The 57,671-nt window shown below is 34.9% G+C and carries 56 protein-coding genes and 2 pseudogenes (1 of these 58 running past the window's edge); 28 read left to right on the top strand and 30 right to left on the bottom strand.

The window, feature by feature from the left end:
- The 4 genes from ABID46_RS10380 to ABID46_RS10365 form a co-directional block, all read right to left on the bottom strand.
- Window positions 1-593 carry the 5' end (the start) of a hypothetical protein gene (locus ABID46_RS10380; RefSeq protein ID WP_354509783.1) on the bottom strand. The gene continues 1,696 nt to the left of window position 1, outside the view, so 593 of the gene's 2,289 nt are visible here — the first part of the coding sequence; it begins with the start codon at window positions 591-593; the stop codon falls past the left edge of the window.
- Window positions 594-605: 12 nt separating this feature from the next.
- A complete protein-coding gene (locus ABID46_RS10375; RefSeq protein ID WP_354509781.1) occupies window positions 606-1,628 on the bottom strand; it encodes a WD40/YVTN/BNR-like repeat-containing protein in 1,023 nt (340 codons plus the stop codon).
- A gap of 65 nt (window positions 1,629-1,693) precedes the next feature.
- The gene (locus ABID46_RS10370) at window positions 1,694-2,239 is read right to left on the bottom strand and encodes a hypothetical protein (RefSeq protein ID WP_354509779.1); all 546 of its coding nucleotides are present in this window, start codon (window positions 2,237-2,239) and stop codon (window positions 1,694-1,696) included.
- 65 nt (window positions 2,240-2,304) lie between these two features.
- Complete coding sequence (locus ABID46_RS10365) at window positions 2,305-3,732, bottom strand: alkaline phosphatase (protein WP_354509806.1); 1,428 nt, start codon at window positions 3,730-3,732, stop codon at window positions 2,305-2,307.
- A 118-nt stretch (window positions 3,733-3,850) separates the two neighbouring features.
- On the opposite strand from ABID46_RS10365, the gene ABID46_RS10360 reads away from it, so the two are divergent.
- The 12 genes from ABID46_RS10360 (at window position 3,851) to ABID46_RS10305 (ending at window position 19,596) form a co-directional block, all read left to right on the top strand.
- The gene (locus tag ABID46_RS10360) at window positions 3,851-5,074 is read left to right on the top strand and encodes a metallophosphoesterase (protein ID WP_354509777.1); all 1,224 of its coding nucleotides are present in this window, start codon (window positions 3,851-3,853) and stop codon (window positions 5,072-5,074) included.
- A 15-nt stretch (window positions 5,075-5,089) separates the two neighbouring features.
- Entirely contained in the window at window positions 5,090-5,743 is a 654-nt protein-coding gene (locus ABID46_RS10355) for a metal-dependent transcriptional regulator (RefSeq protein ID WP_354509775.1), read from the top strand.
- Between the two features lie 68 nt (window positions 5,744-5,811).
- Window positions 5,812-7,197 carry a tRNA uridine-5-carboxymethylaminomethyl(34) synthesis GTPase MnmE gene (gene mnmE, locus ABID46_RS10350; RefSeq protein ID WP_354509773.1) on the top strand — a complete coding sequence of 462 codons (1,386 nt, stop codon included), beginning with the start codon at window positions 5,812-5,814 and terminating at the stop codon, window positions 7,195-7,197.
- A gap of 37 nt (window positions 7,198-7,234) precedes the next feature.
- Window positions 7,235-7,354, top strand: a complete 120-nt coding sequence (locus tag ABID46_RS10345) for an ATP-binding protein (RefSeq protein ID WP_354509804.1) — start codon at window positions 7,235-7,237, stop codon at window positions 7,352-7,354.
- A 60-nt stretch (window positions 7,355-7,414) separates the two neighbouring features.
- Entirely contained in the window at window positions 7,415-7,624 is a 210-nt protein-coding gene (locus ABID46_RS10340) for a Fic family protein (RefSeq protein ID WP_354509771.1), read from the top strand.
- A gap of 344 nt (window positions 7,625-7,968) precedes the next feature.
- Window positions 7,969-9,567 (top strand): type I restriction-modification system subunit M, encoded by a 1,599-nt coding sequence (locus tag ABID46_RS10335; RefSeq protein WP_354509769.1) that lies wholly within the window; start codon window positions 7,969-7,971, stop codon window positions 9,565-9,567.
- Window positions 9,564-11,354, top strand: a complete 1,791-nt coding sequence (locus tag ABID46_RS10330; protein ID WP_354509767.1) for a restriction endonuclease subunit S — start codon at window positions 9,564-9,566, stop codon at window positions 11,352-11,354. Before ABID46_RS10335 ends, ABID46_RS10330 begins: the two co-directional genes overlap by 4 nt.
- Before the next feature lie 131 nt (window positions 11,355-11,485).
- On the top strand, window positions 11,486-13,342 hold the full coding sequence (locus ABID46_RS10325; RefSeq protein WP_354509764.1) for a DUF262 domain-containing protein: 1,857 nt from the start codon (window positions 11,486-11,488) through the stop codon (window positions 13,340-13,342).
- Window positions 13,323-15,479: a DUF262 domain-containing protein gene (locus ABID46_RS10320; protein WP_354509763.1), complete on the top strand. Its 2,157-nt coding sequence runs from the start codon at window positions 13,323-13,325 to the stop codon at window positions 15,477-15,479. The genes ABID46_RS10325 and ABID46_RS10320 overlap by 20 nt, the downstream gene beginning before the upstream one ends.
- Before the next feature lies 1 nt (window position 15,480).
- Entirely contained in the window at window positions 15,481-18,648 is a 3,168-nt protein-coding gene (locus ABID46_RS10315; RefSeq protein WP_354509760.1) for a type I restriction endonuclease subunit R, read from the top strand.
- Window positions 18,649-18,809: 161 nt separating this feature from the next.
- On the top strand, window positions 18,810-19,409 hold the full coding sequence (locus ABID46_RS10310) for a DDE-type integrase/transposase/recombinase (protein WP_354509758.1): 600 nt from the start codon (window positions 18,810-18,812) through the stop codon (window positions 19,407-19,409).
- A gap of 40 nt (window positions 19,410-19,449) precedes the next feature.
- Entirely contained in the window at window positions 19,450-19,596 is a 147-nt protein-coding gene (locus tag ABID46_RS10305) for an integrase core domain-containing protein (protein ID WP_354509802.1), read from the top strand.
- A gap of 303 nt (window positions 19,597-19,899) precedes the next feature.
- Here ABID46_RS10305 and ABID46_RS10300 read toward each other — a convergent pair whose 3' ends face one another.
- From ABID46_RS10300 to ABID46_RS10285, 4 genes and pseudogenes are all read right to left on the bottom strand, one after another.
- Window positions 19,900-20,889: a type II toxin-antitoxin system HipA family toxin gene (locus ABID46_RS10300; protein WP_354509756.1), complete on the bottom strand. Its 990-nt coding sequence runs from the start codon at window positions 20,887-20,889 to the stop codon at window positions 19,900-19,902.
- Window position 20,890: 1 nt separating this feature from the next.
- On the bottom strand, window positions 20,891-21,211 hold the full coding sequence (locus tag ABID46_RS10295; protein WP_354509754.1) for a HipA N-terminal domain-containing protein: 321 nt from the start codon (window positions 21,209-21,211) through the stop codon (window positions 20,891-20,893).
- Window positions 21,211-21,417, bottom strand: coding sequence for a helix-turn-helix transcriptional regulator (locus ABID46_RS10290; protein WP_354509752.1), 207 nt, complete (start codon window positions 21,415-21,417; stop codon window positions 21,211-21,213). The genes ABID46_RS10295 and ABID46_RS10290 overlap by 1 nt, the downstream gene beginning before the upstream one ends.
- A gap of 225 nt (window positions 21,418-21,642) precedes the next feature.
- A pseudogene (locus ABID46_RS10285) lies at window positions 21,643-21,867 on the bottom strand (monothiol bacilliredoxin BrxC family protein); the annotation flags it as partial.
- A gap of 447 nt (window positions 21,868-22,314) precedes the next feature.
- Between ABID46_RS10285 and ABID46_RS10280 the strand changes: the two are divergent.
- The gene (locus ABID46_RS10280) at window positions 22,315-22,740 is read left to right on the top strand and encodes a hypothetical protein (RefSeq protein WP_354509800.1); all 426 of its coding nucleotides are present in this window, start codon (window positions 22,315-22,317) and stop codon (window positions 22,738-22,740) included.
- Here the strand turns inward: ABID46_RS10280 and ABID46_RS10275 are convergent.
- The 7 genes from ABID46_RS10275 to ABID46_RS10245 all read right to left on the bottom strand — a co-directional run bounded on the left by ABID46_RS10275 (window position 22,700) and on the right by ABID46_RS10245 (window position 28,977).
- Window positions 22,700-22,957, bottom strand: coding sequence for an SPFH domain-containing protein (locus tag ABID46_RS10275; protein ID WP_354509750.1), 258 nt, complete (start codon window positions 22,955-22,957; stop codon window positions 22,700-22,702). The two genes, ABID46_RS10280 and ABID46_RS10275, sit on opposite strands and share 41 nt — an antisense overlap.
- Before the next feature lie 205 nt (window positions 22,958-23,162).
- Window positions 23,163-24,479, bottom strand: a complete 1,317-nt coding sequence (locus ABID46_RS10270) for a hypothetical protein (protein WP_354509748.1) — start codon at window positions 24,477-24,479, stop codon at window positions 23,163-23,165.
- A gap of 9 nt (window positions 24,480-24,488) precedes the next feature.
- Window positions 24,489-25,151 (bottom strand): hypothetical protein, encoded by a 663-nt coding sequence (locus ABID46_RS10265; protein ID WP_354509746.1) that lies wholly within the window; start codon window positions 25,149-25,151, stop codon window positions 24,489-24,491.
- A 17-nt stretch (window positions 25,152-25,168) separates the two neighbouring features.
- Window positions 25,169-25,801 (bottom strand): DUF6935 domain-containing protein, encoded by a 633-nt coding sequence (locus ABID46_RS10260; protein WP_354509744.1) that lies wholly within the window; start codon window positions 25,799-25,801, stop codon window positions 25,169-25,171.
- A 131-nt stretch (window positions 25,802-25,932) separates the two neighbouring features.
- Window positions 25,933-26,859: a hypothetical protein gene (locus ABID46_RS10255; protein WP_354509742.1), complete on the bottom strand. Its 927-nt coding sequence runs from the start codon at window positions 26,857-26,859 to the stop codon at window positions 25,933-25,935.
- The gene (locus ABID46_RS10250) at window positions 26,859-28,277 is read right to left on the bottom strand and encodes a hypothetical protein (protein WP_354509740.1); all 1,419 of its coding nucleotides are present in this window, start codon (window positions 28,275-28,277) and stop codon (window positions 26,859-26,861) included. The genes ABID46_RS10255 and ABID46_RS10250 overlap by 1 nt, the downstream gene beginning before the upstream one ends.
- A 103-nt stretch (window positions 28,278-28,380) precedes the next feature.
- Complete coding sequence (locus ABID46_RS10245) at window positions 28,381-28,977, bottom strand: PsbP-related protein (RefSeq protein WP_354509738.1); 597 nt, start codon at window positions 28,975-28,977, stop codon at window positions 28,381-28,383.
- A 288-nt stretch (window positions 28,978-29,265) separates the two neighbouring features.
- On the opposite strand from ABID46_RS10245, the gene ABID46_RS10240 reads away from it, so the two are divergent.
- Window positions 29,266-29,463: a hypothetical protein gene (locus ABID46_RS10240; RefSeq protein WP_354509808.1), complete on the top strand. Its 198-nt coding sequence runs from the start codon at window positions 29,266-29,268 to the stop codon at window positions 29,461-29,463.
- On the opposite strand, the pseudogene ABID46_RS10235 reads toward ABID46_RS10240, so the two are convergent.
- From ABID46_RS10235 to ABID46_RS10225, 3 genes and pseudogenes are all read right to left on the bottom strand, one after another.
- Window positions 29,452-30,021 (bottom strand): annotated as a pseudogene (locus tag ABID46_RS10235) (transposase family protein); the annotation flags it as partial. The gene ABID46_RS10240 and the pseudogene ABID46_RS10235 overlap by 12 nt on opposite strands.
- 431 nt (window positions 30,022-30,452) lie before the next feature.
- A complete protein-coding gene (locus ABID46_RS10230) occupies window positions 30,453-31,061 on the bottom strand; it encodes a hypothetical protein (RefSeq protein ID WP_354509736.1) in 609 nt (202 codons plus the stop codon).
- A 298-nt stretch (window positions 31,062-31,359) separates the two neighbouring features.
- Window positions 31,360-31,806, bottom strand: coding sequence for a KTSC domain-containing protein (locus tag ABID46_RS10225; protein WP_354509734.1), 447 nt, complete (start codon window positions 31,804-31,806; stop codon window positions 31,360-31,362).
- A gap of 156 nt (window positions 31,807-31,962) precedes the next feature.
- On the opposite strand from ABID46_RS10225, the gene ABID46_RS10220 reads away from it, so the two are divergent.
- The 3 genes from ABID46_RS10220 to ABID46_RS10210 all read left to right on the top strand — a co-directional run bounded on the left by ABID46_RS10220 (window position 31,963) and on the right by ABID46_RS10210 (window position 35,077).
- Entirely contained in the window at window positions 31,963-33,378 is a 1,416-nt protein-coding gene (locus ABID46_RS10220) for an L-serine ammonia-lyase (protein WP_354509732.1), read from the top strand.
- Window positions 33,379-33,645: 267 nt separating this feature from the next.
- Window positions 33,646-34,323 carry a TIGR02117 family protein gene (locus ABID46_RS10215; RefSeq protein WP_354509730.1) on the top strand — a complete coding sequence of 226 codons (678 nt, stop codon included), beginning with the start codon at window positions 33,646-33,648 and terminating at the stop codon, window positions 34,321-34,323.
- Window positions 34,324-34,360: 37 nt separating this feature from the next.
- Window positions 34,361-35,077, top strand: a complete 717-nt coding sequence (locus tag ABID46_RS10210; RefSeq protein WP_354509728.1) for an AAA family ATPase — start codon at window positions 34,361-34,363, stop codon at window positions 35,075-35,077.
- Window positions 35,078-35,113: 36 nt separating this feature from the next.
- On the opposite strand, the gene ABID46_RS10205 is transcribed toward ABID46_RS10210, so the two are convergent.
- Entirely contained in the window at window positions 35,114-35,491 is a 378-nt protein-coding gene (locus tag ABID46_RS10205) for a GreA/GreB family elongation factor (protein ID WP_354509726.1), read from the bottom strand.
- A 327-nt stretch (window positions 35,492-35,818) separates the two neighbouring features.
- A complete protein-coding gene (locus ABID46_RS10200; protein ID WP_354509724.1) occupies window positions 35,819-36,490 on the bottom strand; it encodes an HAD family hydrolase in 672 nt (223 codons plus the stop codon).
- 105 nt (window positions 36,491-36,595) lie between these two features.
- Here ABID46_RS10200 and ABID46_RS10195 point away from each other — a divergent pair, with 105 nt between their 5' ends.
- Entirely contained in the window at window positions 36,596-36,964 is a 369-nt protein-coding gene (locus tag ABID46_RS10195) for a DUF5763 domain-containing protein (RefSeq protein WP_354509798.1), read from the top strand.
- Here ABID46_RS10195 and ABID46_RS10190 read toward each other — a convergent pair.
- From ABID46_RS10190 to ABID46_RS10165, 6 genes are all read right to left on the bottom strand, one after another.
- Complete coding sequence (locus ABID46_RS10190) at window positions 36,961-37,719, bottom strand: isocitrate lyase/PEP mutase family protein (protein ID WP_354509722.1); 759 nt, start codon at window positions 37,717-37,719, stop codon at window positions 36,961-36,963. The two genes, ABID46_RS10195 and ABID46_RS10190, sit on opposite strands and share 4 nt — an antisense overlap.
- A 132-nt stretch (window positions 37,720-37,851) precedes the next feature.
- Window positions 37,852-39,546: a glycoside hydrolase family 10-like protein gene (locus ABID46_RS10185; protein WP_354509720.1), complete on the bottom strand. Its 1,695-nt coding sequence runs from the start codon at window positions 39,544-39,546 to the stop codon at window positions 37,852-37,854.
- A gap of 135 nt (window positions 39,547-39,681) precedes the next feature.
- On the bottom strand, window positions 39,682-41,253 hold the full coding sequence (locus ABID46_RS10180; protein ID WP_354509718.1) for a M20/M25/M40 family metallo-hydrolase: 1,572 nt from the start codon (window positions 41,251-41,253) through the stop codon (window positions 39,682-39,684).
- Between the two features lie 117 nt (window positions 41,254-41,370).
- Window positions 41,371-41,805 carry an META domain-containing protein gene (locus ABID46_RS10175; protein WP_354509716.1) on the bottom strand — a complete coding sequence of 145 codons (435 nt, stop codon included), beginning with the start codon at window positions 41,803-41,805 and terminating at the stop codon, window positions 41,371-41,373.
- 58 nt (window positions 41,806-41,863) lie between these two features.
- On the bottom strand, window positions 41,864-43,330 hold the full coding sequence (locus ABID46_RS10170; RefSeq protein WP_354509714.1) for a dicarboxylate/amino acid:cation symporter: 1,467 nt from the start codon (window positions 43,328-43,330) through the stop codon (window positions 41,864-41,866).
- A gap of 119 nt (window positions 43,331-43,449) precedes the next feature.
- Window positions 43,450-44,253, bottom strand: coding sequence for a cobalamin-binding protein (locus tag ABID46_RS10165; RefSeq protein ID WP_354509712.1), 804 nt, complete (start codon window positions 44,251-44,253; stop codon window positions 43,450-43,452).
- 138 nt (window positions 44,254-44,391) lie between these two features.
- Here ABID46_RS10165 and lpxK point away from each other — a divergent pair, with 138 nt between their 5' ends.
- The 6 genes from lpxK (at window position 44,392) to rplS (ending at window position 47,686) form a co-directional block, all read left to right on the top strand.
- Window positions 44,392-45,423, top strand: coding sequence for a tetraacyldisaccharide 4'-kinase (gene lpxK, locus ABID46_RS10160; RefSeq protein WP_354509710.1), 1,032 nt, complete (start codon window positions 44,392-44,394; stop codon window positions 45,421-45,423).
- Window positions 45,407-46,222, top strand: a complete 816-nt coding sequence (locus ABID46_RS10155) for a purine-nucleoside phosphorylase (RefSeq protein ID WP_354509708.1) — start codon at window positions 45,407-45,409, stop codon at window positions 46,220-46,222. The genes lpxK and ABID46_RS10155 overlap by 17 nt, the downstream gene beginning before the upstream one ends.
- 18 nt (window positions 46,223-46,240) lie before the next feature.
- Window positions 46,241-46,540 (top strand): DUF6787 family protein, encoded by a 300-nt coding sequence (locus ABID46_RS10150; RefSeq protein ID WP_354509706.1) that lies wholly within the window; start codon window positions 46,241-46,243, stop codon window positions 46,538-46,540.
- A 3-nt stretch (window positions 46,541-46,543) separates the two neighbouring features.
- Window positions 46,544-46,963 carry a hypothetical protein gene (locus ABID46_RS10145; protein ID WP_354509704.1) on the top strand — a complete coding sequence of 140 codons (420 nt, stop codon included), beginning with the start codon at window positions 46,544-46,546 and terminating at the stop codon, window positions 46,961-46,963.
- A 30-nt stretch (window positions 46,964-46,993) separates the two neighbouring features.
- Window positions 46,994-47,230 (top strand): putative signal transducing protein, encoded by a 237-nt coding sequence (locus tag ABID46_RS10140; RefSeq protein ID WP_354509702.1) that lies wholly within the window; start codon window positions 46,994-46,996, stop codon window positions 47,228-47,230.
- A gap of 87 nt (window positions 47,231-47,317) precedes the next feature.
- Entirely contained in the window at window positions 47,318-47,686 is a 369-nt protein-coding gene (gene rplS, locus ABID46_RS10135; protein WP_354509700.1) for a 50S ribosomal protein L19, read from the top strand.
- Between the two features lie 83 nt (window positions 47,687-47,769).
- Here rplS and ABID46_RS10130 read toward each other — a convergent pair whose 3' ends face one another.
- Complete coding sequence (locus ABID46_RS10130; RefSeq protein ID WP_354509698.1) at window positions 47,770-49,143, bottom strand: HTTM domain-containing protein; 1,374 nt, start codon at window positions 49,141-49,143, stop codon at window positions 47,770-47,772.
- 156 nt (window positions 49,144-49,299) lie between these two features.
- Here ABID46_RS10130 and ABID46_RS10125 point away from each other — a divergent pair, with 156 nt between their 5' ends.
- The 3 genes from ABID46_RS10125 to ABID46_RS10115 all read left to right on the top strand — a co-directional run bounded on the left by ABID46_RS10125 (window position 49,300) and on the right by ABID46_RS10115 (window position 51,937).
- Complete coding sequence (locus ABID46_RS10125; RefSeq protein WP_354509696.1) at window positions 49,300-50,208, top strand: MBL fold metallo-hydrolase; 909 nt, start codon at window positions 49,300-49,302, stop codon at window positions 50,206-50,208.
- 13 nt (window positions 50,209-50,221) lie between these two features.
- A complete protein-coding gene (locus ABID46_RS10120; protein WP_354509694.1) occupies window positions 50,222-51,121 on the top strand; it encodes a CAP family protein in 900 nt (299 codons plus the stop codon).
- A gap of 78 nt (window positions 51,122-51,199) precedes the next feature.
- On the top strand, window positions 51,200-51,937 hold the full coding sequence (locus tag ABID46_RS10115) for a hypothetical protein (RefSeq protein ID WP_354509692.1): 738 nt from the start codon (window positions 51,200-51,202) through the stop codon (window positions 51,935-51,937).
- Here the strand turns inward: ABID46_RS10115 and ABID46_RS10110 are convergent.
- A complete protein-coding gene (locus tag ABID46_RS10110) occupies window positions 51,934-52,821 on the bottom strand; it encodes a DMT family transporter (protein ID WP_354509690.1) in 888 nt (295 codons plus the stop codon). The two genes, ABID46_RS10115 and ABID46_RS10110, sit on opposite strands and share 4 nt — an antisense overlap.
- A 90-nt stretch (window positions 52,822-52,911) precedes the next feature.
- Here ABID46_RS10110 and ABID46_RS10105 point away from each other — a divergent pair, with 90 nt between their 5' ends.
- Complete coding sequence (locus tag ABID46_RS10105) at window positions 52,912-53,754, top strand: TerC family protein (protein ID WP_354509688.1); 843 nt, start codon at window positions 52,912-52,914, stop codon at window positions 53,752-53,754.
- A gap of 39 nt (window positions 53,755-53,793) precedes the next feature.
- Here the strand turns inward: ABID46_RS10105 and ABID46_RS10100 are convergent, their stop codons facing one another.
- A complete protein-coding gene (locus tag ABID46_RS10100; RefSeq protein WP_354509686.1) occupies window positions 53,794-54,534 on the bottom strand; it encodes a LytR/AlgR family response regulator transcription factor in 741 nt (246 codons plus the stop codon).
- Window positions 54,527-57,433, bottom strand: coding sequence for a sensor histidine kinase (locus ABID46_RS10095; protein WP_354509684.1), 2,907 nt, complete (start codon window positions 57,431-57,433; stop codon window positions 54,527-54,529). The genes ABID46_RS10100 and ABID46_RS10095 overlap by 8 nt, the downstream gene beginning before the upstream one ends.
- Window positions 57,434-57,671: the final 238 nt, after the last annotated feature.

Here is a 57,671-nt window from a genome sequence, read left to right as displayed (position 1 = left end):
TCAAAGTCTGTGTAGGTAAAGGGAATGTCTTTTTCCAAGGTTCTTTGCGAAAGATTTACGCCACCAATGTCCAAATCCAAATTCTGGAATTCTGCCAATTTGGTTGTTTTGTCAGATTTAAATAGTTCAAAAAAAGCATCTTCAATGATGAATCGGTTCACATTTATGACAGAACCTAATTTGGAATCAGATTTTGTGGTATCCTTGGTTTCAGATTGATTGAAAACAACCTTGGGTTCTATGATTTTGATACTAAATGCGCTTAAATCTTTGTCTTTTAAAAGTTTCAAAAAGTTCACACCAACCACTTTGATTTCACCAACATCAGCGGTGAAATCCATTGGAATTTTTCCTTTAAAGTTTTCTTTGGGTGAAATGGAAATTCCTTCCACAGATAGGCTACTATTGAATAAATTAAACCCTAAATCTTTGTAGGCAAACTGATAAGCTGTGTCGTTTTTTTCTTCAATGATGGCAGGTATTCGAGCTTTGATCCAAGAACCTATCCCGATGTTTAAGAGAATTAAAAACAGGAGGATTCCTCCGATCCAGTAAAGAAATTTCTTTTTCGGTTGAATTTTTTTTAGGTTCATATGTTGTTAGATTTAATTTTGGTTTAATCTGCCAATTCGTCCATGAGGTCCGACCAAATAAACGGCATTTCCTCGTTTGGAACGTTTGCAAGTATTGAATTCTGTTTTGGTTAAATTTCGCCAATTCTTCCCTTTATCATCCGATACATCAACTCCGCCTAAACCACAACTAACAGCAGAAACTTGACTCAAAATAGCAACACCACTTTTGTATCCTCTTGGTGCCGTTTCGGGTTTTGTAACAATGGGTTGATTGAATTCATTCAACTCAAAGATAAATAAATTATGCTTAGATAATTCGGGGTTTGAGAAATCTCCTCCAACAATTAATCCAAATTTAGAAGAGGCCCAATAATCCATACCATTTGCGCCTGCTGTTGAAGAATCAGATTTGGGTAAATTGACGATGGTAGGAGGTTGGGTATTCAAGATAATATTGGATTTTTCACCGCCCGTTACGGCAATAAATAATTGGTCATTGATCAATTGCACATTGGAACCACTTGCGGCAAAATAGGCTTCGCCATTGGCAAGTTTCGGCATTTCATCTGGATTGATTTTATTCCAAGTAGATCCAGCATCATTAGTTGCTAAAACATAAGGTTGATTGTTGATGGGATCTCCCATTGCAATTCCAACTTGAGGATTGTGTTTGGAGAAATCCAAGTCATCTAAAAATACGCCTGGTTCATCGTCTTGGTAAACAATTTTCCAATTCTTACCAGAATCAGTCGTTTTGATGATCAGTCCGGGTTCGCCCACGGCCACTGCAATAGCTGTTTTATAATCTATGGCTTCAATATCACGAAAATCACGATTTTCAAATCCCGATGGGTTTACCCAATTCATGGTTTTACCACCGTTTAAGCTAAAGCCAATGGTGCCTTTGTTGCCACTTACCCAAAAGACATAATCGTCTACTACAGAAAGACCACGGTAATTGACGGTTGGTAGATCAAGATTGAAAATTTTTACATTTTGCGCAAAGCTGAAGGATGCCAAGATTAGCATCGCCAATAGTAGAGTTTTTTTCATAGGTTTAGTCTAATCAGTTATGGGTTATTTGATTACTGATTTGGACGTAAAAATATAAAAATATTTTATTGAAGAGGTTTAATGATGAAAATTCCTGTGGAAGTAACAGATTCTACGCGAATTTTTGTTCCTTCCAAAATATCATGTTCAAAATCGGTCATCGCTTCCATGATTTTTTGAACGCCATCTATATGGATTTTAATCTTGCCTAAACTTGAACGTTTGGCTCCGATGAAACTAATTACTTCGCCCGTCGAATTCATAATTTTTGGAACTTCAGGACGGTATGATTCTTTTATTTTGTACACAAAATAGAACAAAACGGACATGACACCCATCAAGACAATTCCTCCTAAAACTCCGATTAATAAAGAAGTTGTTAGGTTGAATCCTTGATAGATACTCGCAATGCTTACCCAACCAAACATGGATAAAAATGCCGTAATATTTTTAAAGGCAAAAAAGAAAGCAAACAAGCTATTCCTATATTTCCCCGCAGTTCTCTTTAGTAAGGTCGATAAAATCTGATAAAAGAATATGACCGTAAATACTATCGAAACTACCCAAAGAATTTGTTCTAAAATACTCAATGTACTGAACCATTCAAGCATAGTTGTTCAATTTATAATGTTTCGCAAGGTACGAAATTTTTATAATTTTAACATTTCGCTAATATTTATTTAACGTTTGAAGGTCTTTCCGCCTTCAAACCAGCTGCTTCCAACATGAGATAATGGATGTCTGTATTTTTGATAAAAGGTTTCAATAATTCACTTCCTGGTCCAAACATCGCCAATTCTACATAATCTGCCGAGTGGTCCATACTGATCCAACCGATTGAATTATGAGGTTTTTGAATTTCTGAAAAATATTTATAAGGTAATTTTTTGTAATTGTACAATCCGTCTTCTGCAACTTCCAATCCATCGTAATAGGATTTAATTTTGGAAGCCTCTTCATCGGTTAAGGCAAAACCATTGGATTGATAAACCAATTCTTTGATATGGTTGGTCGTATCGTTTTCTTTGATTTGATTCAAAATCCATTCATTGGTTTGGGTGAATTTCGCAAGTAAGTCAAATCCGGTATTGGCATTTTTTCCATAGATCACTCCCGGATTGGCGTTCCCATGATCGGTTGTAATAATCACCAAAGTATTTCCATCCTTTTCGGCAAAATCCATGGCGATTTTTACAGCATCGTCAAATGCAATTTGATCGTGGATCAAACCCGCAATATCATTGGCATGAGCAGCCCAATCCACTTTTCCTGCTTCGACCTGAAGAACAAATCCTTCTTTGTGTGATTGCATTGAATCAATAGCCTTTTTCGTCATTTCTGCCAAGGAAGGAAATTGATTTTGGATGTCTTGAGATGCGTTTCGATCAACAGAATAAGGCAAAGAATCTTCGTCAAATACGCCTAAGATGGGTTGATTTACGTTGGCATTCATCATTTCCTGACGATTGCGAACGACTTGATAGCCTTTTTTGACGTATTCGTTGTAGACATTCTTTTTGTCTTCTCTTTTATCGGGACTGAAGTATAAGTTTCCGCTTCCCATCATGACATCAAATCCCAATTTGTGATAGGTATCGGCAATTTCAGGTTGTGAATTTCTACTGTTGCTTGTGACGCAAAAACCAGCGGGTGTTGCATGGGTAATGGCTACTGTGGTTACACAACCAACTTTTTTACCTGCTTTTTTGAATTTTTGCCAAATGGGCGTATTGGTAGAACCATCTGGATTCACATTTAAAGAACCATTTTTGACACGAACTCCTCCACCAAATGCAGAACTTGCCGCTGCAGAATCGGTCACGATTGAACTTGCTGAAGCTGTGTCCATCAAAGCTCTGGAAACTTTGTTGTCTTTGTATAATTGCATCCAATTGGAACTTCTCCCATGAATTCGATTCAGGTATAAATCGGCCATGTTGAGTGTGCCCGTGCTCATTCCATCGCTAATCAGCATGATGATGTTTTTCGCCGTTTTTCCTTTTCCAGAAATTTCTGCTGGCCTAGCCAATATATCAATGGGTGATAACAAGGCAACTCCAGCTGTCGCCAAACTTCCGTACTTGAAAAACTTTCTTCTATCCATGATGATTTGTATTTTCATGCAAAGTAAAAACTTTTCTATTTGTGCGATGTTAAGTTTAGTTTATAATTAACAAATTGGCACGAAAATTTCATGTTTATTTGCCGTTGAAATTTTGTATATGAATCGGGTTTATTTCTTTATGGTTATGTGTTTTATCGCAGATTGGTATACTTATCAGGCTGTTAAAACGACCTTTTCCAATAAATGGATTCATCGCGTCTATTTGCTTATTTCTGCACTTATTGCTGCCTATTTAGTTGTTGGTTTTTCAAATTTCGATGGAAGAAATGGTCAAAATCATCACACACTTATTGTTTTGGGCTTGTTTTTACTGGTGTATGTTCCCAAAATGTTAATTGGGTTGTTTCTTTTTTTGGAAGATATCAGTCGTCTATTCATTGGAGGTGTCAATCGGGTTCGATCCAAAAAAGATCCAAAGTACATTCCTTCGAGAAGAAAATTCATCAGTCAAGCAACCTTGGCGATAGCGGCAATTCCTTTTTCATCTTTTATCTATGGAATGATGAAAGGTCGATTCAATTACCGTGTGATTCAACAACCCATTTATTTCGCTGATTTGCCTTCCGAATTTGACGGATTCAAAATCTTGCAATTATCGGACATCCATTTTGGAAGTTTTGACAATCCTGAGAAAATTCAATATGGAATTGATTTGATTAATCAACAAGAATTCGACCTTTTGGTTTTTACGGGAGATTTGGTTAATAATTTTGCAAAAGAAGGTAAAGATTGGGTCGAAATGTTTGCCAACATCAAATCCGCACCTTTTGGGAAGTTTTCTATTCTTGGTAATCATGATTATGGCGAATATACAGAATGGACTTCTGAAACTGATAAACAACGAAACTTCAAGGATATTCAAGCTCTACATCCGAAAATGGGATTTCAATTGTTGAACAATGAACGTGCAAAAATTACCAAAGGAACTTCTAGTTTGCATATTGTCGGAGTGGAGAATTGGGGCAAAGGAAGATTTTCCAAAAAGGGTGATTTAAACAAAGCTTCAGAAGGTTTATCCCCAGATGATTTCAAAATCTTATTGTCGCATGACCCATCGCATTGGGAATTAGAATCAAGGGAACATCCGCGTAACTTTCAACTTACGTTGAGTGGTCATACGCATGGCATGCAATTCGGAATCGAAATTCCAGGATATTTTAAATGGAGTCCTGTTCAGTATGTTTACAAACATTGGGCTGGTTTGTACAAAGAAATGGGCAAATACATTTATGTCAATCGCGGATTTGGGTACCATGCTTATCCGGGGCGAGTAGGAATATGGCCAGAAATCACCTTAATTGAATTGAAAAAGCGAGGATAATTCTTATTTTAGCGCATGCTTTCATTTACCGAAGAGAATTATTTAAAAACCATGTTCAATCTTTCCCAAGAAACGGGCGAGATTTCTGTCAATGATTTGAGTAAGGCATTGGACATTAAAATGCCAACTGTCAATAGCATGGTGAAAAAATTGGATGCCAAAGGTTTGGTTTCGTATCAGTCCTACAAACCTCTAAAATTAACAGAAGAAGGAATTACAACTGCCTTATTGATCATCAGAAAACATCGTTTAACCGAAATGTTTTTGGTCAACAAAATGGGGTTCGGTTGGGAAGAAGTGCATGAAGTTGCTGAACAAATTGAACACATCCATTCGCCAAAATTCTTCGCCAAAATGGACGAAATGTTGGATTTTCCGACCGTTGACCCACATGGATCTCCGATTCCCGATGCTATGGGAAATATGGATTGGAAATTTTATGAAGCTTTGAGCAATTTCAAGGTGGGAGATAAAGTTCGATTGGCGGCCGTAAGCAATTCCAGTCAAGAATTTTTGAAATATTTGACATCCAAAGGATTGAAACTGAAATCCATCATTGAGATCCTATCCAAAGAAGAATTTGACGAAAGTTTGACCGTTCAATTCAATGGGGAAACTACTGTTTTGAGTGCAAAAGCAACCGAGAAATTATTGGTCGAGAAGATTTAAAGATTCAGACTTTGTCTATTCTAATTGGAAATGGAAGTCGTTCAGTTTAGATTTCCTAATTTTGTGACATGCTTCATACAGATACCATTTGTGCAACATCGACCGCCCAAGGAATGGGTGCTTTGGGGATCATCCGTGTTTCAGGAAACGATTCTATATCCATTGTCAATCAAATTTTCAAAGGAAAAGATTTGACAAAAGTAGAATCTCATTCCGTTCAGTATGGATTTGTCATAAGCCCAGCTTCCAACGCCCAACCTCCAACTTCCAACCCAGAATTGATCATCGATGAAGTAATGGTGTCTGTGTTTAAAGCGCCCAAAACTTTTACTGCAGAGGATTTGGTTGAAATTACTTGTCATGGTTCGCCTTATATTCAACAAGAAATTTTGGAAGTTCTCATTTCGAAAGGAGCAAGGTTGGCAGAGCCCGGAGAGTTTTCTCAAAGAGCTTTTATGAATGGTCGAATTGACTTGTCACAAGCCGAAGCGATTGCCGATTTGATTTCGGCGCAAAATAAAGCTTCGCACAAAGTGGCTTTGAATCAAATGCGTGGAGGAATTTCGTCTGAATTGAAAGATTTACGCGAAGAACTCATCAATTTCACGGCTTTGATTGAATTGGAATTGGACTTTTCGGAAGAAGATGTTGAATTTGCCAATCGGTCAGAGCTTCAAACCTTAGTATCAAGTATCAAGACAAAAGTAGCGGGACTATTAAAGACGTTCGAATATGGAAATGCCATTAAAAACGGAGTTCCGGTTGCGATCATTGGAAAACCCAATGCAGGGAAATCTACGTTGTTGAATTATTTGTTGAACGAGGAACGAGCTATTGTCAGCGATATTGCGGGAACTACGCGCGATACTATCGAAGAAACCATTAACCTTGATGGTATTACATTCCGATTTATTGATACGGCAGGAATCCGTGAAACGACCGATGAAATTGAAGCAATCGGAGTGGAGAAAGCTAAAGAAAAAGTCGAACAAGCCAAAATTGTGATCCATCTCTACGAAGACGATCAATCTATTTTGGAGGGTTTGATGGATTTGTTGAAAGACAAAATCGTTTTCAATCTCAAAAGTAAAATCGATAAAGTAGGAGACATAGATCCGAATAGCCAAAGTCCAGCAGGATTTACCGAATTTGGGATTTCGGTGAAAGGAAATCTTAACCTCGATCGCTTAAAAACAGAGTTAGTAGATAAAATTAAATCGGGTGTGGAGGAAGATGCGGTTGTGATTACCAACCTTCGACACAAAGAAGCTTTGCAACAAGCCTTGGAAGCTTTGAACAATGTAGAATCGGGAATGCGTATGGGGTTGACGGGCGATTTGTTGGCTTTCCATCTACGCGAAACTTTGAAACACATTGGTTCCATCACAGGTCAAATCGATGTGGATAAAGACATCCTCGGAACGATTTTCGGGAAGTTTTGTATTGGTAAATAAATATTGACACTATACCGCTTATGATTATTTTCAAAGGATTTACAAACAAGAGTTTTTTGAAGGATATTCCATCATTAGAAACAAAGAATTGATGCGTATTTTCAAAGACTTAGATTTAGTAGAGCAATTAGGTTCAGGAATTCCAAGGGTTTTATAGGCTTATGCACAAGATAGTTTTCATTTTTCCGAAAACTTTTTAAGAGTTACATTGCCTTCAATGCAAACTTTAACTAGAACCGAACAAGTTACCGAACAAGTTAGAGTATTAATTTCGGGTATGACTGATAAAAAATATAGTACTGCAGAATTAATGGAACTTGTTGGTATAAGGCATCGTCCTACATTTTTATATAATTACTTACAACCAGCCATAGAAGCAGGTTTAATAGTCTTGTCTATTCCTGATAAACCTACTAGTAAAAACTAAAAATACTATTTAACAGAAAAGGGAAAATCTTATTAAAAATATCAAAATTCAAATCTTAAGTTATTTACATTTAGAATTTGGAAGTAGTGCTTTTTGAATTTCGATCAAGTTTATCATATACAAAACAGGTGATAGATACTGACTAAAATGTAAACCAATTATTTTCTTTTCAAAAGCAGTATGGTTTTTATCTAACTTCATTCACTCAATAAAAAGTATAACTCGCAAAATCTTCCTAGTTATTTAGTTTCTTTTTCTTTTTCTATTTCTATTCTTTGTTTTATACACTCTACCATTTATAAAATATTTAACATTTGGTATATTTACGTACTTATTAAAGAATAATGACTCAAAAAGACATCAAACAACTCGAAATAGAATTATGGGAAGCGGCAGACGAATTACGTGCCAACTCCAAATTGACAGCTGCTGAGTACAAAGACCCACTTTTGGGCTTGATTTTATTACGTTTTGCGGAAAATAAATATATAGAGGCTAAGGAACAATTAGCCGAAACCTTACCGATTAATCCACGTACCAAACAACGCCGTGAAGCAACGAAAGACGATTATGCAGCGATGGGTGCGATGTATTTGCCTGAAAAAGCGCAGTATTCGTATTTAGCAAGTTTACCCGAATCGGAAGATTTGGCCGAAGCCGTGAATACAGCCATGAAATTAATCGAGGCAGAATACGAGGATTTAGCAGGTATTTTACCAAAAAACTTCCACGACTTAACGCCAGAAGACGATACCGACAGCAATTTGTTGGCAAACTTGATTCGTATTTTCAATAGCGATTCGGTGCGCAATGCCAAAGGCGATGTGTTTGGGCGCGTGTACGAATATTTCTTGATGAAACTCTCGATGATGGGAGCTGGTGCGCAAGAAGGAGGCGAATTCTTTACGCCGCCATCTTTGGTGCAATTGATTGTGAACTTCATTCAACCGAATCACGGTATCATTCACGATCCGGCATGTGGATCGGGTGGTATGTTTGTGCAAACGGCGCATTTTATCAAGGATAAAGAAAATAAAAAAGTCAACGAAGCGATTACGGTTTACGGTACCGAATACAAAACGGGAACCACGAAACTGGCGAAGATGAACTTAGCCATACATGGGATTGAAGGGAAAATTGCCAACAACAATTCCTTTTATTCGGATCCGCACGAGTTGTACGGAAAATGTGATTTCGTGATGGCGAATCCGCCGTTTAACGTGGACAAAGTAGATGCGAAAAACAAGTTTTTGGCAGAAGACAAGCGTTTGCCTTTTGGTGCGCCATTGACCGGGAAAGGAACCATTGGTAACGGAAACTACTTGTGGATACAGTACTTTATGTCGTACCTGAATGATACCGGGCGTGCAGGATTTGTAATGGCGTCTTCGGCGACGGATGCCGGAAATGCCGAAAAACGTATTCGTGAAGAATTGGTAAAAACCGGAAATGTAGATTGTATTGTTTCTATCGGGAACAACTTTTTCTATACGCGTTCGTTGCCTTGCCACGTTTGGTTTTTTGATAAGGGGAAACGTCCTGAAAATAAAAAGAACATCTTAATGATCGATGCACGTAATGTGTACCGAAAAGTAACCACGACCATCAACGATTTCTCGGAAGAGCAACTAGAAGGTTTGACGGCAATTATGGCGCTTTACAGAGGCGAAATGCCCGAAGTAGCTGCGGATAATGCTTGGTTTAGCGAACATTTCCCGGATGGAACCTATCGTGATATAGAAGGTTTGTGCAAAATTGTGACGATAGATGAAGTTGCGGAACAAGATTACAGCCTTACGCCAGGGCGTTATGTAGGGGTGAATATAGACATTGATATGGATTTTGATTACCAAAGTCGTATGCAAGAACTTCACAGCGAATTAGCAACCTTGAACGATGAAGCCAACCAATTGATGAACCAAATTCAAGCGGTGAAATTATGAGAGAGGGATTAAGTTTAATTGAGTTTTCTGAAGTACTTGAAATTCCTCTTAGAAATGGTATTAATAGGCCTAGTAAAGATAGAGGTGAAGGGTATAAAATGATAAATATGGGCGAGTTATTTGCTAATGATCGTTTATATGATATCGATATGGAATTAGTGCTACTTAACGAAAAAGAGAAACAAAATTTTAAAATAGAAAAATTTGATTTGCTATTTGCCCGTCAGTCTATAGTTGCAGAAGGAGCTGGTAAATGCTCTATTGTTATGGAAGTTGATGAAATGACTTGTTTTGAATCACATTTAATAAGAGCTAGATTAAATGATAAAGCTAGTCCAAAGTTTTTTTATTATTTATTTCAATCTGATTACGGTAAAGCTTTATTATCGTCAATTCGCCAACAGGGAGTACAAGCAGGAATAAGAGGATCAGATTTACAAAAATTGAAAATTAAAGTTCCCCCCCTCGAAACCCAAAAGAAAATCGCTTCGATTTTATCGGGTTATGATGATTTGATCGAGAACAACCTAAAGCGCATCAAAATTTTGGAAGAAATGGCACAGCAAACCTACGAAGAATGGTTTGTGCGTATGCGTTTTCCTGGGTATGAATCCGCAACAATAAATTCCGAAACAGGATTGCCGGAGGGGTGGGAGAAAGATTTTGTATTTAATCAATTAGGGAAAGTAAAATCTACTACGAAAATTAAATCTTCTGAATTTCAAAATGAAGGAGAAATACCAGTAGTAGATCAAAGTAGAGCATTCATTGCGGGATATACCGATGATGAAAATTCTAAAATTCATTATGAAGGACAACCTTACATTGTTTTTGGTGACCATACAAGAATTTTAAAACTAATAAATTTTGATTTTGCAAGAGGTGCAGATGGAACTCAAATAATTATGTCTAAAAATTCATCTATGCCTCAGCACCTATTTTATTTTTCATTATTAAATATTGATTTGTCAAACTATCATTATGCTAGACATTATAAATATTTAAAAGATTCAGAAATTATAATACCAACAGAAAATATTGCTACCGAATTTGAAAAATTAGCTGTGAAAAATTTTGATGCTATTCAAAATCTTAGAATCCAAAACCAACGCTTACGTGAGGCGCGCGATATTTTGTTGCCGAGATTGATGATGGGGATGATAGAGGTTGAAAATGTAAAACCAAATGCAGATAAAATTGTAAAATTAGAACCTTCTAAAAAAGTTGTCTCAAAAGAATTTAAAGAAGCAGTTTTAATCGCTTGTTTAACGGAAAGGTTTGGTAGCGAAAAATATCCATTAGGAAGAAAAAGATACACAAAGCTTTCTTATCTATTTCATAGATATTCAGATAATAAAATTGAAGATTATTTGAGAAAAGCGGCTGGACCTTATAACCCTAAGACTAAATACGCAGGTCCAGAAAAAATAGCGTTGAATAGCAAATATATTCAAAGTTGGAAAGGTGCAAATGGCACAACTGGATTTATTACTGCCGAAAAAATTGAGGATGCTAAAAATTACTTTACTAATTATTGGCAGATTGAAGATTTAGAATGGTTGACATCTACATTTAAATTCAAATCAAATGATGAGTTAGAACTTTATGCAACGGTCGATAATAGTTTAGTAGAGCTGGCGAAAAACAAGGAAGAGTTTACGGTATTTAATGTTCTTAAGATTATTCAATCTGAAAAAGAATGGGAAGCTAAGTTGGAAAGAGAAATTTTTAATGATCAAAATATTGAGAAGACAATTAACTACTTAACGACTATTTTGAATTATTAAATTCAAAGCTTACGCGAGGCGCGCGATCTATTGTTGCCGAGATTGATGATGGGGATGATTGAGGTGTGAGGAAGTGGCTAACTAAAAAAACAAACTAACCAAAAAACTATTACTTATGAAAATGAACTATTATGGCGGAGTTAATATATAGTACTAAAGAAGTATATACAACTTACTTAAAGGATAGAAAATATAAAATTCCTGAATATCAACGTGGATATAAGTGGAATGAAAAGCAGATTTGTCAATTAATCTTAGATATCAATTCATTTGAGACGGATGACAAAGAAGATTTGTTTTATTGCTTACAAAATATAACATTATATCCTTCTGTTGCCGATAAAAATATTCTCCATGTAGTGGATGGTCAGCAAAGGCTAACAACTACTTATTTATTATTTTGCTATTTAGGGATGCAAGATTATTTAGAAGATAAGTTTATATATGCTGTAAGGGAGAGTTCGAATGTTTTTATGCAAAAGATTCAAAATGAATCTAAAGAATTTATCCTTTCTATTTTACAATCTGAAAACTTTGATTCATTTTGTTCCGATTTTGAGGCGTTAGATTTTGATCATCAAGATATCTATTATATGTATTCTGCTATTTGTACTATAGATAAAACAATTAAGGAACATCATATCAATCTTGATCGATTTAGAGAAAAATTCGTACAAAATGTAAAGTTCATCGTAAACGAAATACACTCCAATATCAAAGAGCAAGAACTTTTTATGAACTTGAATACCGGAAAAGTACCATTAGATGGCGCCGATTTGGTAAGGGCTATTATTATCACTCGTGTAGCTAAAGAAGAAATGATTTCATTTAATCAAGATTCTATAAAAGATATTGTAAGAATGAATGAAAAAAGAACACGAATAGGGTGGGAATTAGATCAATTAAATCAATGGTGGTCTTCTAAAGATGTAAAAAACTTTTACAAACCGTTTGCCAAATTAGAATTAGATAGTCAAGAAACAATCGAGTTTAATGAGGATATAAATCCTATCAATATATTATACAAACTATGGGCAAGTACAAAGGCAGATGTATTAAAATTGAAGTTGTTTGAAAATACTTCAATTTCAGCATTAGTATTATATAAAGAGTTAATAATACTACATAGAACATTGGTAGATTGGTTCTCAGATAGAGCTATTTATCACTATTTAGGTTATTTAGCTAATAATCAAAGAAATTTTAATTTTAAAAAATATTATGATTTATGGAATGAGAACGAATCTAATCGTGAATCATTCAAAACTCAATTGAGGAAAGACATAGAAAAAATAGTGTTCCGTTCTGAGAATAAAGGTGAACCAGGTTTTAGTTATTGGAGTGAACAAATTTTAAATTACGAAGGAGAAAACAAAACCAATTGGTATGAATCGAATCGTTTAGAAGAATTTTTGGTTTTATTAGATGTCATTGAAATATCTTCAAATGAAAATTATAGATTTTTATCACCTAATCATTTCAAAAAAAACAAAGAAGATAAAGAACATATTTATCCTTGTACTCCAAAGAACATAAAAGAGCTGGAAAATTCTACTAATGACTTCCAAGCTATTGAGCAGTATTTAATTAAATTAGATAAACGAGATTTATTTCCCTATCAAGAAAAAGAATGGAAAAAGAAATCTGATCTTGAAAAAGAAGAAATTTTAAAAGAATTGGAAAGTAAAATTCATCAATTAACACCAATTAATGCAATAGGGAATTTAGTCTTGTTACATTATTCGATTAATCGTGGATTTGGAAATGATTATTATATCGATAAGCGAGCTTCAGTGATAAATAATGTTCAGAATGGCGAGTATGTGAGACAACATACTTTGAATTTATTCGTAAAGGGTCGTACAGAAGTGATTAATTTAAATGAATGGACATTTAAAGATGTCGAAAATAATTGCAAATCTATTGAAGAGAGCTTGAGAGTATTTTTTGGAATTAAAAAAGAGGAATATGAAGAACCAGCAGCTTAAAGAACAAAGTTTATTGTTTTTATTATCCCAAAATAACTTTATTGTTCCTGAAATACAAAGAGAATACGTATGGGGTAATAATCCCGATGTATTGAATCGTTTTTTAGATTCGATTATTGATAAAATAGGTGACTCGTGTGATGTGTGTGGAAATCCTGAATCATCATTAAAAATAAATGTAGGTTTCTTATATACTTACAAACCAAGTTATGTAAACTATAATTACGAACGTTTTTTAGATGAAAATCTAATAGACGGTCAACAACGTTTTACGACCTTATTTTTATTATTATTTTATACCGCATTAAAAGAAGAAAGATTAGAGGATTTTAAAGACGCATTACGTTTTGAAGATTATCAACAGATTGCATTTGATTATAAAGTTCGAAATCTAACGCATATTTTTATATTAGATCTTATTTCAAAAGTTGATTCTCTTGAAAAATTAAGACTGATTTTAAGAAATGAGGCGAGTTGGATGCTCAATGATTTTAAACAAGACGTTACTGTTTTGTCAATGATTCAAGCTTTGAAAATAATTGATTCAAAATTTCAAGCTCGTAAAGAAAAGTACTTTGCGTTTATATTGAATAATATTAAGTTTTATCATTTTAAAACAGAGGCGACTAATCAAGGAGAAGAACTTTATATTACGATGAATGCTCGAGGTGAAGCATTATCTAAAAATGAAGAAAATAAGGCAGCATTGATGTTTGATGATGCTAATATCTTTGAGTATGGTAAAAAATGGGAAGAATGGCAAGATTTCTTTTGGAAACATCGAAATAAAAGTGAATCAAATTCAAATTCTGATGTAGGTCTTAATGAATTTTTGAGATGGATTCAAGTTATTGAGATGACTTTGCGTGACAATGATTTTGATACGGATGAAGATGAGAAGATTGATGATAAATCATTTACTAAATCTATAATTACCCTTATACAAGGTGAAAAGATACATTTAGACAAGGCTTATTTTTCAATTGAAAAAATCGAAAAATATTTTAAAGCTTTAGAATATTTATTTAAGGTATATGATGCTGATAAAAGTTTTCTTATCAAATACGATTCGATTTGTGATAACTTAATTACAAAAGAATGGCTTTCTCCGTCAAACAAAGTTTTAAGTCAGATTGATTGCTTTAAATTTATTCCAATTTTACATTATGTAAATAAATTACTTGAAACAAATAGAAAGGTTAACAATCAAAATGTTTTTAGATTATTTAGATATTTAAGCAATTTAACACATGACAAAACCATTACTAAAACCATTAATAAGCAAGTAATTAATGCAATTAAATTAGTTGATAATTTGTTGAAGGAAGATGATGACATTACAAAAGTTATTAAACTAGAAAAAGGTAGTGTTTCAAAATCACTTTTGACTCCTGAAGAACATTTTAAATTTTCCATTTACTTGCAAAATCAAAATAGAGAGCATTTAGAATCTGCATTTTGGAATGCTGAAGATAACAATATACTTAAAGGAAAGATAAGTCCACTTCTTCAGTTTTCTTATTTTGTAGATAATTCTAACGAGTTTGAACACTTAAAATCATTTGATGTATTTAACCCTTTAGATTTTGATTTAAACAAGTTTACACTTCTATTTTCTAACTTCCAAAAACTAACGTCAGAGGATAATGAGAAAATATCAGATAATATATGGGGAACCTTAATGCTTACCGACTATTATCAAGTTAAAGACTATAATGATACACATAAAATCATCGTATGTGAAAATTCTGATGATTTTCATTTAATTAGAAATAAAAGATTCTTATCGAAGTTGATAGAGATTGACAATTTTAAAACTTCTGAAGATTATTTTCAAAATATTTTCAATCAATTTTTGTCGAAGTATTCTACATTAGATGATTTGAAGAATGAAACTGATTTAAAGAGACAATTATATGCTTATTATATTGTATTGAAAAATTTAGGTAATTGGCATTTTGGAAAAGGGAAGAACTTTGGGGTATATTTAAATCCATCCAGATTTAATTCATTCTTTGAATTAAATGTTAGATACCAACACTATCGTCAAAAATGGCAAGGTGCAGATTATAATTATTTCGATGATAATAAAAAGCATATTAATAAATTTTATTCTCAATTATTAAAACCCAACTAACATGTCCTACGAATACTCAGAAGATCAATTAATCGAGCAAGCAACGGAAGATGTATTGCGCGAATTAGGTTGGCAAGTTGTAATGGCTTGGCAAAATGAGACCTTTGGCGAGGATGGTTTGTTGGGGCGTGATAATAAAACTGAAGTAGTATTGGAACGTTCGTTGCAGAAAGCTTTAGAGCGTTATAATCCTGGATTACCAGATTTGGCCTATAAACGTGCAATTGAAAAGATCGTTCAGAAAGAGGCTGGGAAGAACTTAGCACAACAAAATAAAAGTAAGTATCAGCTCTTAAAAAACGGCGTTGAGGTTTCGTTTACTAACAATGAAGGAAAAACGGAAAAGAAGACCTTGCGCGTTTTTGATTATAAAGATTATAGCAATAATGAGTTTTTGGCTGTTCGTCAGTTGGAAGTTTCAGGCGAATTGTACAACAGACGCCCAGATGTGATTGGTTTTGTCAATGGTATTCCATTGGTGTTTATTGAGCTCAAGTCACACGCTATTGATTTACGTTCGGCGTATGAGGACAACTTTAAAGATTACAAAGACACCATTCCGCATTTGTTTTACCACAATGCTTTTGTGATTCTTTCCAATGGAACCGATTCTAAAGTGGGTACGGTAACCAGTCCGTACAAATACTTTTTGGATTGGAAACGTATCACAGAGGAAGCAGAAGGGGAAGTGAGTTTAGATACCATGCTTCGCGGTACTTGTGCGCCAATTCATTTAATGGACATTTTCGAAAACTTCTTACTGTTTGATGATAGCAGCGGAAATATCGTTAAACTGATGGCGAAGAACCACCAGTTTATTGGAGTGAATCGTGTGTTGGACAATGTCAAAAACATTGAAGATTTAGAAGGTAAATTAGGGGTTTATTGGCATACACAAGGATCGGGTAAAACCTATTCGATGGTTTTCTTATGCGAAAAAATACATCGAAAATTTGGAGGAGCCTACACCTTTTTGATTGTTGTAGATCGTACCGAACTGGAAAATCAAGCCTATGATACATTTTCAGGCGTAGGTATCGTTAATAACAAGAACGTGATTGCCGGAAAGAAAACGGGAATGACAGGACGTGATCACTTGCGTGAGTTACTTTCCGATAATCATCGTTACGTATTTTCACTCATTCATAAGTTTTCTATCGATCCAGAATTAGAAACCGAATATCCTTTGATTACAGATCGTAAGAATATAATTGTCATTTCGGATGAAGCGCACCGTACACAAGGCGGTAAATATGCAAGAAATATGCGTTTTTACGGTTTGCCGAATGCGTCTTATCTTGGGTTTACGGGAACACCCATTATTAAAGATGAAGAAGAAGTAACCAAGAACATCTTTGGGGAATACGTTTCGGTGTATGATTTCAAACGAGCAATTGAAGACGAAGCAACTTTGCCTTTGAAGTATTTGAATAGAGGGGAACGCTTAAACATTGAAAACCCTGCTTTGGATGAACAAATGGCTGAAGTGTTGGAGTCTGAAGATTTAGATGAAGACCAACAAAAGAAATTGGCTTATTTGTTTAAAAAGGAATATCCTATTTTAACATCCGAGCAAAGACTACGTGCGATAGCCAAAGATTTGGTTTGGCACTTTAATGATCGTGGTTATCAAGGTAAAGCCATGTTTGTTGCTTTAGATAAGCCAACAGCCGTGCGCATGTATGATTACATCATGGAGTACTGGCCCGATTATTTAGCGGAATTAAAATCACAAATACAAAAAGCATCTGACCCACAAGAAGCTTTAGAATTAGAGCGTAAATATCAATTGGTTTCGGGAACAGAGGTATGCGTGGTGGTGAGTTCGGAGCAAAACGAAGTAGACAAGTTCAAGAAAATGAATTTGGATATTGAATCGCACCGAAGAAAAATGGTAGAACGTAACCTTGAAAAAGAATTTAAAGACGAAGAAAATCCGTTCCGTTTGGCGATAGTTTGTGCAATGTGGATTACAGGATTTGATGCGCCATGTGTTTCTACGGTTTATTTAGATAAGCCCATCAAAGGACATACCTTAATGCAGACAATTGCAAGAGCAAACCGTGTGTACGATGACGAGAAGGAAAATGGACTAATCGTAGATTATGGAAACGTTTACCAGCAATTAGAAAAAGCCTATGCTATTTATGGAGAAGGTGAAAAAGGAGGACAAGGAGAAAAGAAGGAAGAAAAACCTTTTGAGCAATTGGAATCCATGGCTAAGGAAATAGAGCAGGCAATAGCAGAGGTTAAGACAATGCTTTCTGAATTAGGGTTTGAATTAAATACGCTGATTGAAGCATCTGCGATGGGTAAAATTGCGGCTATCAATACGGGTATTAATGCCATTTGCAGGAATGAAGAAACAAAAACAAAATTCGAAATTTCTGCAAGAAATGTATTTAGAAAATACAAAGCTTTGTTTCCAGAAAAAGCAGCCAAGCAATTCGTAAGAGAATACAATGCGATTGATGCGCTTTATAATAAATTAAATGTAAAAATCAAATCTGCCGATGTTACGGAAGTGATCATGCGTTTGCAGTCTATAGTCAATGAAAGCATCAGTATTGATACCCTCGCAGAACCGACCAATAACTATATTGATTTATCGAAGTTTAATTTAACAGCCTTACAAGAGGCTTTTAAAAAGACAACTCGAAAGAATGAGCTGGTATACGATCTCAATAAGGCAGTAGAACAACAGCTGCAAAGAATGTTAGCACAGAACCCCTTGCGCTTAGAGTTCTATGAGCTTTATAAAGAGATTGTAGAAGAATACAATAACGGTAAGTCTGAAATTGAATTGAACCGAAGTTTCGAGCGATTAACACAATTTGTTCAAGCATTATCTGTAGAAGAACGAAGAGCCTTTCATGAAAATTTGGATGAACCAAGTTTATCTATTTTTGATCTTTTAGTGCAAGGAAAAGACTTGAGTAAAGAGGAGAAGGAATCCGTTAAAAAAGTGGCAAAGGAAACCTTGGAAACGCTACAAAAAGAGAAATTAAATATCCCAAACTGGAAGGAAAGTAGAGAAATCCGTTCAGCTGTGAAGACAACGATTTACGATAAATTACTTTGGTTACCTGAGGATAAATATTCAGATGAAGAAGTCAGCTTAAAAAGTATACAAGTGTATCAACATGTGTATAGTTACGCTAGTTTTTAAATCTATATTTAATATAATTAAAATCATACTAAAATATGTAAATCGTCAGCAAAAAGTGGACATTTTAGTTATATAATTTAAGATAGTGTTTTCTAAAGAAAATGTAATTTTAATTATGGGAAGCTTACACGCAGACGGACATCAGCAGGGTGTGTCAACTCATGAACATCAGCAGGAGTAGTTTTTCTTATCAAAGCATCAAAGACGATAGTTTTTTATACGAAAAACTAATGGAACTGAGTGAACATCATCCAAAAGAAGGTTTTTGGAAGAGTTATTTCCGCATTCGTAATCAAGGAGAAAAAGTCAACCATAAACGCTTGCACAGGATTTACAAACAAGCAGGTCTGCCTATGCGCCGTAAAGGGAAAAAGAGGAAAATCGAAAGAGTAAAGCAACCCTTGATCATTCCCGAGGCCTTTACCAAAGGTTGGAGCATGGACTTTATGAGTGACGCATTGGAAAACGGCAGGAAAATACGAACCTTCAACATCATAGACGATTACAACCGCGAAGTTCTCCACATAGAGGTGGATTATTCCATCAAGAGCAGTCGTGTGACTTGGATACTCAGAAGACTGGTTAATCGCTACGGCAAACCAGAATCTATACAGATGGATAACGGACCGGAGTTCATAGCCAAACTGATTCAAACATGGAGTGAAGTAAATGATATATCCTTCACGTATATACAACCCGGAAAACCTACTCAAAACTCACTTATTGAGCGGTTTAATAAATCCTACAGAGAGGGTGTTTAGGATGCTTATTTGTTTGCTGATCTAAAATGAAGTAAGAGAAATTACTCACCAATGGGTAGAAGATTATAATCATGATAGACCTCACGATGCTTTGGCTGGAATGAGTCCTGTGAAGTATAGAATTTCAAATGAAAATAAAAAAGATGTCATTCAAAGAAAAATGAACCTAAAATTATGTCCAAATTAGTATTTTTGATGCGTACTGAAAAGGGGAAGCCTACACAATCGTGTCTCAAGTTTATCTGAAAACGGTGCGAAAATAGTTTTGGTGCCACTGACAAATATGTCCGAATTTGGAACATTACCACCAACTGTTTTTTCGAAAACAGACGTACCATTCTATACCGATGCACAAACATTGTTGCAGAAAGTGATTTTGGATGTTTGATATAATAAAATTCTTCACCAATACGAACAGATTATACAACTTAAAACGTCCGTTATTTCATACAAAATCTTATAATTTGTATAGAATAACGGACATTTGATATTAGTTAATTATATTCATATTTAAACGTTTCAGTCTACGCTGATAACTTTGTAAATAATTACGTTTCAACTTCTCAGGTAGATAAGATTTATTGATTAAATCTTTTACTTTGTCTTCTTTAGTTGATAAATTCTGTATGACTTTAAGAATTGATTTATTCGTCATTCCAGCTTTTTCACCTAACACCAATAATTGATCAATTACTTTACCTTTCGAAATTGGTTTTGGTAATAAACCTTCTTTCAAAGCAAAGTCCGAATCCTCTATATGAATTTTAGTATTTAGTAAATCATAAGCTGGGCTTAATTTAAAATCACCTTGTTTCGTTTCTATTAAAGAAAAATTCTTTAAATGTGCATCTCCATTAGAAAATAGATAATTAAAAACAACTAAAGTAAATAGCTTTGGAGCTTCTACCTTCCACGCAGGTACATATTTTTTTAAAGCATCAAATAATTGAAGATAATTTCCTTCATATTTATATTGTTCCCCGTCTTTCGCAGGCGACTTCCCTAATAAGGAAGCAAAGTCTTCTACAGCTAATTTATCCCCTGCAACATCATAATCAAATCGTTTTGTAAGATAAGCTGGGCTTCCATCTTTAAAAAATACTAACGCATTTTCAGCAGTTTCAATTTTAAAAATTTGTTTCCCTATTTGCATCGTTAAATGCTCGTTTGCTGGTGCAAATTCACTATTTTTAGGTAAATCAGAAAGTGGCTTAAGAATATATTGTCCACTTTCGTTTTCATTGGTTAATCGTAATTCATTTCCTTCAAGAATAAGCGAATATTTTTCTTGAAATCCTGAAATTGAAATATGCGTTTGATTTTGATTAAAACTGTTTTTATCTTTTCGATCAGCTGGTGAAGTATAGTTTAAAATTGGATTTACTTTTCTGCCATCAAACATCTTTTTCAATACGTTTGGACTATACGTACTAAAATTTTCTTTTAATGAGCCTGGACAATAATTTAATTCAAATTTCATTTTACATTCTTTCTATTGTTACTGCACCAACGGTATCAACTTTTGATGCTTGTAGTAATATACCAAAGGCATCATCTTCATCAATCTTATACGTTCTACATATCATTCGTTTATTTACTCCTTCTGGCAGTAAATGATAAAAGAACGGGAATAAAGTATCCGATTCGAAATCGATTTGACTTTTAGGTAAGGTTAGACTAATTGAAGGTTTAGATTCGTCAGACAACCAATTTTCATTGTATTTAAAATGAAAACTACCATTATCTAACTGAGTCAAAACTCCTGCCTTTTCACCTTTATACAAAATATGAGCAATTCTCATTATTGAATCGTCTTAATTTCTAATTTAATCTCCATACCCAAAGCATCGCACAACTTTTGCAATGTCTCTAATGTAGGATTACCTTTACCACTTTCAAATTGCTTTAACGTTCGTAAGCCAACACCCGAAATATCAGCCAATGTTTCTTGTGTAATATCTAAAACTTTGCGACGTTCTTTTATCTGTTCAATTAATAATAGTGTCATATAATGCACTTTTATAGTAAATTTAGGAATAAATATAATATAAAACAAGAAAAGTGCAACTAATTGCACTTTTTAAGATTGAATATAAGTTTTGAAAATAACTGTTATCAATTAGTGCCATATATTGCACTATTAATATAATAATCAATGTTGATACATTACAAACTAACTAATTGATCTAATTGCTTTTGAATTTCTTCATTTTTTATTTTACGATGTGATGCATTATACACACTTCCCATCTTTAATAATTAAGATTTGTGGTGATTCGTGTTGAACATTGTAACGACGTTAAATTTCATTAGATATTGGTCTATACGTTAATAAATCTAAATAATTCAGCTCAAAATCGCTTTCCTTTATTATATTCCAAATAATATCGCATAACCCACAAGGTGTACTGTGTTTATAAATAATTTTTGGTTGATTAAAAGACGCTTGATCAATTTGGTCTAAATATTCTAAACTTTAATATCTATTTTTTTCATTTTTGTTTCTATTATTTCATCTATAAAATTACATTGAAAAGAAGAAAAAACCTATTCTATTCAATTATTGTATTTTCTTTGTAAATCAAAATATAGTTAATATTAGATTTAAGTAGATTTTTAAAAATACTATATAAAATGTTAAACTTTTACAATTTTTGCTACACCAATACTACACCTCATTCCTCTATAGGTCTTATAAATAGAGAGTTTGTCACTTTCTGTATTGGGAAGTAGAAGTGTTGATAAGTGACACTAAGTGCTTGCTAAGTGCTTCTAATTGTAATTATTGCGTTTTTGTGCCATATATTTGTTAGCACATTTTGGGATGTTGTTAGGCAATTTCTTACACCCAAATTACATCTCCAAATTGTGAACTCGAAATAAGATGTAATAATTACACCCCAAAATAAAAATAAGTCTTAAAAAGAAAAAGCTTAAATCAGGTAAACTTAGTCTGGATTTAGAATTTTATAAAGGTTCGACCAAAGATTTGAATGGTAAAATTAAGCATTTTTTAGAGTTCGAGTATATAAATTTATACTTGATAGATCAGCCAAAGACTGCGGATGAAAAAAGAGAAAATAAAGAGAATTTTGCTTTAGCAGAAAATATCAAATCAATCAGAGAAGCTGAATTTATTCAAGGAAAATATAAGATTGCAGATAATAGGAAATTAAATATTGGTTTCATTGATTATTTTGACAAATTACTCAACCAAAGATCAGGTTATTTAAGTAACTACAATACCTGGAAATCTACCAAACGTTATATTGATCAATATGTACATCCTTCTACAGCATTTCTTCAACTTTACCCGCAATTAGTAATTTAAGATTCAACTGTTTTTCAAATTCATGCAATGCGTATTTATCTTCGCTTGCAGATAATTGCTGCATTAAACGAACAGGATCTTGTATTCGAAAGGAATATCCGCCGTTTGTTCTGAAATACACATCGCCCATTTCTTGGCAATTCATGTAAATCCCTTGTTCGTTGGTTGAACCCCAATATCCAGAGAATACTTTGGTGCTAAAAAAAGTATAATTCAAATACCCAAGGGCTGTTGAATTGAAAATCCCAACGCTTGAGATCAGTCAAAAACATGTATGGCTTTTTGGCTGGGGTGAACGGTTAAGATAGATCCGTTCTTTAATGCGGTATCTGCTCTTTGAAATTTATAGACTAAAGTATCTTGGGTGTTATCTTCCCATTGAACTATATCTCTAAATTGGGATTTAAATTTTTGGAATAAGCTCATGATTGGATACTATTTAAAAATGTTTCATATTGCCAGTGCTCAGCAATGGAATGTTTATAATATTGATCATTCTCGGTTTCATTCATTAAAATTTGCCACGTGTCTTTTCCATGTTTTTGAATAAACCACTCTTTATAGGCTAATTGAGAAAAAGACTCACCGGGTTTATAATATCTTTTGGCTTCGAAAATGGCCTGATTTTTTTGGATAATTTCATTGGGTAAAAATTGATTCGGATTACAATTCGGAAATACATCTTGAATTAAATGGATTACCAATTCTTGAGAAAATTCAATTCTATTATCTTGAATCGCATGAATAAAGGTTTCATGAGCAAAAATGTCATAAAAATCCATGTCAAAATTTTCCTTTAATTGACGAATTTCTTGTTGAAGGGTCCCGGGTCCGGTGTGTTTAGTAAATTCTATCGCTTCTTTTCTATTGTCCATAGAAGGAATTATAACCCATGGTTCAACATATGGTGCACGAGAAGTTTGAGATGCGGCCCAATAGGATAAATTCAGTAAGATACTAGTCCATTTTTCTGTAATTGCCTGCCATTGCGATATGAAAGGCTGAAATTCGTGTTCTATACGTTTTCTATCCAATTCAATGTCAATAGATTCTGGATAACCCAATGGAGCTTTTTCAGATAATGTTAAATAGGATTCCCAAATTTTTTGGCTGCGGTTTATATGATAGGGTGAAAGGTTTTGAATTTTTGCCAATTCATATTCTTCTGCATAATTTTCCTTTATGATCGTACTTCCTTCTATGGCTTTATCTAGTCCTATTTCAATTTGTATCCGTAAATAAGTAGGATAATTTTCAGAAGACATTCCTAATTCGATTAAGTTATGGATGTCTTTTTTTATTCTATCCGTTTGGTGAAATTGTTCAATGGCTAATTTTTGAAGAATGTCTTTTCTTTTTTCTGAATCTACTGTACTATTTTGAATTTTTTTAAGGGCTACTTGTTGTTGTTCTTCAATAGATTGTAATGAATTACGTAGGGCATCCAGGTTTTGATTGAGAAGCCTTCTGTCATTTTCTTCAATCGATTGCCCTGAAGGAGCCGTATAGCTTTCTGCTAAAAAATCTGCATAGGCTAGGCTAAATTTCATAAATAAATCTTCTTGTAATAAAGCGCCTTGAAAAGAGGCAATATCCGTATGGATGTTACCTAAATATTCCATTCGATCCAAATATGTTTGCATTTCTTCAAACTTGGTATTAACCTTATTTTTTGATTTACATTCTTGAAATAAATCTCTATAAATTTGAAGAGTACTATCTTTAATTGAAGTATCCATTTAGTATAATTATTGCAGGTTTTTGAGTTGCTGAATTCTTTTTTCTAAAACTAAATCGGGTAGAGAAATATGCTTTCTATGTCTTTTCTCCCATAGAATATTCCAGTTGAAATTGAATTCAGGATAGTATTTTCTAGCTTCAATACGTTCCCATTCTAAGGAATCCAATATATCCTTTTTTAGGGTTTTGGCGAGCTCGTGTAGTTCACTTTCGTATCTGGATGAAGCTTTAGCATTTTCGTAAATTTCAATTTCTTCTAGCTTGCTTAGAATTTTTAAAAAGTGAATTCTATGCAATTGATCTTCTCCAAATTTTAGGTTAATGACTTGCTCTTTTTCTGCATGAATACCCATGAGCTCCATGGGGGCAATGGAATGGGTTTGTTCTTGGATATAATCAAATAACTCTTGATAACCATCAGCAAGCAGGTTTTCATCAATTGATGAGTAAAATTGCGCTTTATAGCTTGCCATATCTAGAGCTTGTGCTATCCCGGTTGCTTGTGCTAATTCCTGAAAACCCGTAGGTGGATGATTGAGGTCTTCACATGATGCCATTGCATCCGAAAGATTTTGTTCAGCTTGCGCTAATCTTTGGAAATGCGGATGATATAGATATCTTTTTGCTCGGGTTTGATAATAAATCTTATAATCTTCTAATATCCTTTGCATTTTTGCTCTGTGTAAGTTTAAAAATCGCCATCTTCAGCACCTCTAGATTTTAGTACTGGTGTTTTTATACCGGTGAAAATGCTTGAATATTCAAATGCTTTCCACACACCAGCATCATTTTTTTTGCAAGTTATAGGTCGTGCTGTGTCAACTCCAGATGATTGTATGTATACTTTCACTGTTCCGTCACCTCCATCCGTTGATCTTTCAATTTGAAAAGTATACGGCGGATTACCAACTTCGTAGCCATTAGAAAGCGAACTTCCTTTCACATACGAATAGGGAATGTATTTTTTGTCTTTTATTTGATTGATTGAAAAATTTGCTGAATGTGCTAAATCAAATCCCTTGTATGCCAATTCGGATTGAGAAGGCGATAATCCATTTTTATCGGTCGCAATAATAACCCAATGTCTACCCATTTGATTATTTTCAACGAGCTTTATGGAAGCCAACAGGAATATTGCAGCAGCACCTTCAGGAGTCGTTGCAAATTGATTTCTTAATTGTATGAATTCTTCTGTAGAAGAAGGCATTTTGTCAATGGTAATGGTTTTTGCGAATCCTAAGTTTCTAGGAAGGTTAGGGTTCTGTTCAAATTTTTGAACTTCTTTAACCGCTTTATTTAAAAAATTGAATAATTTGTTCATGATGGAATATGTAATTGATTTACTCAAATATATTATCCTTAAGGGTTGTAATCCTATTTGAGTTAGTTTAGTGAGTGAACACTTAAATTTTTCTAACGAACCCTTGAAAATGCTCTAGATTCAATGGTATATTAAAACAGTTCCTGAGTCGTTTTTATACCTTCTTTAAATAAATCAAGTTTATTAGTTAAATAATCCAATTCAATTCGGTCATAAATTGGCGGGATTAATTCTTTTCCTAATACATTATAAACACCTTTTTTGCCTTCTTCATTTTCTATTAAAAGTGCACCTCTAAAAAGAGTTCGTAATCTATTTCCAGCGAGTCTAGCAGTTTCGTTTTTCTTTTCATCATAAATCACCCAAGCACCATCTTTTTGAATAGCAAAAAAACCGCTATAAATATGTTGAATAGGGTCTTTTGTATAAGGTAAAATGGTGTCTTGATTCTGCATGTCAAATACTGTCCAGTAAAATTCTGCATCAATAAGAATGGCATGTGGTGGTTCTGTAATGGTAATAGAATTTAAATTTTTCCCATTAATTAGTGGAAATCCTTCTGGAGAATAAATATGTTTTTTACCATCTAAAGTATGTACTAAGGAATAAGGTAGAAGATGTTTATCGATAATTTGAATGTAATCTACATTTTCTAATAATATCTCACCATCTTTATTAATTAAATACGATATGCTATCTTTCTTTATGATGCCTAGTTGGGCTTCCCAAGCATTTTGTAAAATCTCATATTTACCCAAATTTTCGGGTGCAGCTACTTCTGTTGTTTTAAATACATGAAACTCTTCCTGGTCTTTCCATGAAAATTGAAATCCGTGTTTGTTGTAAATATCGTGTATTTGGGTTTTTATATTTTCTTCCACGACACCACAAGCGTATAGATATACTCGGTATTTGTGTTTAATGTTAGCGATATCTTCTCGTTCAATAGCTTTTTTAAGTTCTTCTTTATAAATAGGGCAATATTTACCTTCTGTGGACTTACCTAAAGAAGTATTGTATATCATCATGGCTATTAGAGTATAGATTATGTTTTTCATTATAGACTAGTTTTTTTTCCTTTCATATCAGTTATAAATTCTTCAGATCCCTTCTTCACTTGCAAACAGCCTCCAAGTTGGTTTTTGAATGCTATTTCATCATATTCCATTGGTAAAATCTCTTCACCAAAAACAGTGTAAATGCCCAGTTTTTTGTCGTCATTTGCTGCTTTAATGTATAGCGTTGCACCATCATGAAGTTCTGCGATGTTGGTTGCTTGAATACGGCTTAGGGTTTGATTGTTTTCATCACTAATTATGAATTCGTTCTCGTTTTTCCAATATAGAATGCCAGGTCTTAATTGACGTATACGTTCATTTTGATAAGGAATTAATTCTTTACCAGTAGTGTAGTCAATAACTCCGTATAATTTGTTTTTTCTAACTATTGCATAGGGAGTTTGATTGATATTAATGCTAGAATATTCTTTTGATGAAAGTATCACCTTTCCCTTTAAATCTATAATATCGCGATTATCATCATGATCTTCTACTATAAAATAGGGTACGTCGTTTTTGACGATTTCAAAAATGTAAAAGCCATTGTCGAAAAGTGTTTTTAAAGATTTATCAACCAGTTTTTGGTTACTTTCCTTCTGAATAATTAGAGTTTCTGAAACCGGATTCAAAATCACTTGGCTCAAGCCACGTTCTAAAGGTTTTCCATGGGAATCATAAATGGTTTTATTCCTATCGTAATCCTCTGTTTGAAGGTCAGTAACGACAATATATGAATGTTTATCCTCGAAATTGATAAGAGTAGCTTCTCCAATTTCGTCTATAATTTTTCGAACTCTAACGTTGGTTTGATCAACGGGTTCTATTTTGTACACCCAAGTTCTATTTTCTTGATTGGATACAAATAATCCGTTTCCTCCGTATTCAAGAGGTAAATTTTGTCCGTCGTGTGATATCAAAATGGCATTTTGATCTATATGTATCACCTTGTCTCCGCCGTATTGATGAATCCAAGCAGCATGTAATCCAGGAATAAAATGCGGTTCTAATGGTAAATCATCTAAATCCAATTGTAAACTTTTCAAAAAATCTTGAACTGTTGTGTATTTTGTACGAATGGGATGATTTTGTTCTAATTGATCGAATGTTATAGGATCCAAATTAGAATTCGCTATAGATTCAGTATAGCCTACAACGCGATAGGTTAAATCTGGATTCATTTGAAGTTGATATCCTTTTGAACCAAAAGCCTCTGAGACTTGATTGGTTTCAAATAAACTGACATCGCATATACTTAATAATTTGTAATAGGTATAATCTATTCCAGAGAGATATCCGTTTTTAACGGCTTGATAAAATTGTTCCTTTAATGCGTCACAATAATTTGATTTTTGAGCATGTGTAGTAGATGAAATGATCATAAAGAAAAGAGTTATTAGAAATGGAATTCGTTTTTTCATGGCCTTATAAAACTAAAACACTACCAAATGCACCGTCTTAAATAAACCATGAGACAGGCACTTGGTAGTTAGAATTTGAAATGAATGCTAATCAGAAAGTATTTTATTTCGCTTTAATATTTAAGCTTTTCAATACACTCAATAAATCTTCACTTTGAATATGTGCACGATATACACCATCTTTTACAGGGAGCATACCGTTAATTTCATATCCTTTAACTTCTGAACCTGTAGGTAATAGAATGTTAGTTTGGTGGGTATATTCATCAGATCTACCAAACTCAAAGTAAAATCCTGTTTCACCCGATTGAGTTGTAAACGTTTCTTGTCTAAGAACCTCGTAATTGTCTGGATTGTTATATTCTAAAAATTCTTCTAAGCTTGCTTTTCCTAACGTGAATGCAAATGGCTCATCGATAGAAAAATTGAAAATTTCTTCACCGATAGAGTTTAATAATCGGTATCCAGTTGCATTATTGAAATTAGATTCAATAGTAATGGTTTTAACTTCCCAATCTGAAGGGTATTCAAAACTTAAGTGGTTGTCTTCGTATTTTTTCATTCCGTTTGCTGTTGTTTCTGTTGAGTTATTGGTATTATCAGTTGCAGAGTTTGCAGAATCATTTCCTGACCCAGCATTATTGCAGCTAAATAAAGTCATTGCTCCTAGGCAAATCATCATTATTAAATTCTTTTTCATCTGTTTGAATTTTAAAGTTTTGTATTGTGTTTATTTCTGTTTATTTCAATTGTTGAGTCAAATGTAAAGGTAGGATCGTAGGTATTTTTAAATTCTTTGAATAATTGAGTAAACAGATGAATTTTTCGAGTAAAATGGGGTTCTCTTTAGATGGTTTTGTTAAGGCGAAATAGAAAATTGCTATTCTAAAGCCTAATTACGGCTTCTCTTAAGGATGGATGAGGTATAATTGCATTCTTTGTGTTCTTTCTTGAAAAAGTGTAATTTGACCAATTATAAGCCTTTATAATGAAAAACATATTAACCAAATCTCGCTTTAAAATGGGGTTTGAATGCTCGAATAAACTATTCTTTTCTATTCAATCGGATTACCCCAACTCAAAAATTGATGACCCCTTTTTAGAAGCTCTAGCTCAAGGTGGTTTTCAAGTGGAAGAATTGGCAAGAGCTTATTATCCTCAAGGGAAATTTTTTTATGTCCTTTAGAAAGTGGATATTGTGAACTGATGCAGGACTTATGTCCACGCTTTGAAAAACTCCACTTACAGAACATACTGCGCGAAGTTTGTATCCATAAAAAGACATTTGCTGCGAGGCACAGAAACCTCTGTTTGGAAAACAATAATCTTGCTCTTTGCATATCTTAGAACGTGAACTTCTTGCTATCTTACATATTTCCAGCGGCATACTGTCCACAATAAAACAATCTTCAAACTCATTAAATTGTTGTGCTAATTTCAGACGAATTTCAGACGAATTTCATTGATTTCAAAAGCCAATTTCCTTTTTCTACGGTTGTAAACACTGCGTTCTATTTTAGTTTTGAGTGAAGTAGGGAGATTTCTAAACAAATGATTTTTACTGTCAATCCCCATAAATTCTGCTGTCAGAGCTAAACTTATCAATTCTAAATCTTTCATTTGAGGAGATCTCCTTTGGTAACTCAAAAGTGTATCAGATGATATTTTTCTCAATACTTCCAAAATTGACTACGTCGAACCACTCCGTTAGGTTTCTTTCGTAATTTGCAATTAAGTTGTTCATTGTAAATGTTTTATGACTAAAACAATTTACTGATTTTCAATCAGATGAACAACTTTTTTATCCTAATTCATAATGCACAACGGGTCTTGATTAATAAATTGCAAAACCCTGCTTTTGTAAGTGGGGTTTTGGTTTTTAGGTTTAGTATTAAATGTTAATTTTTTCATTTTGTTGCGATTCGTTAGGGTTTCTAAGTGATGAGTTGTGTGATCGTATCGAGGAGTTAGGTAATCGTATCGAGGAGTTGAGTAATCGTAGCGATTTGTTAAAATTTATTTCATAAAAAAAACTCCTTTGAGTAAAGGAGTTTGGGGTGTTATTTGACACTGTCCAAAATGACACTGTCCAAAATTTTGTGTAAAGATATTTCAGATGGGTTTGACTTTTTATAGTTGAACCCTTTTTTAGGAATAAGCTATTTTATTTAGAAATCATTTTCTTTTTAGTTTTCTAAAAAGTTCCAAAATGTTTGGAGAAGGTTTTTCTTCATTTAACTCCTTTAAATATTGCAAAGCAATTTGATTTCCTAAATGATTGAAGCTTGGGTGTTTTAGATATATAATTTTATTTCTCTCTATTTCTTTGAAAGATTTTAAGAATTGTATAGATAGGGTGTTTTTTATATTTCCAAATAGGATGATTTCTACATTAGGATTTGTCTCGCATATATCTAAAACTAATTGAGCGTTTGCTTGAATGTCTTTGTTTATTTCTTTTGAAAGTTTGTGAGAGTTGGATTTTAATATGGTTTCAAGTTCCCCGGTATTGGGTGTGAAATAGTTTGATTTGTTTAGGACAAGGTATTTGAGATTTGATTTTTTGAGGTTCTTCTTGATAAGTTTGATAATAGGTTTTGTTCCACCATTGAAGAATTTGTTTTTTAGCGCTTCTTTTTTACCTGGATTGTCACCTATTAAGATTACATCAATTTCATCTTGAGTTTTTTTCCATTTTTTATTATAGACAAAAATGTTGAAATCATATTCTTTTCCATATTTGGATTGTAAGTTTTTAACTCTATCGAATTGCGCTTTAATCATTTCATTAAATTTTGATGAATTTAAGATTTATCAATCAATTCTACTTAGAATTATTTATAACCTATCTCGTGTGAGGGATAGTAGTGGAAACCCCGCAGACGACGAAGTAGGTGAGGAGTTGTAACGGATAGCCCGACCGCGTCTCGTCCTAAAACGAGACGGGGGCACACCCAAATAGATTTTGTTAGGGATTGCTTCTTTAGATTGCTTCTCCCGATAGTTATCGGGATCGCAATGACAAAGGGATCGCAATGACAAAGGGATCGCAATGACAAAGGGATCGCAATGACATCAACAATTAAACTTCTGTCGTACTCATCGCTTTTCTATGCAAAAACTTCCCATAGATATGACGTTTCGCAAATCTCCCCACCGAATCAGCATTCACCATCTTCACATAGGTATTTTGCGGCACACCCAAATATTCGTACTGAATACCATTCTGATGGATAATCACCAAGACCTTCTTTTCAAAATAAAAATCCTTGATCAACGAATTGGTGATCGTATCTTGGTATTCCTCGCTATTCTTTTCGTGGGTTTCCTTGTTGATGCTTGTCAAGAAATGATAGGCCTCAATGATTCCTTTGCTTTTTTCTTCGGCAGCCAATTTCCCTTCCTCATCGTCAATAAACCGATCGGGATGCGTTTCTTTCATCAGATTTCGGTAAATGGTTTTCAAGTCTTTCAAGCTTGCGTCTTTGGTAACGCCTAGTAATCTACGGTAATTGCCCACTCTATTCATAAAAATTCAAATCGCTCAATTAGTTAGCGTATTTGCGGGTGCAAAATTAGTGCTATTAATTTTACATACCGCCCCATCATTCAAAGCAAATTGAAATTCTTCACTTGCAATCTCGGTAGATTTACACTAATTTCACACGTTCAATTCGAGTCAAAGATGGAGTCTATAAGTGTTTTTGAAATTATCAAAGTAGGGATTGGTCCTTCGAGTTCGCATACGATGGGACCTTGGAATGCAGCAGAAATGTTCTTAAATCAAATTCAACGCGAACGTAGTTTGGATGAGGTAGAGGAAGTTTTTGTGGAATTCTTTGGTTCACTGGCGAAGACTGGGATCGGTCACGGAACCGATATCGCAGGTATGTTGGGGCTTTCGGGCGAAAATTTCAAAGAAATCGATACGACCAAAATCGACGAGAAAGTCGCTATGATCAAAGATTCTCAACGCATGAATCTTGGTGGACAGAAAGAAATCCCATTCATTTATGGTCATCACTTGATTTTGAACAAACAAGTCACGCTTCCTTTTCATCCGAATGGGATGATTTTCAAAGCAAAGTTTACCGATGGTTCCATGATCGAACAAGATTATTATTCGGTAGGAGGCGGATTTGTCGCAACCCAAGAAGAAGTAGGCATCGATACCATTTGTGTCAGAACTTTGTATCCTTGTCACCATGGAAGTCAAGTCTTGCATTATACCGAAAAATTAGGAATAGGATTTTCGGATTTGGTCTATCTCAACGAAGAATCTTGGAGAACCAAAGAAGAAACCGATGCCGAAGCCTTAGCGATTTGGAAACACATCAAAGAATGTATCTACAAAGGAGTTAACAAGGAAGGAATTCTTCCTGGCGGATTACAAGTTTCGCGTAGAGCGGCTGGTTTGAACCGAAAATTGCTCGGAGATAAAACCTATCAAACTATTGACGAATGGTACCAAATGGTCGTTGAAACAGAAGGCTCATTTACACTCATCAACAAATGGGTTGCCTGTTTTGCGCTTGCTGTCAACGAAGAAAATGCAAGTTTCGGTCGTATCATCACTGCACCCACCAATGGAGCAAGTGGTGTTATTCCAGCGGTTTTGATGTATTCGCAAGCCTTTACCGAATTCACTGGCGATGATAAGATCATCCGTTTCTTATTGGTTGCAGGCGAAATTGGAACTTTGTTCAAGAAAAATGCAACCATTTCAGCAGCGATGGGCGGATGCCAAGCAGAAGTAGGAGTTTCATCAGCCATGGCAGCAGCAGGTTTAACCGAAATCATGGGTGGAACACCTGCGCAAGTTTTGATGGCTGCTGAAATTGCGATGGAACATCATTTAGGATTGACTTGTGATCCCATTGCAGGTTTGGTGCAAATTCCTTGCATCGAACGAAATTCCATGGGTGCAATCAAAGCAATTACCGCTGCGCATATTGCGCTTGAAAGTGATCCCTCCAAAGCAAGAGTTTCGCTTGATCAAGTGATTCAATCCATGTGGGAAACCGCACAAAGCATGAGCGACCGCTTCAAAGAAACTTCTGAAGGCGGATTGGCCATTGCGGTGAATATTGCAGAGTGTTAATTTTGAAGTAGGAAGTAGGAAGTAGGAAGTAGGAAGAAGGAAGAAGGAAGTTGCCCTTCGACAAGCTCAGGAACCAATTTTAATGTTCCGAAACTACGTTTCTCCTCTTAATCTCAAATGCTCAGGAACCCCATTTAGTTTTCCGAAACTTCGATTCTCCTCTTAATGTTAAATGCTAAAGATGACAGAAAGTTAGAAGTAGGGAGTGCAATCAACAATCAACAATTAAAAATCATAAATTAGAATCACTAACTTAAATCGAACCCATTGAAAAAACTTGGCAAAAAAATATTTCGTGGATTTTTAGTTTTCATCGGACTTATTCTTTTATATGGAGTGGCAGTATTTGTCTTTCCCTTAATTCCAGTGAATGCGAACCAGGAAGATGCAGATGAAATCACTATTTATATTTTGACTAATGGTGTTCATACCGATATTGTATGTCCGATCAAAAACGACATCATGGATTGGACGACGCTTGTACCAACCAAACATACCAAATCCCAAAATTCCAATTTCAATTATGCGTCATTTGGTTGGGGTGATAAAGGATTTTATCTCGATACGCCCACTTGGGCCGATTTAAAGTTTAGAACAGCTTTTAATGCGGCTTTTTGGTTAGGAGAATCCGCCATGCATGTGACCTTTTATCGAAAGCCGGTTGAAAGTGAATCTTGTAAGAAATTGACCATTAGTAAGGAAAACTATCAGTTGTTGGTGAATTATATCAAAGATTCTTTTGATTATGAGAACGAGAAAACCGTTTTAATTCCTACCGATATGGTGTATGGCGACAATGATTCGTTTTACGATGCCAAACGAACTTATAATATTTTCTTTACCTGCAATACTTGGGCAAATTCGGCTTTGAAAGCTGCCAATCAGAAAGCTGCTTTGTGGACCGCGACCGATAAAGGGATTTTTCGACAGTATTCCACGAATTAAACCTAAATTTGTCGTTTTAAAATAGCTTTAGTTTTCCATGAACATATTTGATTTAGCGATTCAAGACATTGAAAAAGTTTCTCTCGATGAGGTGGTTTTAACACCCGAAAATAGAGCGTCTGTTGATCAATTGATACGTGAAAATCGCTATGCTGAACAATTGGCTGAATTGGGATTGCCCGTTAACAATAAGATTTTATTGGAAGGAAGTTCGGGCTGTGGAAAAACGATGACCGCCAAAGCCATTGCACAAAAATTGGACAAGAAGATCTATATTTTGAATTTGAGCAATGTAATTTCTTCTCGAATTGGGGAAACCTCACAACACCTCAAGCAAGTCTTTGACAAAGCAGCTAGGGAACATGCCGTTTTGTTTTTGGATGAATTTGACCATATCGGGAAATCAAGAGGTAGTGATGACAAAGAAGTAGGTGAGATGCGCCGTTTGGTTACCAATTTAATTCAATTGATCGATCGATTTCCCAACAAGGCTTTGTTGATTTGTGCAACGAACCATCAGGAAGTTTTGGATATTGCTTTGATGCGAAGGTTTCAACTACGCATTCATTACACTATGCCGTCAAATGATGTTTTAGACAACTATTACGATTCACTTTTGGCGAAATTCCCTCAAGAATTTACGTCTATTCAAAGAAAATATGGGATTTCTTTTGCAGAAGCGAAAGACGAATTATTTACGCAAATCAAATCCATTTTGCTGGCAGAATGGGAACAGCAGGAAAAATTAGACTAAAAAAAAAGTGGGATTGAATAATCCCACCAATTTGATTTAAAGCATTTCTACTTTTAGTATTTGAATTTCCTTGGTTCCTTCATCAAAAGGCCAGGAAATAGTTTCTCCTTGTTTATATCCGACGGTAGCAATTCCCATTTCCGACATAATGGAGTATTTTCCTTTTTTTCTTCTTTCCTTTCCGGTTGAAACAAAGTTATAGGTAGATTCTGTTTGGGTTTGTAAATCCTTGATGGTCACACGACGATTGACTGTTACAATATCATTTGGAAGATCTCTGCGTAATACTTGTTGCGCATGTTTTAACTCGTGGTTCAATCTTTCTTCTTGTTCTTTTGATACTTGTTTTCTTCTAATTTGTTCTTTGATCAAATCGTAAATTCCTGTTGTAACAATGATATTTTTTTCCATCATTTTTTTGGTTTTGTTTTGGAATTCAATCTGTAGCTTTTGGATGAGGCTCTCCCTATGAAACTATATTTCATAGGCAAAAGTGTCCAGCATTGAACTTCATAAAAATTAAGTATAAAAACCTGAAGTTTTCCCTGTCTAGAGCCCTGACAGGGACGAAGTGATAAATTCTTTTGAATCTTTGATAAATTTATCATCCAATCGATACGACAAGATTGTCATAGAATTATTGGAGTCTACTATGTTTATTGTCAAATTCATAATCGAAGTGCGACAAACATACAAAATACTTTAGATATGCCCCAATAGAAACCGCTGATTAACGTTCATTTAAGAATTGGTCAGAAAATAGGAGTGAAGCTTTTCGATTCTTAATTCTTCAAAATCATGAACGACGATATTGGCAAGCGAATATTCTTGTAAATGGGTATGCTCGCTCTTATATCCAGCACAAAATATTTCTGCTCGATGAGCGGCTAAAATTCCATTGGTGGAATCCTCGATGACCATACAGTTTGCATTTGGTTCATTGGCCATTTGAGCAGCCAATAGAAATATTTCGGGATGGGGTTTCGATGCTTTTAAATCAGCACCACTGATTTTCCCCATAAAATAAGAATCCAATTCAAATTTCTCGAAAACCATATCAATGGTAACTTGTGAAGCGGAAGAAGCGAGGATCAATTTGATTCCGTTTTCATGATAATGTTCAATCAATTTTCGAACTCCTGGAATAAGGTCAAAGTCGGGATCACCGAAGAATAATTCTTTGAAAACTTGTCTTTTTACGTTCATCATTTCCTCAATTGTTGTTTTCAACCCAAAAGAATCCATAACAGTTTGACAAACTTTTTTGGTAGCAGCACCTGCAAAACTAGCATAGAATTCTGCACTAACGTCGGCTCCAAAAGATTCAAACATTTGAAAGTAGGCTTTACGATGCAAGGGCTCGGTGTCCACAATGACACCATCCATATCAAACAATACGGCTTTTAAAGGCATATTCTAAGTTTTGATGTAAAGATAGAGGGAAAATCAATCTTCTAAACTTTCTAATTTTAATTTTTATATTTGCTCCTATCTACTAAGCTTAAAATCAATTGTTTGATGAAGGGAATGTTCTTGATTTCGTTTTTTCTATGCTTATCTATTTCGGCATTTGCTCAAATGGTATACAAAACGCCTTCGGGCGAAAAATACCATACTGCAACTTGTCGCTATGTGAAAAATGTATCGGAATCGATGAGTGTGGAACAAGCCAAAAAACGTGGTTTGAGTCCCTGTTCTCAATGCAAACCTTCCTCGGGTTCCAATGCTTCCACTAAATCCAATGGTTCACTTGGTATAAAATCAGGAGAAGCAAAAGGAGCCAATGCATTATCAACACAATGCAAAGGCACCACCAAAGCCGGTACAAGATGTAAGCATATAACCAAAAATGTCAATGGTTATTGCCATCAACATGAACCCAATTAACTGCCTAAAACTTTTTGGTAGTCCTTGGTTTTCATGAATTCTTGAAATATGCTTTCCGATTTTTTCATCAAAAGCTCATATTGTTTCGCTCCATGACTAATTCGTTTTACACCCATTTTGCCTAAATCCTCATAACTCGGTAATTTCGGAGTAGTGAAAACATTTAAGGGAAGTTTCACTTCCTGAACAAATAATTCTATGTCCAATTGGGTTTCAATCAAGGGAACAAAAACACCATCGGCTCCTGCTTTTTGGTAAATATGGGCTCGGCGAATGGATTCTTCCAAAGGTTCTTCGTGTTTGGTCGTGTAGGTGTCAATTCTTGCGTTGACAAATATTTTGCATTCATTTTTGATTGCCTTGATTTTTTCGGCCAATAATTCAGCATCGCCAAGAACACGTTTTCCATTGATCACTTGACCATCTTCTAAATTAATTCCCGCAGCACCTGCTTTGGATAGTTCCATGACAAAACTTGTGACATCCATGGGGTCATCTGAATAGCCCGATTCGAAATCGATGGAAACCGGAATGTTAACGCAGTCGATGATTCGTTCCACGACAAAAAGTAGTTCCTCGAAACTGATTTCTTCTCCGTCTTCGTAACCCATTGCATTGGCAATGGCATGACTTGAGGTGCCCAGCGCTTGAAAACCAGCTTTTTCTGCTAGTTTAGCGGAATGAGCATCCCAAACATTTCCTAATAACAAAGGTTGATCTTGCGCATGTAGCGCTTTGAATTGGTTGTAGCTCATAATTTTGATTTTTAAAAGACCTTAAGTTAGGCAATATTCAATTCCCATTCTGTTATATTTTGTTAAAACTTGAAAAAAAAGAGCCGAATTCTTCATGAAATCGGCTCAATTTTTATGTTTTTAAGCGAAAGTTTAAATTTCCACTGCGTGATATTCGCTTTCAAATCCATTTCGATCAATTGCTTGAATGGCAACTAATTTTAGTTTTTTATCGCCCTTGTTCAAATAAACATCTCGGTGCAATTTGTTTGATTCCAAAATAATGGTTTCCCATTGGTCTTCATATTGCAAGTACAAAACCCAATTTTTTATATCTTTATGGGTATAGGTACTCCAATCCAATGAAGCTGTCTGACCATTTTTTGCCAATGTAAATTCAGGTTTTGGAACGTTTAATTTCTTTAACCAATCTGATTTTGGTACCAAAGCTGGTTCGTTGTACAAACCATTCTTTAAAGCCGTTAATAGTTTCGGATTGTTTTGTAAACCTGCAATACTATAATGTACGACTCCTTGACTATTGGGAACCAATGAACGTGTCAATTCAATTTGTCGTTGGATTTCATTTGAACGATCGGAAACTTTCACTTCAACGGTGTTCAACCCCGGCCATAAATGACGTTTGAAGGTGTTTTCTGATTCCCACCATGATAATAATTTAGGGAAACTTTGGCGTGGTGCATCAATAGGCCAATACAATTGTGGCGTGAAATAATCCAACCATCCTTTGTTTAACCATAATTTTGCATCGGCATACAATTCATCGTATTGATTCAAGCCTGCAATTCCTTCTGGATAACCAGGTTTCCAAATTCCAAATGGACTGATTCCGAATTTCACGTAGTCTTTTTCTGCTTTGATTTCGTTGTAAATTCGTTCAATGAATTTGTTCACATTTTCACGACGCCAATCGGGTTTTGAAAGATGTCCTCCCTTTGCGATATACGCATTATAGGTTGCTTGATCTGGGAAATCTTTTCCATTATTGTAAGATGCATACGGATAAAAATAATCATCGAAATGGATTCCATCGATATCGTATCTTTTGACGATGTCCATCACAATCATGCTTGTATAATCTTGCGTTTCTTGTTTGGATGGGTCAAACCAATACATACCATTTTGCAATCTATACACCAAATCCGATTTCTTTTTCGCAATCGATTCATTGGTTACAGAACCACCATTGGTATGATGAGCACGATAAGGATTAATCCACACATGAAATTCAATTCCGCGTTCGTGAGCAGCTTTGATCCAAAATTCCATTGGATCGTAATAGGGTTCAGGTCGTTTGCCAATTTGTCCTGTTAAGAAAATAGACCAAGGTTCAAATGGGCTATCGTATAAGGCGTCTGCTGAAGGACGAGCTTGGAAAATGACCGCATTGAAATTGTTTTCTTTCAACATATCCAACAATGCGATAGCTTCTGCTTTTTGTTGTTCAGTCGATAATCCTCTTTTGGAAGGCCAATTGATATTGGCAACTGTTGCAATCCAAGCAGCACGAAATTCACGGTTTACCGCTGGTAAATTTACATGGATTTTTTTCGGCTTTTGTTCGTTTTTAACGACTTGAGGTTTTGTTGATTCCCTATTCTCGCTCAATTTTTCAGGAGTTGTAACGGGCTCTTTATCTTTTGTAGTTTCGACTAGAATAGGATCATTCTCTTTTGTTGTCTCAACTTCTTTTTGAGTAGTTGAAGTTGAACTAGCTTGCGGTTTTGCTTGAGAAGTTTGAGGTCCTCTTGGTCGAATGGTACATCCTATTAAAAAACTAAGAATAAAGGATGCTATGACAATCTTTTTTACGTAATTCATTTTCATATGAATGCAAAATTAAGTCGAATAATTGTAGTTTAATAACGTATTTTGGATGGAATAAAGTATTTGGGAATTAAAACTTTGTTAAAATAAAAATGGACCCTATAATGGGTCCATAATTTTGGATTTCTTTATGATTTATTTCACAAAATAATAATCATCTGAACGTTCCGCTTTTCTTGGTTCTGGCCAAGTAGTCGTGTTTCCATCTTTATCTAATGGCATTGCTCTTCTATCGCGGTTTACCAATTCTGCTTCCTGATCTGCCATATAAACCAAAGAAGCTGCTAAAATTGTATTGTATTCGATGTCATCAAAAACAATTTTGTCGTAGGAATCTCGGTTGGTGTGCCATGTGTAGCCACCATAACCCCAACTATGTGAACCCATCATAAAAGCAGGAACGCCGTGCGCTAAAAAGGAAGCATGATCCGATCCTCCAGAACTTGGATTTCCTGGATAGGTTGTTTCAATATGTTTCGTGATATAGTTGGGTGCTGCATATAGCCATCTTCCCATAAAATCATAGGCTTTTTCAAATCCACCACCGTTAATACGTACAATTCTCCCTGTTCCACTATCAAAATTGAATACGGCTTGGGTGTTTTTTACAATTTCTGGATGATCTTCTACAAAAGCACGAGATCCGTTTAATCCTTGTTCTTCACTTCCCCAAAGACAAACCAAAATGGTTCTTTGGTTGTTCGGATAATACTTTTGAATCATACGGGCAGCTTCCATTACCGTAATGACACCAGTTGCATTGTCACAAGCTCCTGTTGAGCCATCCCAAGAGTCAATATGAGCCGAAAGTATAATGTATTCGTTGGGTTTTGTTTTCCCTTTGATTTCTGCAATGGTATTGTAAGTTGGCAAAGTTCCTTTGGATTCCGATTTTACATCAATCGTTAATTTCGGCGCTTTTCCAGCTTGTGCCAATCGATACAAAGTGCCATAATCTTCGTTGGAAATATCGATCATGGGAATTGTTTTGGTTTTCGCACCAAAGATTCGATTGGCTCCCATAATTCCCGTCCAATAAGAAATTGCGACAGCAGAAGCTCCATTTTTTTCCAATTCCAAGGGTAAAGTATTATTGTTAAATCCTGTGAATTCCAAAGATTTCTTCCAAGCATCGGCAGCTTGCTTTTTTTCTTCTGTAATTTTGGCATAGGATTCCTCTGTTGCAAATTCTTTGTATTGATAATCAGATCTTCCATAATTTTGGAGCTGTGACATCAAAACGATTTTCCCTTTAACTTTGGGAAGCCAAGCTTTGAATTCTGCTTGCGATTGAAAAACGGGCATGGCAATTACTTCAGCGGTTATCGGCTTTTTGGTTGCGGGAGACCAAGCCAATTGAGTTGCATCCAATGATTTTACCCAAGGTGAAATCATGTCGATATGCGAAATTCCTCTTTCCCAATTGCGCCAAGTTCCAAATTGTTCATTTCTAGCTTGAATATTCCATTTCTGAAAAGTTGAAATTGCCCAATCATGACTTCTTTGTCCGCCAGTTGAACCCACTAACCTCGGACCCACTTGGTCCAAAAGTTCATGAGCCAATTGTTCCAATTGAGATCTTTGTTCGGTTTCTTGAACGAAATTTTCTATAATGGGTTTAAGTTGTTGGGAACTTTGTTGTTGAGCCTTTAGGCTCAAACTCATCGACAAAAATGCGATGCATGCAATTGAGGTAAATTTGTTCATGTGTGAATAATTAAGATTTTTAAAGATAAATAGAAAGTTTGATACATCAAAAATCAAATCCTATAAAAACAAAAAAAGCACCCTAAATAGGATGCTTTTGGTATATAAATTCATTTCTTATTTTGAATATTTCAGCAAAGTGTTTCCTTCAGCGTCCAAAAAGGATAATTGATCATTTACGATGCTATAGGTTTTGATTTGATCGAACATTTTCAAATATTCGGATTCTTTTACACCTGCACAATACATTTTGGTTGCACCCATTTTAGAAAAACTAACGGAATTCTGATTCGTCTGAAAACTACCAAACATTTGATTACAACCAGTGTTTCCAGTTAATTTTTTGGTGATTGCTTCCAATGTAAGCGTCGGTTTCTTTTCTGGGAATCCTTCATTGATGGTTGTTCCAGAGGATTCATGAATCTCTACCAATGTCCAATTTCCACTTAAATCTAAATTCAAAGTAGAATTTCCCGCTTCACCACCTTGCGTGGCACATGATTGAAAAAAGAACATTCCGATGATGGCTGTTAATGCAAAAATCTGTTTCATAACAAAATATTTTGTTGGGTTAACATTCAAAGGTTATGCCAATCAGATTTTTTAAATTTTAGGTAGTTTCGTTATTGGGTGCATCCAACTGTTCTACTTTACCATAATTCAAGGCTTTTTCTTGATCAAATTCACCTTCCCATTTCGCTACGACAACAGAAGCCAAACAGTTTCCGATTACGTTTACAGAGGTTCTTGCCATATCCATCAACTCATCAATACCCAAAATAGCAGCGATGATGATAACCGGTAAACCAAATTGATCGGCGGTCGCAATCAAAATAATCAAAGAAGCTCTCGGAACTGCTGCAACTCCTTTACTGGTAATCATTAAAGTCAAACAAATTAACAATTGTTGACCGATGGAAAGATCCATTCCTGCTGCCTGCGCCACAAAAATCGAAGCGAGCGAAAGGTACAAAGTCGTACCATCTAAATTGAAACTATATCCGGTTGGAACTACAAACGAAACAATTCGTCTCGGAACTCCGAAATCTTCCATGTTGCTCATAACTTTCGGCAATGCCGCATCTGAACTTGTGGTGGCAAATGCAATCGAAACAGGTTCTTTTAAGGCTTGAATGAATTTCCCAATTGGAACTTTCAAGAACAAAGCGATTGGTAATAAAACGAACAATAAGAAAACCAATAAGGCTCCATATAAGGTTAATAGAAGCATCATGAGGTTTTTCAAAATTTCAATTCCCATGGCTCCAACCGTATAGGCCATCGCGGCACCCACTCCAATTGGTGCAAAATACATGATCAAATTGGTGTATTTGAACATGGTTTCGGCCAAACTTTCCATGAGATCGACCAGCGGTTTTCGCTTTTTCTCTTCGACCATGGCGAGTCCAATACCAAACACTACGGCAAAAATTACAATTTGTAAAACCTTGTTTTCGTGGATGGATTTGATGATGTTTTCTGGGAAAATATCTCTGAAAAAGGCTGTGGTTTTGAAAATCCAATGCATGTTTTCAGGTAAGTGTTCTAATTCTAGCTTATCAGATGCTGAAACTGCTGCAGCTTTGTCAGGTAGTTCCATTTGAGGAACTTTGGACATGTCAACACCTTTTCCCGCTTGGGTTATATTGATTGCGGCTAATCCAATAAATAAGGCGATGGTCGTGGCACAATAGAAATACAATAGTGATTTCCAAGCCATACGACCCACTTGTTTCAAATCGGAATGACCTGCAATTCCATACACCAAAGTCGCAAAGAGAATTGGTCCTACAATGGTTTTGACGAGTCGAATGAATCCTTGACTTAAGGGATGCAGAGATTTCGCGAAATTCGGATAGTCAAATCCGACGACTGCACCTACCACAATACCAAATAAAATCCATGAAGTCAAAGATCTTTTTTTGATACAGTAAAATACAAAACTCGCTAGGGTTATCCATCTTGCAGCAAATAAAACGTCTGATGGAATGATGTTGAAAATATATTGTAATCCAACCAATACTGCCGTGATGGATAGTAATATCATCGGCAATATTACATGTAAACTTTTCTTCATGTGTCAACTGTTGAACGACAAAAATAGGGATTTGACTTTATTATACAAGTTTTCAATTTTTCGAATTTATGCCAATTGCAAGACTTAAGTTTAGGGGATTTCAGAAAATGAAAAGATTTTCAGGATGCTGATTGAAAATATTTTTTGAATATTTTTTGAATTTCTTTGATTCCGTCTGTTAAAGCGGCCGGACCTGGTTGTAAGATGATTTCGGATTTGATTTCGTACAATTGATTGGTTTGAACCGCTTTGATTTGATCCCAACCCGATCTGATTTTTACTTTTTCAGGTTTGAATTTTTTTCCGCACCAAGAGCCAATGATGATGTCTGGATTTTTTTCAATGACCAATTTCGGATCTAAAATTCGATCTTTTCCCAAGGATTCTTTTGCCAATTCTGGAAAGCATAATTCTCCTCCGCAAATTTCGATCAATTCGCTAACCCATTCAATAGAGGAAATCAAAGGTTCGTCCCATTCTTCAAAAAATACTTTAGGTCGAAATGGAAATTCTTTGGCTTTGGTTTGGGCTGAAAGTAAATTGGATTGATAGGAATTAACCAAATTTCGTCCCTTTTCTTCGCATCCGATAAGCGAACAAAATTGCAAAATCATGCTCAAGGTTTCTTCAAGACTTCGGTGATTGAAGATAAAAACATTAACACCATGTTTGATCAATTCTGCCGCGATATCTCGTTGCAAATCGGAATAGCCAAGAACCAAATCGGGATTGAGTGCCAAAATTTCGTCAAATTTTGCATCGAGAAACGTAGAAACAATGGGTTTTTCTTTTCGTGCTTGTTTGGGTCTTCTGGTGAAACCACTAATTCCTACCAAACGATGTTCTTCGTTTATTGCATACAAGATTTCGGTTCCTTCTTCGGTCAAACAAATAATTCGATTGGGAAATTTCGCTTCAAACATGTCGACAATTTAGGGCAAATTTTAAAAAGGAATAAAAAAATATTCGATCAAAAATAAATGAACATCGTTGATAAATTTCATGAATTAGATTCAAGAAAGCATTATGAATGTTTTAAATTTGCCGATTCGTATTAAATTATGAATTGGAGAAAACTTTTACTGCCTTTATCAGGATTGTTTTGGATTGGTGTTTCCTTGCGAAATTTAGCTTATAAACTAGGTATTTTTCGTTCGAGAAAATTTCCGATTCCAGTGATTTGTGTTGGGAATCTGTCGGTTGGAGGAACGGGTAAATCGCCTCATGTTATTATGGTTGCCGAATTGTTGAAAGATGAATTTCAAACCGCCATGTTGAGTAGAGGATATGGTCGTAAAACTTCGGGTTTGGTGATTGCCAATTATAGTTCCAAAGTCTATGACATTGGCGATGAGCCTTTGCAATTTTTCAATCGTTTCCGAAATAAGATTGTGGTCGCGGTTTCGGAAAATCGAATTATTGGGATTCAAAAACTAATGGGATTTTTCAAATCTCAAGTGGTGATTATGGACGATGGATTTCAACATCGACAAGTAAAACCAGGTTATTCGATTTTGTTAACCGATTTCAATCATCCCTACACCCAAGATTATTTATTACCAGCTGGGAATTTGCGTGAGCCTCGTTCGGGTGCCAATCGTGCAAATGTGATCATTGTGACGAAATGTCCAGATGCTTTTACGATTAAACAACGTGATGCAATTTTGGCCAAAATCAATGCGAAACCTCACCAAAAGGTATATTTTTCCAAAATTGTTTATTCGAATTCCTTGATTGGAAAAAGATTTACATTGACTTCAGATGAATGGCGCGATTATCAAGTGCTTTTGGTGACAGGAATTGCCAATTCTGAACCTTTTGTGGAATTTGTCAAAAATCGATTCAACAAAGTGCAACATATGAATTTTCCTGACCATCATAATTTCTCAATGGCCGATATTCAGGAGATTGATCAAGAATATGATAAAATCCAAAACTTGCATAAAATCATTTTAACAACAGAAAAAGATTATATGCGTTTAAAAGATGAGTCGGCATTAATTGAAAATTTGTTTTATTTGCCAATTGAAGTTGAATTAAATGATTTGGATGATTTCAAACAAAACCTATTAAATTATGTTAGAAAAAATTAACGAAGCAGTTTCCTATATACAAGGATTTTTAACCGAACAACCCGAATATGCAATTGTTTTGGGTTCAGGATTGGGGAAATTGCAAAACGAAGTTCAAGATAAAGTCGAAATCGATTATCAAAATATTCCACACTTCCCTCATTCGACCGTTGTCGGTCATTCAGGAAAATTAATTTTCGGAAAAATTGAGGGAAAACCGGTCTTGATGATGGCGGGACGTTTTCATTACTACGAAGGATATCCAATGGATGTTGTCACATTTCCAATCAGAGTTTTTAAAGGATTGGGAATTGAAAAAGTGATTTTGTCCAATGCAAGTGGAGGAGTAAACAAAAACTACGAAGTAGGCGATGCGGTTGTGATTCGTGATCATATCAATATGATGCCGGAACACCCATTGCGTGGAAAAAATATTGATGAATTAGGACCTCGTTTTGTGGATATGTCTGAACCTTATGACAACAAAATGCGTGAGTTTGTTGTGGAATATGGTGCTAAAAACGGAATCGAAGTAAAGCAAGGTGTCTATATGGGCTTGCAAGGTCCAACATTTGAAACACCAGCTGAATATGGGATGGTTCGAATTTTAGGAGCTGATTGTGTCGGAATGAGTACCGTTCCAGAAGTAATCGTAGCGAAACACATGAACATGCGTGTTTTTTGTATTTCGGTGATTACAGATTTAGGTGGTCCTGAAATCGCTTTCCCAGTTTCGCACGAAGAAGTCTTGGATGCTGCCAATAAAGCAATGCCGAAAATTATTACCTTAGTGAAAGGTTTGGTTTCTAGTGGAGTTTAATTGTGAAATAGTCAAAATTTGTTTGAAAAATTAAAAAAACGTTGGCAAATTGAATCCAATCTTCAGTTAGTTCTGATTTTGATTGTATTTTCGATTACAGGTTCTGCATCGGCATGGTTGTCAAAACCCTTTGTGGAAATGCTCGGAATGAGCGATGCCAATATGCCAAAATGGTTGTTTACGATTTTGCGTTTGATCCTCATTTTTCCAATTTACAAGGTGATATTGATTGTAATTGGGACTCTTTTTGGACAATTCAAGTTTTTCTGGGCGTTTGAAAAGAAAATGTTTAGTAGATTTATTCCATCAAAAAAATAAATCATGAAAGTCGTTTTCATTCTTCTTTTTACATTTTTTCAATTGGGAATTCTTTCGGCTCAAAATACAGCGGAAACTTCCGAGAAAATGGATTTCACGTATTTGGACATCAAAGAAGAATTTGATTTATTGGTCGATGTTTCCATCGTGAATCCTGAATGCGCCACCAAAAAGATCAATTATTATAGTTTGATTATCGGGACGACGGTTATCAATCGAAAATTGGAACGAATTTCTGTTTTGGTTCCATGCTTGTCCAATCAGTTTGTGCAATCGGATTTGATTACGATTAAACCCATCAAAACGCCAAAGTCTGATATAGCATATTTGACTGTAACCCAACAAGAAAATGGTCAATCTTTGGAAAGGATTTATGGGATTGAGTTTCGTGCCGTTTGGGGAAATGTTGTGAAAGTTTTATAAGATTTTGATTTTTTTCGTACCTTCAAAAGGATGAAAAAAGAAATGATAAACCGAAAATTTCTAACGCTTGCAACCTTCAATAATCCTTGGACAGCAGAAATTGTGAAAGCTAAATTAAGCGAGGAAGGGATTGTGGCCTATTTAATCGATAATCATGTGAACTATTCGTTTGGACCAACGATCTTGGAAGGATATCGATTGCAAGTCGATCAGAATGACTTCATAAAGGCCTTAAATATTTACAAAAATACTTTGGAGGATTCCTAAAAACTTTATACTTTTGCAACCTCATTGACAAAACCTCTGACGAGTTCCGTGAATGTTTTTCAATTGTAATTCAAAAAATATACTAAAATGGATAGTTTAGTTAAGTACGTACAAGACAAATTTGTCACTAAAAAAGAATTTCCTGCATTTGCAGCGGGTGATACTATCACCGTTTATTATGAAATTTCGGAGGGTAGCAAAACGAGAACTCAGTTCTTCAAAGGTGTTGTAATCCAACGTAGAGGTTCAGGAACTACTGAAACTTTCACAATTCGTAAAATGAGTGGTGAGGTTGGTGTAGAAAGAATCTTCCCAGTTAACTTACCTGCAATTCAAAAAATTGAATTGAACAAGAAAGGTAAAGTAAGACGTTCAAGAATCTACTACTTCAGAGATTTAAGAGGTAAAAAAGCTCGTATCAAAGAAGCTCGTATGAAAGACATAAAAGAAGCTTAAGACTTCATTTATATAAAAATAAAACTCCCGATTCGTTTGATTCGGGAGTTTTTTTATGTCTTAGATTTTTTATGTTGAATGAATTAAGGACGAACCTTTTCCAATTTATTGTAATCAGTTGGTTCAGGTAAAATCCATCGTTGATGTCCAAAATATCGCCAATTTTCAGCAGCAATATCAATTTTGTCATCAATAAACGGATGATAAGGACCACCATTGATGGAAACACGAGAGCTGACATAGATTTCGACATCTTTTCCTTCTTTTGCTTTTTGTTTTTTCACATATTGCGCAAATTGCCAAATCATATCAGGTCTTGCTTTTACGCGAGAAGATTGTAAGTCTGTTAAATAATCTTTCAATTGTATTCGTTCCCTTTTGTCGGATCCTTTTTCCACTAAATAAAATTGAGTAGATGCCGATTTTGTACGAAGCATCATTCGCCAGGAAAGACGATGCCCTTCTTCTGTCCATAAAACGTCTCCAGGTATTTGCCAATGACGCAAGGGTAAATAAATCTGCCAAAGGATATAGGCACAAAAGAATAATGTAAAACTAATTTGATGAGGATGTCTTGCTTGAAATTCTCCTGAACCTGCCAAAAATGTGGATTTCCGAGGGAAAAAGATTTGACGAATGGTTTCTGGTGGAAAACAAAATACCGCCAAAGCCAAAGCAAAATAAGGGAAAATACCAATGTGTAAGGTCACCGAATTGAAAATATGAAAGACCAAAGCGCCTAAAAAGGCAATCAGTCGAGTCGGTTTCCAAAGCAATAAAGGCACGATTAATAAATCAAAACCAAATCCTAACCAAGAAATTATTTGGGCAAATTCACGGGTTTGAATGTATTCAGTCAAGGGTTCCCATGCAATATATTGATCAGCCCAATAGGCTACATCTCGATACCTTGTCATCAAGAAATCTCCATTCATCCAACCCGGATATAATTTTGCAATAGCAGCATAAGTATAGACAATTAGAAGCTGCAAAATGAACAACAATTGATTCCAAAAATACGTTGTTTTGGATCGAATCTTTGGCCAAAACCAAACATCCACTGCTTTGTATCGGTTTGCAGGAATAAAAACCATAAACCAAGCCACCAACATCACCAAGTAATAATGGTTGTTGTAGTGTTCCTTTTGCATGAAATATACCAAGGACCATCCCAAAGCAAATAGAATGGTTGACACTCGATAGAATGCTCCTAACATGATCATTATGCCTAGAACACCAAGGAATCCATAGAAATAATACATGAAATCACCCAGCATGAACCATGTCCATTCAAATCCGATAAAAGAAAAGGTAAAATCAGGATCTACAAAGGTTTCTTTGACCCATCCTGTCCCGATGGAACCCCAACACTCAACCGCCATCAATAATCCGAAGAAAATTCGAAAGACGATGATTTGTGAATTGTCGATTTTACTGAATAGTAGATTGCTTACCATAGAATTTCTAAGTCTTCAAAACTATAAAATTTAATTCGACAAAAAAATACAAGAGTTTCAAGAGTTTAGAAATTTTAAGGATCATTTGAGTCGAAATTGAATTTCAAAAATTTCAAAAGCCAAATTTCTTTCCTAACTTGTTGAAAATTTTAGAACATGTTACCAGTCGGTGAAATACATACCATTGATTTAGATTTTTTGGAAGAATCTTCCTCTATTGCAAGTTTTATTATCCAATCCAATGATGGTTTGATTTTAATTGAATCGGGTCCTGAAACAACCTTTGAACATTTGAAAGAAGCCTTGGCTTTCAAAGGTTTTGACTGGACCGAAATCAAACATGTATTCTTGACGCATATTCATTTTGATCATGCAGGAGCAGCTTGGAAATTTGCTGAAAATGGCGCGAAAATCTATGTTCATCCGATTGGTTTGCCCCATTTGGTCAATCCAGAAAAATTGTGGAATTCGGCCAAAATGATCTACCAAGATGAAATGGATCGATTGTGGGGAAATATGGAACCCATTTCAGAAGAATTGATGATTCCTGCCGATGATGGCGATGTGTTCACGATTGGCGATGTGAAAATTCAGGTACATTATACGCCAGGTCACGCGGTTCATCATAATGCCTATCAAATTGGAGATGTTGTATTCACAGGTGATGTTGCAGGAGTGAAAATTGGGGATGGACCTGTGGTTCCACCTTGTCCACCGCCCGATATCCATGTAGAATTGTGGTTGGATTCGATTCAGAAATTAAAAAATTGTCAACCCAAAACCCTTTATTTGACGCATTTTGGGCCGATACATCAAGTCAATGAACATTTAGATGAATTGGAAAATATTTTAAAAGATTGGGCAAATTGGATGAAGCCTCAATACGATTCTGGAAAAACTCCAGATGAAATCACTCCAGAATTTATGCAATACACCAAAGCCCAACTGATCAATGCGGGAGTTTCGGAACAAAATTTAATCAAATATGAATACGCCAATCCAAGTTGGATGTCTGTGACTGGACTTCTTCGCTATTGGAAATTAAAAGAACAAGGAAGAATCTAATTCAAAACATTCTATGAAAAGAACTATTACACAAATTCTAAGCTTATTTATCCTTTTTTCTCTTATTCATCTTCAAGCCCAAAGCGTTACCAATCTCAAAAGTATGGTAGGAGAGAAGAATATGAAAGTAAAATACACCAATATGGAGGTGAATTTCTGTTCGGAATGTGTGTTTTTTGGGAAAATCAGTTATACGTTACATGAAGAACCAAAAGAGTCTTTTATCTGTTTGGATGGAATTCGTGAGGATATTTACGAATTTTTTGATGATGAAATTATTTCCATCAAAGGAAGATTCAATGGGTTGATTTGTGAAGATGGATTGATGCATTATATTTTTGATGCCCAATTTGTTCAACCTGAACAAACTTTGACAAGGAATTTGTTGCGTGAAAAATTACCAGAATTAAATCCTTTGTTTCCTTTTTCGGAAGAGGAATATACCAATTTTGGGTTTCCTATCACTATGGAAGAAGCAAAGGAAGCTTTGGCATTTCATAATCAAATCCGTTCCGATGTAGGAGTGGAGCCCTTGAGTTGGTCCAACGAACTTTCCTTACATGCGCAAGATTGGGCAGATCATTTGGCGAATTCTAACCAATGTGAAATGATACATCGTCCGAAAACAGGCGAATGGCAAACGTCTTTTGGTGAAAATATTTACAAAGGTTTTGATGAAGAAGGGACAAATTATGCTTTGAGAGCTTCTGAACTGTGGTATTCCGAAATCGAAACGTTTAAAAATGTTGCTTTAACAGAATCCAATTGGTACGAAACAGGACATTATACGCAAATGGTTTGGAGAAAGACCAAACAAGTAGGTATGGGAATGGCAACTTGTGAAGATGGGTCCAAAATTGTGGTGGCAAATTATAATCCAGCAGGAAATTTTATGGGACAGAAAGCCTATTAATTCATAGGTTTTGTAACATTTTCTCAAATCTCCTACAAATAAGTTAAATCAAAATTTAACAGAAAATTGCAGTATCCTATGAAATCATTTCTCCTTGTATTATGCTTTTTTCTAACCAACTTTGAACTTTATTCCCAAGAAAAACCAACAGAAGTTTTGGTGTTGAGTACGTTGCATAAAGGTCATCTTAGCAATCCCAATTATCCCTATGAGACTATTTCTCAAATCATTCAAAATTTCGATCCAGATGTCTTGGGAGTGGAAATTCGAGCTGAAGATTTAAAATTGGATAAAGACTACTTATCAAAATTTTATCCACTTGAAATGTATCAATATCTGTTTCAAACTGATTCTATTTCTTATTATGGATTTGATTGGTTGGGAGAAGAGATTGAAGGTATTCCCATGCCTGAAAATTTTTTTCCAGAAATTAGTTCGATCATCAAATTAAGAAAACAATTGGCAGAAAATCAGGAGGTACAAGCTAAATTGAGCATTTTATCTCATGTTTCCAACGAGAAAAATAATTTAGCTAAGATTAGTAGCCCACAAGAAATGATCGATGGTCGATATGATGTGTTGAATAGAGTTTATTACAAGCAAATGATGGATTTGATGGCTGATACGGAATTAAAAGGAATTCCAGAATTTTATTTGAAACGAGATCAAAAAATTGCCGAAAATATCCTTCGTATTATTCAAGCCAATTCAGGTAAAAAATTTTTGTTTTTAATGGGCGCCGATCACCGATCTTTCACGGTTGATTATTTAGAAGAACAATTGGGTGATCAGATTGAATTGGTTCAAGAGTTCTAAGTATTTAATTTTTGAAGTTTAGTTTGTTGACGTGCTTTGATCAATGAATTCACCACAATTGCACCGACCATAATAGCTGTTGCTACATAAAACAATGGCGTCATTTTTTCTGATTCCCCAAAAATTAAATAAGCGATGATGATTCCATACACAGGTTCCAAATTGACATTGAGCAATAAGGTAAATGGACTGATGTATTTCATTAAACTAACCGATTCAATCATCGGATAAGCGGTGAAAAGACTTCCCAAAGCAATCAATAAACCTAAATCTGTCCATGACAAACTCACCAAAGCATCCAAGCCACCAAAAAAAGGAAGAAAGGCACAAACGATGAACCAGCCTCCAATCATTTCGTAAAACATGATTTTGGGTGCTGGAAATTTCGTGTGAATTTTCCCATTTAAAACAGAAAATAAGGCAGATAGAAAACTGCAGATAATTCCCAAAACGATTCCTAACCAATATTCTGGACTTGCATTGTAAATAAGTAAAATACAGGCTGAAACGACAATGGCAAGTATGATTTCAGAAAGAATGAGTTTTCGTTTGAAAAAAATGGGTTCTAAAAATGCTGAAAACAAAGCCCCTGTTGAAAGGGTACTCAATGCTACCGCTACATTGGAAACTTTGATTGCCCCAAAAAAGGCCATCCAATGTAAGCCAATGATCACTCCAATTCCCAATAACATTGTGAAATCTTTGGTCGATAATTTGAGATTGATTTTTTTTACTTTTAAAATCACAAACAAAACCAAAGCAGCTACCAATACACGATACCAAACCAATGGAATAGCATCAATGGAAATTAATTTTCCCAAAACGCCTGTGAACCCCCAAATTAATACAATGAATTGTAGTCGAAATTGTGCAGCTGATATCAATTGAAAATTTTTGACAAAAATAACTTTATATCGTCATATATTGATTTTTGCTTCGTTAATCTTTTGTATTTTTCCGAAAAATTTTAGCCAATGGATTTTAGTATATTTATGGAACCCAATGCGTGGATGGCCTTGTTAACATTAGCCTTCTTAGAGATTGTATTGGGGATTGATAACATAGTTTTTATTTCAATTCTTTCTGGGAAACTGAAAGGGAAAGATCAAAGAACCGCTCGTAATGTGGGATTGATTCTTGCAATGTTTATGCGAATTGGACTTCTATTCGGTATATCTTGGTTGATGACACTTACAAAACCTATTGGTTGGTTGAGTTTTGATTTGCCTTTTATGAAAGGTGGTTTTACGGGTCAAAGTTTGATAGTCTTTCTCGGAGGACTCTTTTTATTGTACAAGAGTGTCACCGAAATTCACCACAAATTAGAAGATCATGGACAGAATGAGGCGTCCACGACTAAAAAAGTAGCGACAACTTTAACAGCTGTAATCGTACAAATATTAGCCGTTGACTTGGTATTTTCGTTGGATAGTGTTTTAACCGCAGTAGGAATGGTTACGCCAGCCGATTTTGGTTCTCAAGAAGCTGCCATGGCAATTATGGTGACGGCGGTTGTGATTGCGGTTTTGGTGATGTTGATTTTTGCTGCACCTGTAAGTAAATTTGTCAATGACAATCCAACGATTCAAATGTTGGCTTTATCCTTCTTGATTTTGATTGCCGTGATGTTGTTGGCAGAAGCCGCGCATTTATCCAATTTAGAAATGTTTGGATCTCATGTTTCCAACATTCCGAAAGGTTATATCTATTTTGCAATTTTCTTCTCGTTAGGAGTGGAATTCCTCAACATGAAAATGTCCAAAAAGAAACTAATTAAACTGAACAATCCTGAAATGGATGACTCAGAAATAAAGTAAGAACAACCGAAAACTCCGAATTGATTTCGGAGTTTTTTTTTAGATTTTTTTGAAAAGATTGAGGAATTCTTGTTTTTTAATTCGACTCAAAACAATCGATTTTCCATTTTGCATGATGAGTTCTCCACCTTCTCCTCTTATATATTGTTTGATGAATTTTAAATTGACCAAATGCGATTTGTGAGAACGAAAAAACAAGGGATCATCATCCAAAACTTCTTCAAAATTGGCCAAAGACTTGCTGACCAAATGAGATTCACCATTGTTCAAAATCACATGCGTATACGAGCCATCTGCTTCAAAATACATGATGTCTTGAATTTTGATGAAAAACAAACCTTTGCTTGTGGATAAGGCAAGCGTATCGGTCATCTGACTATTTTTGAATTGATTCAAATGCGAGATTTGCTCTTCCGAAGTTAAAATTTGATCTTCAATATATCGATCCAATGCATTTCGTAGTTCTTCAGGATCAATTGGTTTTAAAAGATAATCCAATGCGTTTATTTTTAATGCTTTTATGGCGTATTGATCGTAAGCTGTTGTAAATATGACCTTGAAAGGAATTTGATCAAATTGCTGCAACAATTCAAATCCATTTAAGTTGGACATTTCGATATCCAAAAACAACAAATCGGGTTGAAGTTTGTCAATTAATTCTTTTGCCTCCAAACTAGATTGAACAGAAGTTAAAATCTCGACATCTTCATTTTTTTTAAGGAGATGTTCCAAGGTAATCAAGGCGTGTTTTTCATCGTCTACAAGAATAGCTTTAATCATTGTCTTTCATTTTTAAGGTTAGTATGACCAAGGTTCCGTTTGGTTTATTGTTCTCATATAAATCAAAAATTTCAACTGTATTTTCTGGATTTAAGGATTTAATTCGATCAATTGTGATTGAAATACCGTAGGATTTATGTTGGGTCTCTGTTTTTTTAAGTTTGGCACTTTCGGTTCTTCCAATTCCATTGTCTTGGATTTTTAAGATCAAGGTTTCTTCATCGGGCTGTTCAGCATATATTTCCAACATTCCACCTGACTTCAAGGTTCGTAATCCATGCCAAATGGAATTTTCGGCAAAAGGTTGAATGATCAAAGGTGGAACAAAAATGTTTTCTGATTGGATGGATTGATCAATGGATATAACATAATCAAAACTATGCTCCAAGCGAACAGATTCTAAAGTCAAATAAAGTTTCAACGAATCAATTTCATTTTTAAGCGTTATTTGTTCATGTTTGGAATTGTCCAAAATGTTTCGCATCAATTTTGAAAAGGTTGTCAAATAGGAACTTGCATTTTCGGTTTCGTTTTGAATGATATAACTATTGATAGAATTTAAGGTGTTGAACAAGAAATGAGGATTCATTTGTGACCGCAAGGTTTTCATTTCAGCCTCTTTGATTTTTCGTAAATCTTCTTGTTTTTCATGACGTTTTCTCCACAAATATTGATTGATTCCGAATATCAATCCGAAAATACCTAGAATTAATAAGCCATAAAAAAACTTAGATTTTAAAAACGGTGGTTTGGCTCTAAAGGAAAAGGAAAGACTTTGCGTTTGTTTATTTCCTAAATTATCAATTGCTTCGAATTCTAATGCATATTTTCCTGGAGAAAGATGGTTCAATATTAATTCGGGTTTCGGAATATCGTGCCAATTATCTTCATCTGAAAATTTGTATCGGAAACGAACTTTATCTTCAGCTAAATAAGATAAATCACTGAACTGAATCACCAAATCTCGTTGATCTTTGGTTAGAACCAATTCATTTGAAAGTATTTCAATTGGTTGACCATTGACCAAAATTTGTGTCAATTTTAATTTGTTTTGCAATTCTGAATGAAGTGCAGTTGTCAAATCAAAACTTAGAATTCCACCTTCATACCCAATGTAGATGCGATTATTTTCATCTTGAAGAAACGAATGAACCAAATAATCTGTAGGAAAACCATCCAAAATTGAAAATCGAAATACTTGATCCAAATCTGGTCGATACACATGCAAACCTTCGCCAGTAGCAAAATAGACATTTCCTTTTTGATCAGAAGAAATTCCACGAAGATGGGCATCCAGAATATCGTATTGATGTACATCTACACGTTTTTTGAGTTTCCCATCGGCATCGGTTGAATTCCATCCGCCATAAGCAGTGAAAAGCATTTCTTTCTTGTGACTCAACCCAATTTTCGTAAAATAATCGCCAACAAATAAACCTCCATTGGTATTCAATTTTTTGTCTGCTATGTCATAAAACAATTCCTGATTGGGTTTATAATAGGTAATTCCAAAACTTTTGGGCATCCAACCAGCTAGCCAAATTCGATTGTTTTTATCAATTCGTATGTCTTGCCATTTATTGTCGATCCAAAAACTCGGTTCATTTTGTAGTTTTTGGGATTTTTTTGCTAAACTAGGCCAATAATAGCGATCCATTTCCTTAGTCGAATACACTACCCAAAATTCATTTTGAGAAGTAATGAAACAAGAAATGATTTCATGATTTGGATCTACTTCAATTGGTAATTGCTCAAATTTTGAATTTTTAAATTGATAAATTACTTGATTGGTCGAGAGGAATAAAGAGTTTTTGGATGAATGAATTCCATAAAATTTTCCAGGTATGATTTGAGCAAATTTTCTGATGGCTTCATTCTCAATTGTCCATAGTTCATTGTTTGAAGAAATGCCCCATAATTTCCCATTAGAATCTTTTGCCAATGAAATTATGGGGGAACTTAAGTTTTCATTATGCCAAATTTTTAAAGAAGGATGAATGGGTTTTAATTGAATCAATCCATCGGTTGAGGATAGCCAAATACTTTTTGTCGTGCGATCAAAATTCAAATGGTTGAGTTCACCTTTCTGGGTTTTGTAAATAGGAAATAGTTGGTTGTTTTTCAATTCGTAAACCTGTTCCGAAGTGAAGAAGTAAAATCCAGTGTCAGTTTCAGCCAAACCTCTGATGCTTTTGTTTGAGGGAATAGTATAAATCAGTTGGACATCTTGATTCTGGGGATTGTAATTGAAAATCCTTCCCTCGTTGGTAGCCAAGGCAATTGTACCGTTTTTTAACAAAATAGCAGCTTGAATAGGATAGTTGTTGATAGATGGATGTTGGAATTTTTGAACTTTGGAAGTTGATTCGTCCCAAATCCAAATTCCATTTGGTGCAAAAAGCCATATTTCTCCTTTTCTAACTTCTAGAATGCTTAAATGGATGTGAAGATTTTTATTTTGAGGTAAAATTTTATAGGATTTGATTTGATTCGTTTTGGGATCAAAATATTTCAATTGTTCAAAATCTGTAGACCAAATTCTTTGTTGGGAATCCACAAAAATGTTTTCAAAATGATCATTATTTGGATTGTCATCTGTTTTGATCGTTTCGACTAAAATACTTGGTTGTGCATGAATGGATTTTGTCGATTGAAGAGAATTGGAATCAAAAAAATATAAGTGTTGATTGGTAGTAAACAAAGCCAGTGTAGGGGATTGAAGGGATTCGTTTTTGATAAATCGATAGCCGTCAAACATAGAAATTCCACGTTGTGTCGCAATGAATAATTCTCCTGAGGGAAGATTGACCGTTTTATAAACCAAGGCAGAATTCAACCCTTCTTTAATTCCGTAATGGGTTTGGACATATTGCTGAGCTTTTCCCCAACTTGAAAGCAAGAAGAGTGAAATAAACAGTAAAAAAAATGTATGTAGAAATGTTTTGATGTTGAAAGTTTTATACAAATCTAATATAGGAAATTTAGGAATTTTCCTTGATTTGATAAAATGCGAGTTTTATTACATGAAATGCAAAAAAAAATGAGGCTGTCTCAAAAGTGAGATAGCCTTTTTTATAAATAAAAAAAGGAAAGCCAAAGCTTTCCCAATTGAAGCAATTTTAGTAAATTGCTTTGTG

Origin of the sequence: Moheibacter stercoris (assembly GCF_040545805.1) — a bacterium.
Lineage (GTDB): Bacteria > Bacteroidota > Bacteroidia > Flavobacteriales > Weeksellaceae > Moheibacter > Moheibacter stercoris.
The sequence above is the reverse complement of the archived record's forward strand: the minus strand, read 5'-3'. Positions and strand labels throughout refer to the sequence as shown.

Bases quoted from the DNA above. Each gene is read 5' to 3' on its own strand.
- ABID46_RS10335 (WP_354509769.1), top strand. From the start codon at position 7,969: ATGACTCAAAAAGACATCAAACAACTCGAAATAGAATTATGGGAAGCG.
- ABID46_RS10320 (WP_354509763.1), top strand. From the start codon at position 13,323: ATGAAGAACCAGCAGCTTAAAGAACAAAGTTTATTGTTTTTATTATCC.
- ABID46_RS10185 (WP_354509720.1), bottom strand. From the start codon at position 39,546: ATGAAAATGAATTACGTAAAAAAGATTGTCATAGCATCCTTTATTCTT.
- ABID46_RS10140 (WP_354509702.1), top strand. From the start codon at position 46,994: ATGAAAAAAGAAATGATAAACCGAAAATTTCTAACGCTTGCAACCTTC.
- ABID46_RS10100 (WP_354509686.1), bottom strand. From the start codon at position 54,534: ATGATTAAAGCTATTCTTGTAGACGATGAAAAACACGCCTTGATTACC.
- ABID46_RS10125 (WP_354509696.1), top strand. From the start codon at position 49,300: ATGTTACCAGTCGGTGAAATACATACCATTGATTTAGATTTTTTGGAA.
- ABID46_RS10325 (WP_354509764.1), top strand. From the start codon at position 11,486: ATGGCGGAGTTAATATATAGTACTAAAGAAGTATATACAACTTACTTA.
- ABID46_RS10295 (WP_354509754.1), bottom strand. From the start codon at position 21,211: ATGAGAATTGCTCATATTTTGTATAAAGGTGAAAAGGCAGGAGTTTTG.
- ABID46_RS10130 (WP_354509698.1), bottom strand. From the start codon at position 49,143: ATGGTAAGCAATCTACTATTCAGTAAAATCGACAATTCACAAATCATC.
- ABID46_RS10200 (WP_354509724.1), bottom strand. From the start codon at position 36,490: ATGCCTTTAAAAGCCGTATTGTTTGATATGGATGGTGTCATTGTGGAC.
- ABID46_RS10230 (WP_354509736.1), bottom strand. From the start codon at position 31,061: ATGATTAAAGCGCAATTCGATAGAGTTAAAAACTTACAATCCAAATAT.
- ABID46_RS10180 (WP_354509718.1), bottom strand. From the start codon at position 41,253: ATGAACAAATTTACCTCAATTGCATGCATCGCATTTTTGTCGATGAGT.
- ABID46_RS10310 (WP_354509758.1), top strand. From the start codon at position 18,810: ATGAACATCAGCAGGAGTAGTTTTTCTTATCAAAGCATCAAAGACGAT.
- ABID46_RS10195 (WP_354509798.1), top strand. From the start codon at position 36,596: ATGAAGGGAATGTTCTTGATTTCGTTTTTTCTATGCTTATCTATTTCG.
- ABID46_RS10190 (WP_354509722.1), bottom strand. From the start codon at position 37,719: ATGAGCTACAACCAATTCAAAGCGCTACATGCGCAAGATCAACCTTTG.
- ABID46_RS10355 (WP_354509775.1), top strand. From the start codon at position 5,090: ATGCTTTCATTTACCGAAGAGAATTATTTAAAAACCATGTTCAATCTT.
- ABID46_RS10290 (WP_354509752.1), bottom strand. From the start codon at position 21,417: ATGACACTATTATTAATTGAACAGATAAAAGAACGTCGCAAAGTTTTA.
- ABID46_RS10240 (WP_354509808.1), top strand. From the start codon at position 29,266: ATGAAAAACATATTAACCAAATCTCGCTTTAAAATGGGGTTTGAATGC.
- ABID46_RS10315 (WP_354509760.1), top strand. From the start codon at position 15,481: ATGTCCTACGAATACTCAGAAGATCAATTAATCGAGCAAGCAACGGAA.
- ABID46_RS10225 (WP_354509734.1), bottom strand. From the start codon at position 31,806: ATGAATAGAGTGGGCAATTACCGTAGATTACTAGGCGTTACCAAAGAC.
- ABID46_RS10220 (WP_354509732.1), top strand. From the start codon at position 31,963: ATGGAGTCTATAAGTGTTTTTGAAATTATCAAAGTAGGGATTGGTCCT.
- ABID46_RS10260 (WP_354509744.1), bottom strand. From the start codon at position 25,801: ATGAACAAATTATTCAATTTTTTAAATAAAGCGGTTAAAGAAGTTCAA.
- ABID46_RS10210 (WP_354509728.1), top strand. From the start codon at position 34,361: ATGAACATATTTGATTTAGCGATTCAAGACATTGAAAAAGTTTCTCTC.
- ABID46_RS10330 (WP_354509767.1), top strand. From the start codon at position 9,564: ATGAGAGAGGGATTAAGTTTAATTGAGTTTTCTGAAGTACTTGAAATT.
- ABID46_RS10245 (WP_354509738.1), bottom strand. From the start codon at position 28,977: ATGAAAAAGAATTTAATAATGATGATTTGCCTAGGAGCAATGACTTTA.
- lpxK (WP_354509710.1), top strand. From the start codon at position 44,392: ATGAATTGGAGAAAACTTTTACTGCCTTTATCAGGATTGTTTTGGATT.
- ABID46_RS10175 (WP_354509716.1), bottom strand. From the start codon at position 41,805: ATGAAACAGATTTTTGCATTAACAGCCATCATCGGAATGTTCTTTTTT.
- rplS (WP_354509700.1), top strand. From the start codon at position 47,318: ATGGATAGTTTAGTTAAGTACGTACAAGACAAATTTGTCACTAAAAAA.
- ABID46_RS10360 (WP_354509777.1), top strand. From the start codon at position 3,851: ATGAATCGGGTTTATTTCTTTATGGTTATGTGTTTTATCGCAGATTGG.
- ABID46_RS10265 (WP_354509746.1), bottom strand. From the start codon at position 25,151: ATGCAAAGGATATTAGAAGATTATAAGATTTATTATCAAACCCGAGCA.
- ABID46_RS10365 (WP_354509806.1), bottom strand. From the start codon at position 3,732: ATGGATAGAAGAAAGTTTTTCAAGTACGGAAGTTTGGCGACAGCTGGA.
- ABID46_RS10120 (WP_354509694.1), top strand. From the start codon at position 50,222: ATGAAAAGAACTATTACACAAATTCTAAGCTTATTTATCCTTTTTTCT.
- ABID46_RS10270 (WP_354509748.1), bottom strand. From the start codon at position 24,479: ATGGATACTTCAATTAAAGATAGTACTCTTCAAATTTATAGAGATTTA.
- ABID46_RS10205 (WP_354509726.1), bottom strand. From the start codon at position 35,491: ATGATGGAAAAAAATATCATTGTTACAACAGGAATTTACGATTTGATC.
- ABID46_RS10165 (WP_354509712.1), bottom strand. From the start codon at position 44,253: ATGTTTGAAGCGAAATTTCCCAATCGAATTATTTGTTTGACCGAAGAA.
- ABID46_RS10300 (WP_354509756.1), bottom strand. From the start codon at position 20,889: ATGAAATTTGAATTAAATTATTGTCCAGGCTCATTAAAAGAAAATTTT.
- ABID46_RS10170 (WP_354509714.1), bottom strand. From the start codon at position 43,330: ATGAAGAAAAGTTTACATGTAATATTGCCGATGATATTACTATCCATC.
- ABID46_RS10255 (WP_354509742.1), bottom strand. From the start codon at position 26,859: ATGAAAAACATAATCTATACTCTAATAGCCATGATGATATACAATACT.
- ABID46_RS10340 (WP_354509771.1), top strand. From the start codon at position 7,415: ATGCAAACTTTAACTAGAACCGAACAAGTTACCGAACAAGTTAGAGTA.
- mnmE (WP_354509773.1), top strand. From the start codon at position 5,812: ATGCTTCATACAGATACCATTTGTGCAACATCGACCGCCCAAGGAATG.
- ABID46_RS10145 (WP_354509704.1), top strand. From the start codon at position 46,544: ATGAAAGTCGTTTTCATTCTTCTTTTTACATTTTTTCAATTGGGAATT.
- ABID46_RS10250 (WP_354509740.1), bottom strand. From the start codon at position 28,277: ATGAAAAAACGAATTCCATTTCTAATAACTCTTTTCTTTATGATCATT.
- ABID46_RS10105 (WP_354509688.1), top strand. From the start codon at position 52,912: ATGGATTTTAGTATATTTATGGAACCCAATGCGTGGATGGCCTTGTTA.
- ABID46_RS10155 (WP_354509708.1), top strand. From the start codon at position 45,407: ATGTTAGAAAAAATTAACGAAGCAGTTTCCTATATACAAGGATTTTTA.
- ABID46_RS10115 (WP_354509692.1), top strand. From the start codon at position 51,200: ATGAAATCATTTCTCCTTGTATTATGCTTTTTTCTAACCAACTTTGAA.
- ABID46_RS10370 (WP_354509779.1), bottom strand. From the start codon at position 2,239: ATGCTTGAATGGTTCAGTACATTGAGTATTTTAGAACAAATTCTTTGG.
- ABID46_RS10375 (WP_354509781.1), bottom strand. From the start codon at position 1,628: ATGAAAAAAACTCTACTATTGGCGATGCTAATCTTGGCATCCTTCAGC.